45 protein-coding genes and 2 tRNA genes (2 of these 47 only partly in view) are annotated in these 57671 nt (G+C 71.3%); 36 read left to right on the top strand and 11 right to left on the bottom strand.

Features of this window, described 5'->3' with window-relative positions; genetic code table 11:
- The 9 genes from ABZV77_RS28395 to obgE form a co-directional block, all read left to right on the top strand.
- On the top strand, nt 1-1346 hold the 3' portion of the coding sequence (locus tag ABZV77_RS28395; protein WP_356262493.1) for a TIGR03960 family B12-binding radical SAM protein. Its footprint begins 580 nt before the window's first position; 1346 of the gene's 1926 nt are visible here — the last part of the coding sequence; its start codon lies off the left edge, out of view; the stop codon is at nt 1344-1346.
- Nucleotides 1347-1358: 12 nt separating this feature from the next.
- Entirely contained in the window at nt 1359-1904 is a 546-nt protein-coding gene (locus tag ABZV77_RS28390; RefSeq protein ID WP_356262490.1) for a GNAT family N-acetyltransferase, read from the top strand.
- Nucleotides 1905-1910: 6 nt separating this feature from the next.
- Nucleotides 1911-3068 carry a hypothetical protein gene (locus ABZV77_RS28385; protein WP_356262487.1) on the top strand — a complete coding sequence of 386 codons (1158 nt, stop codon included), beginning with the start codon at nt 1911-1913 and terminating at the stop codon, nt 3066-3068.
- Nucleotides 3069-3115: 47 nt separating this feature from the next.
- Nucleotides 3116-3913 carry a TIGR03936 family radical SAM-associated protein gene (locus tag ABZV77_RS28380; protein ID WP_356262484.1) on the top strand — a complete coding sequence of 266 codons (798 nt, stop codon included), beginning with the start codon at nt 3116-3118 and terminating at the stop codon, nt 3911-3913.
- A gap of 235 nt (nt 3914-4148) precedes the next feature.
- A complete protein-coding gene (locus ABZV77_RS28375; protein ID WP_356262482.1) occupies nt 4149-8315 on the top strand; it encodes an Rne/Rng family ribonuclease in 4167 nt (1388 codons plus the stop codon).
- Nucleotides 8316-8578: 263 nt separating this feature from the next.
- On the top strand, nt 8579-9889 hold the full coding sequence (locus ABZV77_RS28370) for a phospholipase D-like domain-containing protein (RefSeq protein ID WP_356262479.1): 1311 nt from the start codon (nt 8579-8581) through the stop codon (nt 9887-9889).
- Nucleotides 9890-10077: 188 nt separating this feature from the next.
- Nucleotides 10078-10398 carry a 50S ribosomal protein L21 gene (rplU, locus tag ABZV77_RS28365; protein WP_055555985.1) on the top strand — a complete coding sequence of 107 codons (321 nt, stop codon included), beginning with the start codon at nt 10078-10080 and terminating at the stop codon, nt 10396-10398.
- A gap of 14 nt (nt 10399-10412) precedes the next feature.
- Nucleotides 10413-10667 carry a 50S ribosomal protein L27 gene (rpmA, locus tag ABZV77_RS28360; RefSeq protein ID WP_356262476.1) on the top strand — a complete coding sequence of 85 codons (255 nt, stop codon included), beginning with the start codon at nt 10413-10415 and terminating at the stop codon, nt 10665-10667.
- A 149-nt stretch (nt 10668-10816) separates the two neighbouring features.
- Nucleotides 10817-12265, top strand: a complete 1449-nt coding sequence (gene obgE / locus ABZV77_RS28355; RefSeq protein ID WP_356262473.1) for a GTPase ObgE — start codon at nt 10817-10819, stop codon at nt 12263-12265.
- A 120-nt stretch (nt 12266-12385) separates the two neighbouring features.
- On the opposite strand, the gene ABZV77_RS28350 is transcribed toward obgE, so the two are convergent.
- Nucleotides 12386-14476 carry a hypothetical protein gene (locus tag ABZV77_RS28350; protein ID WP_356262470.1) on the bottom strand — a complete coding sequence of 697 codons (2091 nt, stop codon included), beginning with the start codon at nt 14474-14476 and terminating at the stop codon, nt 12386-12388.
- A 329-nt stretch (nt 14477-14805) separates the two neighbouring features.
- Between ABZV77_RS28350 and proB the strand changes: the two genes are divergently transcribed.
- The 5 genes from proB (at nt 14806) to ABZV77_RS28325 (ending at nt 19850) form a co-directional block, all read left to right on the top strand.
- Entirely contained in the window at nt 14806-15912 is a 1107-nt protein-coding gene (gene proB, locus ABZV77_RS28345) for a glutamate 5-kinase (protein ID WP_356262467.1), read from the top strand.
- Nucleotides 15913-16127: 215 nt separating this feature from the next.
- Nucleotides 16128-16616: a hypothetical protein gene (locus tag ABZV77_RS28340; protein ID WP_356262464.1), complete on the top strand. Its 489-nt coding sequence runs from the start codon at nt 16128-16130 to the stop codon at nt 16614-16616.
- Nucleotides 16617-16728: 112 nt separating this feature from the next.
- Nucleotides 16729-18021 (top strand): glutamate-5-semialdehyde dehydrogenase, encoded by a 1293-nt coding sequence (locus ABZV77_RS28335; protein ID WP_356262461.1) that lies wholly within the window; start codon nt 16729-16731, stop codon nt 18019-18021.
- A 50-nt stretch (nt 18022-18071) separates the two neighbouring features.
- Entirely contained in the window at nt 18072-18683 is a 612-nt protein-coding gene (locus ABZV77_RS28330) for a hypothetical protein (RefSeq protein ID WP_356262459.1), read from the top strand.
- A 66-nt stretch (nt 18684-18749) separates the two neighbouring features.
- Nucleotides 18750-19850, top strand: coding sequence for a hypothetical protein (locus ABZV77_RS28325; RefSeq protein ID WP_356262457.1), 1101 nt, complete (start codon nt 18750-18752; stop codon nt 19848-19850).
- A 15-nt stretch (nt 19851-19865) separates the two neighbouring features.
- Here the strand turns inward: ABZV77_RS28325 and ABZV77_RS28320 are convergent, their stop codons facing one another.
- Nucleotides 19866-20957: a M48 family metallopeptidase gene (locus ABZV77_RS28320; RefSeq protein ID WP_356262455.1), complete on the bottom strand. Its 1092-nt coding sequence runs from the start codon at nt 20955-20957 to the stop codon at nt 19866-19868.
- Nucleotides 20958-21056: 99 nt separating this feature from the next.
- On the opposite strand from ABZV77_RS28320, the gene ABZV77_RS28315 reads away from it, so the two are divergent.
- The 9 genes from ABZV77_RS28315 (at nt 21057) to ABZV77_RS28275 (ending at nt 26108) form a co-directional block, all read left to right on the top strand.
- Nucleotides 21057-21320, top strand: coding sequence for a hypothetical protein (locus ABZV77_RS28315; RefSeq protein WP_356262739.1), 264 nt, complete (start codon nt 21057-21059; stop codon nt 21318-21320).
- Nucleotides 21321-21406: 86 nt separating this feature from the next.
- Complete coding sequence (locus ABZV77_RS28310; protein ID WP_356262453.1) at nt 21407-21571, top strand: hypothetical protein; 165 nt, start codon at nt 21407-21409, stop codon at nt 21569-21571.
- 51 nt (nt 21572-21622) lie between these two features.
- Nucleotides 21623-22249: a nicotinate-nucleotide adenylyltransferase gene (gene nadD, locus ABZV77_RS28305; protein ID WP_356262450.1), complete on the top strand. Its 627-nt coding sequence runs from the start codon at nt 21623-21625 to the stop codon at nt 22247-22249.
- Between the two features lie 16 nt (nt 22250-22265).
- Nucleotides 22266-24035, top strand: a complete 1770-nt coding sequence (locus ABZV77_RS28300) for an LCP family protein (protein WP_356262448.1) — start codon at nt 22266-22268, stop codon at nt 24033-24035.
- Between the two features lie 144 nt (nt 24036-24179).
- Nucleotides 24180-24623: a ribosome silencing factor gene (gene rsfS, locus ABZV77_RS28295; protein ID WP_356262446.1), complete on the top strand. Its 444-nt coding sequence runs from the start codon at nt 24180-24182 to the stop codon at nt 24621-24623.
- Nucleotides 24620-25261 carry a histidine phosphatase family protein gene (locus ABZV77_RS28290; RefSeq protein ID WP_356262443.1) on the top strand — a complete coding sequence of 214 codons (642 nt, stop codon included), beginning with the start codon at nt 24620-24622 and terminating at the stop codon, nt 25259-25261. Before rsfS ends, ABZV77_RS28290 begins: the two co-directional genes overlap by 4 nt.
- Nucleotides 25262-25354: 93 nt before the next feature.
- Nucleotides 25355-25427, top strand: a tRNA-Ala gene (locus ABZV77_RS28285).
- Nucleotides 25428-25688: 261 nt separating this feature from the next.
- Entirely contained in the window at nt 25689-25871 is a 183-nt protein-coding gene (locus ABZV77_RS28280) for a hypothetical protein (protein WP_356262441.1), read from the top strand.
- A 3-nt stretch (nt 25872-25874) separates the two neighbouring features.
- Nucleotides 25875-26108 carry a hypothetical protein gene (locus ABZV77_RS28275; RefSeq protein ID WP_306334254.1) on the top strand — a complete coding sequence of 78 codons (234 nt, stop codon included), beginning with the start codon at nt 25875-25877 and terminating at the stop codon, nt 26106-26108.
- Here the strand turns inward: ABZV77_RS28275 and ABZV77_RS28270 are convergent.
- Complete coding sequence (locus ABZV77_RS28270) at nt 26077-27291, bottom strand: glycosyltransferase 87 family protein (RefSeq protein ID WP_356262438.1); 1215 nt, start codon at nt 27289-27291, stop codon at nt 26077-26079. The two genes, ABZV77_RS28275 and ABZV77_RS28270, sit on opposite strands and share 32 nt — an antisense overlap.
- Nucleotides 27292-27402: 111 nt before the next feature.
- On the opposite strand from ABZV77_RS28270, the gene ABZV77_RS28265 reads away from it, so the two are divergent.
- Nucleotides 27403-27475 (top strand) — tRNA-Ala (locus ABZV77_RS28265).
- Between the two features lie 85 nt (nt 27476-27560).
- Here the strand turns inward: ABZV77_RS28265 and ABZV77_RS28260 are convergent.
- Both ABZV77_RS28260 and ABZV77_RS28255 read right to left on the bottom strand, forming a co-directional pair.
- Complete coding sequence (locus ABZV77_RS28260) at nt 27561-29153, bottom strand: NADH-ubiquinone oxidoreductase-F iron-sulfur binding region domain-containing protein (RefSeq protein ID WP_356262435.1); 1593 nt, start codon at nt 29151-29153, stop codon at nt 27561-27563.
- Complete coding sequence (locus ABZV77_RS28255) at nt 29150-30322, bottom strand: cytochrome b/b6 domain-containing protein (protein WP_356262433.1); 1173 nt, start codon at nt 30320-30322, stop codon at nt 29150-29152. The genes ABZV77_RS28260 and ABZV77_RS28255 overlap by 4 nt, the downstream gene beginning before the upstream one ends.
- A gap of 398 nt (nt 30323-30720) precedes the next feature.
- On the opposite strand from ABZV77_RS28255, the gene leuS reads away from it, so the two are divergent.
- The 6 genes from leuS (at nt 30721) to ABZV77_RS28225 (ending at nt 40408) form a co-directional block, all read left to right on the top strand.
- Complete coding sequence (leuS, locus tag ABZV77_RS28250; protein WP_356262431.1) at nt 30721-33627, top strand: leucine--tRNA ligase; 2907 nt, start codon at nt 30721-30723, stop codon at nt 33625-33627.
- A gap of 143 nt (nt 33628-33770) precedes the next feature.
- The gene (locus ABZV77_RS28245) at nt 33771-34517 is read left to right on the top strand and encodes a hypothetical protein (RefSeq protein ID WP_356262428.1); all 747 of its coding nucleotides are present in this window, start codon (nt 33771-33773) and stop codon (nt 34515-34517) included.
- A gap of 68 nt (nt 34518-34585) precedes the next feature.
- Nucleotides 34586-35431: a DegV family protein gene (locus tag ABZV77_RS28240; RefSeq protein WP_356262426.1), complete on the top strand. Its 846-nt coding sequence runs from the start codon at nt 34586-34588 to the stop codon at nt 35429-35431.
- A gap of 134 nt (nt 35432-35565) precedes the next feature.
- Complete coding sequence (locus ABZV77_RS28235; RefSeq protein ID WP_356262423.1) at nt 35566-36750, top strand: ComEA family DNA-binding protein; 1185 nt, start codon at nt 35566-35568, stop codon at nt 36748-36750.
- Nucleotides 36747-39290, top strand: coding sequence for a ComEC/Rec2 family competence protein (locus ABZV77_RS28230; RefSeq protein WP_356262420.1), 2544 nt, complete (start codon nt 36747-36749; stop codon nt 39288-39290). The genes ABZV77_RS28235 and ABZV77_RS28230 overlap by 4 nt, the downstream gene beginning before the upstream one ends.
- Before the next feature lie 233 nt (nt 39291-39523).
- A complete protein-coding gene (locus ABZV77_RS28225; RefSeq protein WP_356262733.1) occupies nt 39524-40408 on the top strand; it encodes a YceI family protein in 885 nt (294 codons plus the stop codon).
- A 23-nt stretch (nt 40409-40431) separates the two neighbouring features.
- On the opposite strand, the gene ABZV77_RS28220 is transcribed toward ABZV77_RS28225, so the two are convergent.
- A complete protein-coding gene (locus tag ABZV77_RS28220) occupies nt 40432-40677 on the bottom strand; it encodes a hypothetical protein (protein ID WP_356262418.1) in 246 nt (81 codons plus the stop codon).
- A 91-nt stretch (nt 40678-40768) separates the two neighbouring features.
- Here ABZV77_RS28220 and holA point away from each other — a divergent pair, with 91 nt between their 5' ends.
- A complete protein-coding gene (gene holA / locus ABZV77_RS28215; protein ID WP_356262415.1) occupies nt 40769-41755 on the top strand; it encodes a DNA polymerase III subunit delta in 987 nt (328 codons plus the stop codon).
- 488 nt (nt 41756-42243) lie between these two features.
- Here the strand turns inward: holA and rpsT are convergent, their stop codons facing one another.
- The gene (gene rpsT / locus ABZV77_RS28210) at nt 42244-42510 is read right to left on the bottom strand and encodes a 30S ribosomal protein S20 (protein ID WP_055564969.1); all 267 of its coding nucleotides are present in this window, start codon (nt 42508-42510) and stop codon (nt 42244-42246) included.
- A gap of 217 nt (nt 42511-42727) precedes the next feature.
- Between rpsT and lepA the strand changes: the two genes are divergently transcribed.
- Nucleotides 42728-44599: a translation elongation factor 4 gene (gene lepA / locus ABZV77_RS28205; protein WP_356262412.1), complete on the top strand. Its 1872-nt coding sequence runs from the start codon at nt 42728-42730 to the stop codon at nt 44597-44599.
- A gap of 270 nt (nt 44600-44869) precedes the next feature.
- Complete coding sequence (locus ABZV77_RS28200) at nt 44870-46759, top strand: long-chain fatty acid--CoA ligase (protein ID WP_356262409.1); 1890 nt, start codon at nt 44870-44872, stop codon at nt 46757-46759.
- Nucleotides 46760-46826: 67 nt separating this feature from the next.
- Here ABZV77_RS28200 and ABZV77_RS28195 read toward each other — a convergent pair whose 3' ends face one another.
- Together ABZV77_RS28195 and ABZV77_RS28190 are read right to left on the bottom strand one after the other, a co-directional pair.
- Nucleotides 46827-47411 carry a response regulator gene (locus tag ABZV77_RS28195; RefSeq protein ID WP_356262406.1) on the bottom strand — a complete coding sequence of 195 codons (585 nt, stop codon included), beginning with the start codon at nt 47409-47411 and terminating at the stop codon, nt 46827-46829.
- Nucleotides 47412-47423: 12 nt separating this feature from the next.
- Nucleotides 47424-51518: a HAMP domain-containing protein gene (locus tag ABZV77_RS28190; protein WP_356262731.1), complete on the bottom strand. Its 4095-nt coding sequence runs from the start codon at nt 51516-51518 to the stop codon at nt 47424-47426.
- Nucleotides 51519-51785: 267 nt separating this feature from the next.
- On the opposite strand from ABZV77_RS28190, the gene ABZV77_RS28185 reads away from it, so the two are divergent.
- Nucleotides 51786-53654, top strand: coding sequence for a SpoIIE family protein phosphatase (locus ABZV77_RS28185; protein WP_356262729.1), 1869 nt, complete (start codon nt 51786-51788; stop codon nt 53652-53654).
- A gap of 72 nt (nt 53655-53726) precedes the next feature.
- The gene (hemW, locus tag ABZV77_RS28180; RefSeq protein WP_356262403.1) at nt 53727-54959 is read left to right on the top strand and encodes a radical SAM family heme chaperone HemW; all 1233 of its coding nucleotides are present in this window, start codon (nt 53727-53729) and stop codon (nt 54957-54959) included.
- Between the two features lie 8 nt (nt 54960-54967).
- Here the strand turns inward: hemW and ABZV77_RS28175 are convergent, their stop codons facing one another.
- Both ABZV77_RS28175 and ABZV77_RS28170 read right to left on the bottom strand, forming a co-directional pair.
- Complete coding sequence (locus ABZV77_RS28175; RefSeq protein ID WP_356262400.1) at nt 54968-55780, bottom strand: DUF3097 domain-containing protein; 813 nt, start codon at nt 55778-55780, stop codon at nt 54968-54970.
- A gap of 35 nt (nt 55781-55815) precedes the next feature.
- Nucleotides 55816-56553, bottom strand: coding sequence for an MBL fold metallo-hydrolase (locus ABZV77_RS28170; protein WP_356262726.1), 738 nt, complete (start codon nt 56551-56553; stop codon nt 55816-55818).
- Nucleotides 56554-56738: 185 nt separating this feature from the next.
- On the opposite strand from ABZV77_RS28170, the gene hrcA reads away from it, so the two are divergent.
- Nucleotides 56739-57671: the 5' portion of a heat-inducible transcriptional repressor HrcA gene (gene hrcA / locus ABZV77_RS28165; protein ID WP_356262397.1), read on the top strand. The gene runs 84 nt beyond the window's last position; only the first 933 of its 1017 coding nucleotides appear in the window; it begins with the start codon at nt 56739-56741; its stop codon lies beyond the right edge, outside the window.

Below are 57671 nucleotides of genomic sequence, written 5' to 3'. Positions count from 1 at the left end.
GCGAGGAGGTCCTCTTCCGCCTCGCCAGGACCGGTTCGGTCTACGTCCCGGGGTTCTACGACGTCGAGTACCTCCCGGACGGCCGCATCGGCCGCGTCGTCCCCAACCGCAGCGGCGTGCCGTGGCGCGTGTCCAAGCACACCGTCATGGACCTCGACGAGTGGCCCTATCCCAAGCAGCCCCTCGTCCCGCTCGCCGAGACCGTCCACGAGCGCATGTCCGTGGAGATCTTCCGCGGCTGCACCCGTGGCTGCCGTTTCTGCCAGGCCGGCATGATCACGCGCCCCGTGCGGGAGCGAAGCATCACCGGCATCGGCGACATGGTCGACAAGGGTCTCAAGGCGACCGGCTTCGAAGAGGTCGGCCTGCTCTCGCTCTCCTCCGCCGACCACAGCGAGATCGCCGACGTCGCCAAGGGCCTCGCCGACCGGTACGAGGAGGACAAGATCGGCCTGTCCCTCCCCTCGACCCGCGTCGACGCCTTCAACGTGGACCTCGCCAACGAGCTGACCAGGAACGGCCGCAGGTCGGGCCTGACCTTCGCCCCCGAGGGCGGCTCCGAGCGCATGCGCAAGGTCATCAACAAGATGGTGTCCGAGGACGACCTCATCCGCACCGTCTCGACCGCGTACGGCAACGGCTGGCGCCAGGTGAAGCTGTACTTCATGTGCGGCCTGCCCACCGAGACCGACGAGGACGTCCTGCAGATCGCCGACATGGCGACGAAGGTCATCCAGAAGGGCCGCGAGGCCTCGGGATCGAACGACATCCGTGCCACGGTGTCGATCGGCGGCTTCGTGCCCAAGCCGCACACGCCCTTCCAGTGGGCCCCGCAGCTGTCGGCCGAGGACACGGACGCCCGTCTCCTGAAGCTCCGCGACAAGATCCGCGGCGACAAGAAGTACGGCCGCTCGATCGGCTTCCGCTACCACGACGGCAAGCCCGGCATCGTCGAGGGCCTGCTCTCGCGCGGCGACCGCCGCATCGGCGCCGTCATCCGCGCGGTCTACGAAGAGGGCGGCCGCTTCGACGGCTGGCGCGAGCACTTCTCGTACGAGCGCTGGATGCGGTGCGCCGAGAAGACGCTGCCCGAGGTGGGCGTCGACGTCGACTGGTACACCACGCGCGAGCGCACCTACGAAGAGGTGCTGCCCTGGGACCACCTGGACTCCGGCCTCGACAAGGACTGGCTCTGGGAGGACTGGCAGGACTCGCTCGACGAGACCGAGGTCGAGGACTGCCGCTGGACGCCGTGCTTCGACTGCGGCGTCTGCCCGCAGATGCAGACCGAGATCCAGATCGGCCCCACCGGCAAGAAGCTCCTGCCGCTCACGGTCGTGAAGTAGCCGGACCCTCCGTTGCCCCGACTCGCCCCGCCCACCGGCCTGGTGCACCGCTCCTTCATCGCCGCGATGGAGGAGCTCCGGGCCGAAGGGCAGGGCGGGCCGGACGACGACACGACGCTCGGCGCCACCCTGCGCGACTACGGCACGCGATGGCGCGACCGTGCGGTCTTCGAGGCGTACGTCGCCGAGGTCCGCGCCGCCGCCCACCCCGCCGCGCCGCTCGCCGTCCCCGTCACGACCCTCTGGTACGTCGACGGCGCCGACTACTTCGGCCGCATCTCCGTCCGCCACACCGTCGCCACCCGCTTCCTGCGCGAGTACGGCGGTCACATCGGCTACGACGTCAGGCCCACCGCCCGACGCCGCGGCCACGCCACCGACATGCTGCGCGCCTGCCTCCCGTACGCCGCCGAACTCGGCCTGGAATCCGTCCTGGTGACCTGCGACACCGACAACATCGGCTCGCGCAAGGTCATCGAGGCGGCGGGCGGCACGTTCGAGGACGAGCGGAGCGGGAAGCTGCGGTACTGGATCCGAACCGGCGCCGCGCGCGTCTAGGACGACATGGACCTGGAAAAACGGCCTGACGCACAGGTCGGGCAGCCCGTGGCGCCCGCCGTGCAGCCCGCGCAGCCCGTGCAGCCCGTGCATCCCGTGCAGCTCACGGCGCCCGCGCAGGCCGAAGGGTGTCTCGCCGTCGCGATCCGCATCCCGGTGCGCATCGTCGTGCTCGTGCTCGTCGTCCCCGTGCGCCTGGTGTGGGACGCGCTCGCCGTGTGCGGCCGCTTCCTGTACCGCAACGCGCTGCGGCCCGTCGGGCGCGGCATCGGCGCGGTGCTGACGTGGCTGGGCAAGGCGGTCTTCGTATGGCCGTGGGTGGCCCTGTGGCGGTATGTGCTCGTGCCGGTCGGCAAGGCCCTCGGCTGGCTGGGCCGCACGCTGTTCGTCGTCCCCTTGGCGTGGCTCTACGCGCGCGTGCTGACCCCGATCGGCCGCGGCATCGCCTGGCTCGGCCGGGTCCTGCTCGTCATCCCCGCCGCCTGGCTCTACGCGCAGGTGCTGAGGCCGCTCGGGCACGGCCTCCGGATCGCCCTGGTGTGGCTGGGCAAGGCCGTGTTCGTGTGGCCGTGGGTGGGCCTGTGGCGGTACGTGGTCGTGCCGGTCGCGATCGGGATCGCCTGGCTGGTGCGGACGCTGGTCGTGGTGCCCGTGGTGTGGCTTTACGAGGCCCTGCTGACGCCGCTCGGGCACGGCGTCGCGACGCTCTTCCGCTGGATCTTCGTCGTGCCCGTCGTCGCCCTGTGGCGCTGGGTGCTGGCCCCCGTCGGGCGGGCCTGCGCCGTCGTCGCGCGGGAGGTCGGCGACGCCTTCGGACACGCATGGCGCATCGCCGGGCACATTTCCCTCGCCGTGGGCCGCTTCCTCGGCACCCTCCTTCGGTGGATCTTCGTCGAGCCGGTGCGGTGGGCGTACCGCTCGGTGCTCACCCCCATCGGGCACGTCGTCCGCGACGCGGTGTGGCGCCCCGCCGCCGCGGCCGCCCGCAGCGTCGGCCGCACCACGCGCCTCGCGCTCGCCTCGGCCCGCGACAGCGTCCGCCAGGCACGGGCCGACGTACGACGGATGCTCTTCGGGGCACCGCAACCCGTGGCCCGGCGGGAACCCGACACGCCGGAGACACGTACTCTAGGCAGCAGTACGACCGCACTCATGAAGGACTGACGACACTGGGCAAGCGACAGCCCGTAGGCCCGCCGCCCGCACCCGCGGTGCAGCGCATCCGACTGCGCTACACCAAGCGCGGCCGCCTCCGGTTCACCAGCCACCGTGACTTCCAGCGCGCCTTCGAGCGTGCGCTGCGCCGCGCCGAGGTGCCCATGGCGTACTCGGCGGGGTTCACCCCGCACCCCAAGGTGTCGTACGCCAATGCCGCACCCACCGGCACGGGCAGTGAGGCCGAGTACCTGGAGATCGCGCTCACCGCACCGCGCGACCCGGACAAGCTCCGCGAGCTCCTCGACGAGTCGATGCCCCCCGGGCTCGACATCGTCGACGCCGTCGAGTCCCGCACCTCGGGGCTCGCCGACCGGCTGACGGCCTCCGTCTGGGAGCTGCGCCTGGACGGCGTGGAGCCCGCGGCGGCGCAGCACGCCGCCGAACAGTTCACGACCGCCGAGCAGGTCGAGGTCCAGCGCCGCACGAAGAACGGCATGCGCACCTTCGACGCCCGCGAGGCCGTGGTGAGCCTGACGACGGTCGACGGCGGACTCCCCGCCGACGACGCTGATAGGCCGACCGACAAGCCCTGTGCGATACTGCGGCTGGTTGTTCGGCACGTGACACCTGCCGTACGACCTGACGACGTCCTGTCCGGTCTCCGAGCTGTGGCCGACCTGGCGCCGCCGGTCCCCGCAGCGGTGACCAGGCTGGCGCAGGGGCTTTTCGATGAAGAGACCGGCACGGTGACCGACCCGCTCGCGCCCGACCGCGAGGCAGACACGGCCGCTCCACCCACGGCCGCCGTACCTGCCGCCGCGAAGGCGCCGGCGCCGGAAGGTCCCCGCTGAGGGACGTACGTCACCGCGCAGCCCTCGTACTCGGGAGCCACCTGGGTCGGGCCGCGCACTGACCGAGACTTTCGCCAGGCCGTCCGCACATGGGCGTACGGAACCGGCGAGACAAGACATAGAGCTCCCGTGCGGCGCCCACGCCCCCGGATGGCGGCCCCGCGCATGAAGCGCGAGCCGTGGACATCACCGGACCAGGCGCGGCGCCCGGGAGCGTGACGGGAGAACCGCCCGCATGCTTGAGCCGATCGAACCCACTGAGGGCTCGGACAACAACACCCCCAGCGACACCCTGCCGCCGCGCCGCAGGCGTCGCGCCGCGTCGCGTCCGGCGGGTCCGCCGACGGGCGCCGCCGAAGCCGCGGCTCCGGCCATACCGGCCGCCCCCGCCGCCGAAGAGGCTCCCGCCGCCGAGGCCGCGGAGAGCGCGGCAACGCCCGAGGCCGCCGAGGCCCCCGCGCCGCGTGCGCGCCGTCGTGCGTCCCGCCGTGCCTCCGCTCCGGCGGGTGCGCCGCAGGCAGCCGAGACGACGGAGCCCGCCGCCGCGCCCGCCCCCGCCGTCGAGGCGGAGGAAGCCGAGGCAGCCGAGGAAGCGGCAGCCGCCGAGGTCGTCGAGGCCCCCGCGCCGCGTGCGCGCCGTCGTGCGACCCGTCGCGCCTCGGCTCCCGCCGGTGCGCCGCAGGCCGCCGTCGAGGAGACGGCCGCCGCTGTCGAAGAGACTCCCGCGAAGGCTCAGCCGGTCGCCGAGGAGGACGCGCCGAAGGGTCGTACGCGCCGTCGCGCCACCCGTGGTGCCTCCGCTCCCGCCGACGAGCCGCAGGCCGCCGTCGAGGAGACCGCTGCCGTCGTCGAAGAGGCCCCCGCGAAGGCCCAGCCGGTCGCCGAGGAAGATGCGCCGAAGGGTCGTACGCGCCGTCGCGCCACCCGTGGTGCCTCCGCTCCCGCCGGTGCCCCGAAGGCCGCCGAGAAGGAGGTGGCCGCAAAGCTCGCCGAGCAGCCCGCCGCCGAGACGGCACCGGCTGAGAAGCCGCAGGTCGAGGAAGCCGACGCCGCCGAGGACGACGCGCCCCGTGGCCGTCGCCGCCGCGCCACCCGCAAGACCGCGGCCACCGGATTCTCCGCGCCGTCCGCCCACAAGGCCCGCAAGGCGCAGCGCGCCGAGGAGTCCGGCGAGGACGGCGGCCGCAAGAACGCCCGCCCCGCCGTCGCCGTCTTCCAGGCCCCGGTGTTCGCCGAGCCGATGTTCCAGACCCCGGAGCGCGCCGCCGCGGCGGCCGCCGCCGAGGCCGCGGAGGAGACGCCCGCCGAGCCCGCCCCCGCTGCCGCGCCCGCCCCCGTCGCCGAGGAGGAGACGACCCCGCGCCGTCGCCGCCGCCGTCGCGCCGCGGACGAGCAGCCCGCTGCCGCCGAGGAGCGCGAGCCCGTCAAGGCCGCCGCCGAGGAGCAGCAGGCCGACGAGCCCGAAGAGGCGGCCGCCGAGCAGGCCGACTCCGACGACGACACGGAGGAGTCCGGCGAGCGCCAGGGCCGCCGTCGCCGTCGCGGTGGCCGCCGCCGTCGCCGCGGTGACTCCGCCGACCAGGACAACGAGCAGAACGACGCGTCCGGCGAGTCCGACGACGACGCCGAGCAGGCGGAGCGGTCCGACGAGGGGGCGTCCGACGTCGCCGAGCAGGATGCCGATGAGTCCGACGACGCCGAGGAGTCGGCTTCGGAGTCCGGCGGCTCGAGCAGCAGCCGTCGCCGCCGCCGTCGTCGTCGCCGTGCCGGTGACTCCGCCGAGGGCGAGCCGGGCGACAGCGACCCGGAGCGTACGGTCGTCAAGGTCCGTGAGCCGCGCAAGAAGGAAGAGCGCGAGCTCGGCACCGGCGCCGACGAGGTCCAGTCCATCAAGGGCTCGACCCGCCTCGAGGCCAAGAAGCAGCGTCGCCGCGAGGGCCGCGAGCAGGGCCGCCGCCGCGTCCCGATCATCACCGAGGCCGAGTTCCTGGCCCGCCGCGAGGCCGTCGAGCGCGTGATGGTCGTCCGCCAGAACGGCGAGCGCACCCAGATCGGCGTCCTCGAGGACAACGTGCTCGTCGAGCACTACGTCAACAAGGAGCAGGCCACCTCCTACGTCGGCAACGTCTACCTGGGCAAGGTCCAGAACGTGCTGCCGTCCATGGAGGCCGCGTTCATCGACATCGGCAAGGGCCGCAACGCCGTCCTGTACGCCGGTGAGGTCAACTTCGAGGCGCTCGGGATGGCCAACGGCCCCCGGCGCATCGAGTCCGCCCTCAAGTCCGGCCAGTCGGTCCTCGTGCAGGTCACGAAGGACCCGATCGGCCACAAGGGCGCCCGCCTGACCAGCCAGGTCTCGCTGCCTGGCCGCTACCTGGTGTACGTGCCCGAGGGCTCGATGACCGGCATCAGCCGCAAGCTGCCCGACACCGAGCGCGCGCGTCTGAAGACCATCCTCAAGAAGATCGTCCCCGAGGACGCGGGCGTCATCGTGCGCACCGCGGCCGAGGGTGCGAGCGAGGACGAGCTGCGCCGCGACGTCGAGCGTCTGCAGCAGCAGTGGGAGGACATCCAGAAGAAGGCGAAGGCGGCCTCGACGAGCTCGCCGAGCCTGCTCTACGGCGAGCCGGACATGACCGTCCGCGTCGTCCGCGACATCTTCAACGAGGACTTCTCCAAGGTCATCGTCAGCGGTGACGAGGCGTGGCAGACCATCCACGGATACGTCTCGCACGTCGCGCCGGACCTGGCGGACCGCCTCTCCAAGTGGACGTCCGAGGTCGACGTCTTCGCGACGTACCGGATCGACGAGCAGCTCGCCAAGGCCCTGGACCGCAAGGTCTGGCTGCCGAGCGGCGGCTCGCTGGTGATCGACAAGACCGAGGCGATGATCGTCGTCGACGTCAACACCGGCAAGTTCACCGGGCAGGGCGGCAACCTCGAAGAGACCGTGACGAGGAACAACCTCGAAGCGGCCGAAGAGATCGTGCGCCAGCTGCGCCTGCGCGACCTGGGCGGCATCGTCGTCATCGACTTCATCGACATGGTCCTGGAGTCGAACAGGGACCTGGTCCTGCGCCGTCTCCTGGAGTGCCTGGGCCGGGACCGGACCAAGCACCAGGTCGCCGAGGTCACCTCGCTCGGCCTGGTCCAGATGACCCGCAAGCGCGTCGGACAGGGCCTCCTGGAGTCCTTCTCCGAGACCTGCGTCCACTGCAACGGCCGTGGCGTCATCGTGCACATGGAGCAGCCGACCTCCGTCGGTGGCGGCGGCAAGCGCAAGAAGCGCGGCCGTGGCGGCTCGGACCAGCAGGACCACGGTCACGAGCACACGCACGAGGTGGAGACGGCGGACGGCTCGGCCGAGCCGGAGACCGAGACTGCGGCTGAGGTCGCGGCCGAGGCGGCCGCTCCGGTGGCGCTGCCCGAGCCCGAGTTCGTCGCGGACGAGGAGCTCTACAGCAGCGCGGCCGAGGCCGAGGCGGCGATGTCGTCCCGTGGCCGTTCGCGGCGTCGCGCGACCCGTCGCGCGTCGGCTCCCGCGGGCGCTCCCCGCGCGGAGACCGCGCCCGTGCCGGAGGCCTCGGAGGCTCCGAAGGCCGACGCTCCCAAGGGCGCGAAGAAGTCGGGCAAGAAGGCCAAGGCCGCCGAGAAGGCGGAGCGGGCCGCGAAGGCGGCGGCCAAGGCCGCCGAGGTGCCGGTCGTCGAGTCCGACGTCGCCCGCACGGAGGCCCCGGCCGCCGAGGACCCGATGGTGGGCACCCCCGCGGCCGTCGAGGCGGCACACGAGGCGCACGCCGAGACCGCAGCGGCTCCGGAGGCCCCGGTGGCTCCGGTGGACGACGCCGCGCCGAAGGGACGTACGCGCCGTCGTGCGGTCCGCAAGGCGACGTCGCCCGCCGGTTCGCCGAAGGCCGCTGAGCCCGAGGCCACCGAGGTCGTCGTGGCGGAGGCGCCCAAGGCGGAGCAGGTCACGGAGCAGGTCGCCGAGCCGGTGGCCGAGCCCGTGGCGGAGGCGCCCGTCGCCGACGCCGCGCCGCCGCGTGCCCGCCGTCGTGCGGTGCGCAAGGCCACCGCGCCGACCGCGTCCGCCGCGGACGCGGCCGTCACGGTGGTCCCGTCGGCCGAGAAGCCCGCGGACAAGGTCGCCGAGCAGCCCGCCGAGAAGGCCGTGACGGAGCCCGAGGCGCCCGCCGCGGAAGCCGCTCCGGCCAAGAAGACGGCGCGCAAGACGGCGGCCAAGAAGGCGCCCGCGAAGAAGACGGCCGCCAAGAAGACCGTGGCCAAGAAGACGGCCGCCAAGAAGACGACGGCCAAGAAGGCGACGAAGGCGACGGCGAAGAAGGCCGCGGCGGCGGAGCAGACGCCGTCCGGCGTCTCCGCGAGCGCCGACGGGGCCTGACCTTTCGTCACACCGGTGCCCCCTGCACGGCGTTCTCGCCGGGCAGGGGGCACCGCTGTGTCCGGCGAACGGGTCACTACAGCCCGAAAGCGTGAAGTGGGTCGCCCCGGTCTTGGAGCTCAAGGGTGTACCTGTAAAACTCATGAGGTCTGATAAATGAACAGGGACGTAAGCACGCGTTTGGGGAGACTGCGAGCCCGCGTCCGGGGGAGGGATGACAGATGGCGCACGGGCGCCTGAGAGGCACGGGGCGACACCGTGCCGTGAAACCGGTCAAGGGCGGCCGCCAGGCAGTGGCACTGGCCACGGTCCTTTCGGCGGCAGGGATCCAGGCCGTGGGCTCCGTCGGGACCGCTTCGGCGGACCCCGGGCCGACCTGGACGGAAGGGCCGATCTTCAACGACCCGAAGGGCGACGTCGAAGGGCAGTACGCGATCCGGGCCCGCCTGATCGAGCTGACGAACGCCGCGGTGCCGGGCTCGACGATCAAGGTCGCGGTCTACCACGTGTGGGAGGCGTCGGTCGTGGACGCGCTCGTCGACGCCAAGAACCGCGGCGTGCATGTGCAGATGCTGCTCGACGAGTCCAGCAAGAGCGACCGGCCCACGAACACCTCGTACAACACGCTGAAGACGGCGCTCGGCACCGACAAGAACAAGACGTCGTTCGTGTCGCTCTGTCCGGCCGGGAAGTCCTGCCTGGGCGATCCGCGGTACGGCAAATCGATCATGCACAACAAGTTCTGGCTGTTCTCGGAGGTCGAGGGCGCCAAGGACGTGGTCGTGCAGACCACGTCGAACTCGACGCCGTCGGCGCACACCAAGTTCTTCAACGACGCGCTGCTGCTGCCGGACAACCCGGCGATGTACGACGCGTACGCGGACTACTTCACCGACATGCTCGGCAAGCGCTGGGCCGACTGGGACTACCGCACGGTCAGCAGCGGCCGCTACAAGGCGTACTTCTTCCCGCGCAACGGCACGGTCAACGAGACCGACACCATGTACTCGGTCCTGAACAACGTGAAGTGCACCTACAAGGACACCGCGGGCACCACGCAGCACACCAAGGTCCGCGCCGCGATCTTCAAGATCACGCGGAAGCAGATCGCCGACAAGCTCGTCTCGCTGAAGAAGGCGGGCTGCTCGGTGAGCATCCTGTACGCGGAGACGGACAGCGCCAAGAGCCAGAACGGCACCCCGGGCACCTGGGAGCAGCTCCACAAGGCGGGCGGCCCGTCCATGCGCTGCTACAACGACGACCGGGACCCGCTGCACCCCGGCACCCGCCTCACGACGCCGTACATCATCCACTCGAAGTACCTGCTCGTCGACGGCATGTACGACGGCAAGCGGAACAAGGTCTCCTTCACCGGCTCGCAGAACTACACGGCGCCGGCGCTGCGCGAGAACGACGAGGCGATCGTCAAGATCGACGACGACTCGGTGCACGACACGTACCGCTCGCACTTCGACCGCACGCGGGCCGTGGCCTGGCCGGGCAGCGCCGACAAGACGGACCTGTGCAAGGGCGTCAAGCCGCTGCCGCCGGACGGTGAGAATCCGGTCCGATGACCGGGGGGTGCGGGGCCGGTTTGACCCTTCCGGGGCGGCCCCGTAACCTTGACCGTCGGCGTGTTCCTATGCACGCCCGCCCCCTGTAAACCTTTTTCCTCTCCCGGTCCAGGCCGCGAGAGAGGCCGTTCCGCTTGCGCGGGCGGCTGGACTGCGGGGGTCCCGTTCCGAGCGAGAGAGAGATCCGCGTGTACGCCATCGTGCGCAGCGGTGGTCGCCAGCACAAGGTTGCTGTCGACGACATCGTTGAGGTTGACAAGATTTCCACTGCCAAGGTTGGCGACACGGTCGAGCTCTCGACCCTGCTCGTTGTCGACGGCGACGCTGTGACCAGCGACCCGTGGGTCCTTGCCGGCATCAAGGTGCAGGCCGAGGTCGTGGACCACCACAAGGGCGTCAAGATCGACATCCTGCGGTACAAGAACAAGACCGGCTACCGCCGTCGTCAGGGTCACCGTCAGCAGTACACGGCGATCAAGATCACCGGTATCCCCACGGCTGCGAAGTAAGGGACTGAGACAAGATGGCACACAAGAAGGGCGCATCGTCCACTCGGAACGGGCGCGATTCCAATGCTCAGCGGCTCGGCGTGAAGCGCTTCGGCGGTCAGGCCGTCAACGCCGGTGAGATCCTGGTCCGCCAGCGTGGCACCCACTTCCACCCGGGCTCCGGCGTCGGCCGTGGCAAGGACGACACCCTGTTCGCGCTCGCCGCGGGTGCGGTGGAGTTCGGTACCCACCGCGGCCGCAAGGTCGTGAACATCGTTCCGGTCGTCTGAGTCCGTCTTCACTGACTGACTGGGCGCTCGTCGAGCGAGTTCTGCGAAGGCGGACCTTTCTTCCCGATGATCGGGAAGCGGGTCCGCCTTTCGCGTGTTGTAAATAGTTACAGCTAAGAATTTCCGTAATTTTCTGGAGGCACCGAACCATGACCACCTTCGTGGACCGCGTCGAGCTGCACGCCGCCGCGGGTAACGGGGGCCACGGCTGTGCCTCCGTCCACCGTGAGAAGTTCAAGCCGCTCGGCGGTCCCGACGGCGGGAACGGCGGCCGCGGCGGTGACGTGATCCTGGTCGTCGACCAGGACGTCACCACGCTCCTCGACTACCACCACAGCCCGCACCGCAAGGCCACCAACGGCCAGCCCGGCGCCGGTGACAACCGCTCCGGCAAGGACGGCCAGGACCTGGTCCTGCCCGTTCCGGACGGCACGGTCGTCCTCGACAAGGACGGCAACGTCCTCGCGGACCTGGTCGGCCAGGGCACCACCTTCGTCGCGGGCCAGGGCGGCCGCGGCGGCCTCGGCAACGCGGCGCTGGCCTCCGCCCGCCGCAAGGCCCCCGGCTTCGCGCTGCTCGGCGTGCCGGGCGAGGAGCGGGACGTCGTCCTCGAACTCAAGACCGTCGCGGACGTGGCCCTGGTGGGCTACCCGAGCGCGGGCAAGTCCTCGCTGATCTCCGTGCTGAGCGCGGCGAAGCCGAAGATCGCGGACTACCCGTTCACGACCCTCGTCCCCAACCTCGGTGTGGTGACCGCGGGGTCGACCGTCTACACCGTCGCCGACGTGCCCGGCCTCATCCCGGGCGCCAGCCAGGGCCGCGGCCTCGGCCTGGAATTCCTGCGGCACGTCGAGCGCTGCAGCGTGCTCGTGCACGTGCTCGACACGGCGACCCTGGAGTCCGACCGCGACCCCGTCTCCGACCTCGACGTCATCGAGGCCGAGCTGCGGGAGTACGGCGCGGGCCTGGAGAACCGGCCGCGCATGGTCGTCCTGAACAAGATCGACATCCCGGACGGCCAGGACCTCGCCGACCTGGTCAGGCCCGACCTGGAGGAGCGCGGCTACCGCGTCTTCGAGGTGTCGGCCGTTGCGCACAAGGGTCTCAAGGAGCTCTCCTACGCCCTCGCCGAGCTGGTCGGCGAGGCGCGTGCCGCGAAGCCCAAGGAGGAGGCGACCCGCATCGTCATCCGTCCCAAGGCCGTGGACGACAGCGGCTTCACGGTCACCCGCGAGGACGCCGACGGCGAGCCCCTGTACCGCGTGCGCGGCGAGAAGCCGGAGCGCTGGGTGCGCCAGACGGACTTCAACAACGACGAGGCCGTCGGCTATCTCGCGGACCGTCTCAGCCGCCTCGGCGTCGAGGAATCGCTGATGAAGGCGGGCGCCCGCAACGGCGACGGCGTCGCCATCGGCCCCGAGGAGAACGCGGTCGTCTTCGACTGGGAGCCGACCATGATGGCGGGCGCGGAGATGCTGGGACGCCGTGGCGAGGACCACCGCCTCGAAGCGCCCCGCCCGGCCGCGCAGCGCCGCAGGGACCGCGACGCGGAGCGGGACGAGGCGCAGCGGGAGTACGACGACTTCAAGCCCTTCTAGCAATCGCAGCTGGAACCGCTGGCTGAAGCCGACGAGAAGGGCCCCGGAGCTAATCAAGCTCCGGGGCCCTTCTCGTTCGCGTACAGGCGCGCTCAGGCGTCCTCAGGCGTCTTCAGACGGTCACGCGGTGACCGTGTCCTCCGCGCCGTTCGACTCCGTCGGGTCCTGCTCCATCTCCTCCGCCGCTTCCTCAGCGACGCGCTGGCCCGGGATGTCCGCGTCGACGCGGGAGGCCATGCGGGCACGGCGCTCGTCGGCCTGGGCGCTCAGCGCGAGCGCCGCGGCGTTGAAGCGGACCAGGGAAGGCGGGTCGGACGGGCCCAGGAGGTGCTCCTTGAGCCCGGCGCGGGCCTCGGCGTGGGAGTCGAGCTCCGGGGCGCGTACGGCCTTCAGAAGGGCAGCCACGCCGTCCGCCTCGGGGTTAAGGATCGTCGCCGCGGACGCCGTCGGGAAGCTCGCGCGGAACTCCGCCTCCGTCATGCCCGCGGTGTTGGCGACCGCGTACGGCTTCTCGCTGCTCAGCCAGTCGGAGACGACCGAGGAGACGTCGCTGATCAGCAGGTCGGCCTGGTTGAAGCAGTTGAAGATCGCGGGGCGCGCGGTGGTGATGATCTGGTGCTCCCACTCGGGGAAGGAGGCCCAGAACGCGGTCTCCCACGCGGCCGTCGCCGCCGCCACCTGCGCCTGCTGGTCGCCCTCGGGGGCGCCCTGGAGCATCATCCGCTCCTGTTCGTCCGCGCTCTTGCGGAAGCTCCGCGCGGTGAGCCGGTCCAGGTCGGCGGCGCGGGCGACCAGCTCGGCCGCGGCGTCGGCACCGGGGCGGGCGCCGGACCGCTTGGTGTTGGCGGCGAGGATCATCGCCTTGATGCGCTCGTTCGCGGCGCCCGCGAGCGGGTTCTGCGAGCCGGTCATCGGGTGCGGCTTGTAGACGAGGCGTACGGCCGGGTCCGCGAGGAGCTCACGGACGATGTTCTCGCCCGCCAGGACCACCGAGGTGTTGCCGGGGTTGCCGTCCCAGCCCTCCCAGGTGGGGGCGTACAGAACGGTCGTGAACGCGCTGGTGGGCGCGCCGACGTACGGGCGGATCGGGGACAGCTGCGGGCGGCCGACCTCGACCACGTCCTTGTCCTCGACGCCGATGTCCGCGAGCTGGTAGCGGTCGCGGGCCGCGGGGCCCGCCACCCACACCTCGTCGTACGCCTTCGCGTAGGGGTTGCAGGAGGAGAGCTTGTCGCTCTCGCCGTGGTTGATGAAGGCGTGCTTGATCGTCGGGATGCGCAGGACCTGCGAGGTCTTCGCGGCATTCGCCGGGTGCAGCATCATCTTCAGCGTCGACGTCTCCAGCGAGAACATCGTGGCGACCTTCGGGAAGCAGATGATCGGGACGTCCGTCGCGTCGATCTTCTGCACCATGAAGCGCTCGCGCAGCACGATCAGCGGCTTGCCGTCGAGCTCGGAGAGCGTGGAGAGCCACATGTTCGCCTGGTACGCGGACGTCGTGCCGCCCGAGAAGTACATGGCGACGGTCGGCTTGTAGTCGGCGAGCCACTCGTCGAGCCACTCCATGACCTTCTGGTCGTGCAGCGCCCGCTTCTTCGGCAGCAGCCAGGTGGCGAGGTGGAGCGCACCGGCACCGATCAGCAGGATGGAGACGGCGAGCCCGATGCCGCCCCAGTACGCGTCGGTGGTCGCCGCGGTGACCAGCAGGCCGACCGTCGTCGGGACCGAGAAGGTCAGCAGGCGGTGGGCCTGGCGGCGGGACAGGATCCGCGGCGGGGCGGCCGTCAGGTGCAGCTTCGACGTGTCGATGTTGCGCGTGACGATCGGCAGCGAGCGGGTGCGGCGCACCAGCACGGCGACGGCCTGGCAGCCGAAGTGCAGCACGTAGAACGAGAGCAGCGCGATCGTCAGCGGCGACTGCTCGGCCAGCGGCTCGATGCCGTCGATGCGCAGCAGGCCGACCAGGATCAGCATGTCGCGCAGGAGCTGGCGCACCGTGACGTCGAAGCGGATCTTGCCAAGGAGGGAGAGGAGGCCCGGCTGCTTGTACTGCAGATAGATGTCCAGCGCGAGGTTCGCGGCGGCCGCGGCGACGAACACCGGGACGTAGGGGATCAGCGCGGTCGCGAGCTGTGTCGCGAAGAGCGCGAACATCGCGAACAGCGCGGACAGCTGCACGATGCGTCGGGGGGCGAGTCCGGCAGAGGGCACGGGCTTGGGCTCCTGGCGGGGGTGTCAGAGGGAATGGGGGGAAGTCGACCACTGACCGTATGACGTGCAGTGGCTCCCTAGCAATCTTCCGTGACGTCAATCACCGGATAAAGGGTCAAAGGGACTGAACCTCCAGGCCGATTTTCGCCTCTGACGTGAATACGTCCACTCCCTCGGGGCCCGGTCCCACAGGCCCCTCAGGCCCCGGTCCGCCCTTCGGAACGGGAAGGCGCCGGGCCCGGTGCCTCACGTAGATTGCAGGTCCGGGGATCGCAGGTCCGGGGCATCGGGATCATTTGGGGAAGAGCGTGGCAGCGGCAAGGCAGTCAGTGGCAGAGGCCCGGCGGGTCGTCGTCAAGGTCGGGTCGTCGTCCCTGACCACCGCATCGGGGGGCCTGGACGCGGACCGTGTTGACGCCCTCGTCGACGTGCTCGCCAAGAGCCGCGACGGCGGCAGGCGCGAGATCGTGCTCGTCTCGTCCGGCGCCATCGCCGCGGGCCTCTCCCCGCTCGGCCTGGTGCGCCGCCCCAAGGACCTCGCCCGCCAGCAGGCCGCGGCCAGCGTGGGCCAGGGCCTGCTCGTGGCCCGCTACACGGCCTCCTTCGCGCGCTACGGCGTACGCGTCGGACAGGTGCTCCTCACCTCCGACGACATGGCCCGCAGGGCCCACCACCGCAACGCCTCGCGCACCCTCGACCAGCTGCTCGCGATGGGCGCGCTGCCGGTCGTGAACGAGAACGACACCGTGGCCACCGCCGAGATCCGCTTCGGCGACAACGACCGGCTCGCCGCCCTCGTCGCCCACCTCGTCCACGCCGACCTCCTCGTCCTCCTCTCCGACGTGGACGGTCTCTACGACGGCGACCCCGCGAAGCCCGGCACCTCCCGCATCGACGAGGTCACGGGCCCCGCCGACATGGCGCACGTCGAGATCGGCAGCGCGGGCAAGGCGGGCGTCGGCACGGGCGGCATGGTCACCAAGGTCGAGGCGGCACGGATCGCCGCGGCCGCGGGCATTCCGGTCGTCCTCACCTCCGCGAGCCAGGCGGGCGACGCCCTCGCGGGCCGCGCCACCGGCACGTACTTCCACCGCACGGGACGCCGCTCCGCCGACCGTCTGCTGTGGCTGCAGCACGCCTCCGAGCCGCGGGGCGCCCTCACCCTGGACGAGGGCGCGGTGCGCGCGGTCGTCGAGGGGCGCAAGTCGCTGCTGCCCGCCGGGATCGCCGCGGTCGAGGGGGAGTTCACCGCGGGCGACCCCGTCGAGCTGCGGGACGCCGGGGGCCGGGCGGTGGCGCGCGGTCTGGTGAACTTCGACGCCAAGGAGATCCCGTTGCTCATCGGGCGCTCCACGCGGGACCTCGCACGGGAACTCGGACCTGCGTACGAGCGGGAGGTCGTGCACCGGGACGACCTCGTCCTGCTGCACGGATAGCCCGCGGGAAAGCCCCAGGTGGCGTCGGACCATCCGTCCCATACGCCTCACCCGCCCCGGCTGAAAACCGTCGCGCACGGCCCCGGCCGACCGCCCCGCGGAAGGTGAAACTCCCCAAAACCGCCCCGCGGGACTGCTTGGCCTGCTCAACTTTGTTGAAGACAGTTCTGCATGACCGTTGCGTATCGGCACACCATTGCGTAAAGGAGGCCGTCGTGAGACGAGTGCGCCCAGGGGCGGCGTCCCGCGGCTCGGCTGAGCGGGCGCTGACGAGCGTCGCCGCGGGGACGGCGTACGAGAGCGATCCGCACGGGCCACGCGCGGCCGACGCGGGCGAGGGCCGGGAGGGCGAGCCGGTCGAGACGCCCCGCCTCTGGCACGTCACGCTGAGCGTCTCGGGCACCGAAGCGCCGCTCGACGAGGTCAGGCGGGGCCTGGAGCAGCTCGCCCACGACCATCCCTTTCTGCTCACCAGCAGGTACGCGCCGGACCACGCGGAGATCCGCTACTGGGAGGAGGCCCGCGACCTGCACGACGCCGCCGCGGTCGCGCTGCGGCTGTGGGGCGAGCACCGGCAGAGCGCGCAGCTGCCCCCGTGGGAGATCGTGGGGCTCGAAGTGATCGGCCGCGACACATATCACCAACGCATCGCGGAGGGTTACGGACCGTTACCGGCCACCCCCGTCGGTGTGCACCCGTTTTGAGCCGTCGTCCCGACGGGGCGCCGATCCTCTGCTCCAATGGCACACCCCGGAGCCGGTCTCGGGGAATGGGATACCGGGTGGACGCTCCCCGCACGGGGATTACCCTGCGGGCATGACGTCGCTCTCTCCCGTCTCGCCCTACGACAACCTCTCGCCGGTCGCCCAGGCCGCCTACCGCGCCCGCGGCGCCGCCGCCACGCTCGCCCCACAGCCGCGCGCCGCCAAGGACGACGCGCTGCTCGCGATCGCCGACGCGCTCGAGGTGCGGACCGCCGAGATCGTCGAGGCCAACGGCAAGGACACGGAGCGCGCCCGCGAGGCCGGCACCAGTGAGTCGATCGTCGACCGGCTCACCCTCACCCCCGAGCGGGTCCGCGCCATCGCCGCCGACGTGCGCGACGTGGCCGCCCTGCCCGACCCGGTCGGCGAGGTCGTCCGCGGCTCGACGCTCCCCAACGGCATCGACCTGCGCCAGGTCCGCGTCCCCCTCGGCGTCGTCGGGATCATCTACGAGGCCCGCCCGAACGTCACCGTGGACGCGGCCGCCCTCTGTCTGAAGTCCGGCAACGCCGTCCTGCTGCGCGGCTCGTCCTCGGCGTACGCGTCGAACGCCGCCCTCGTGCGCGTCCTGCGCGACGCGGTGCACGGCGCGGGACTGCCCGCCGACGCCGTCCAGCTCGTCCCGGGCGAGAACCGCGACTCCGTGCGCGAGCTCATGCGCGCCCGCGGCCTCGTCGACGTCCTCATCCCGCGCGGCGGCGCCTCGCTGATCAGGACCGTCGTCGAGGAGTCCACCGTCCCCGTCATCGAGACCGGCACCGGCAACTGCCACGTGTACGTGGACGCCGAGGCCGACCTCGACATGGCCGTGGACATCCTGATCAACTCCAAGGCGCAGCGCCCCAGCGTCTGCAACGCCGCCGAGACCCTGCTCGTGCACCGGGACATCGCCGACGCGTTCCTGCCGCGCGCCCTGGACGCCCTCGCCGAGGCCGGTGTCACCGTCCACGCGGACGAGCGCGCCATCACCTACGCCGAGGGCAGCAAGGCCACGGTCGTCCCCGCGACCACCGAGGACTGGGAGACCGAGTACCTCTCGTACGACATCGCGGCCGCCGTCGTCGACACGCTGGAGCAGGCCGTCGAGCACATCCGGCTGTGGACGTCCGGGCACACCGAGGCCATCGTCACCACCTCGCAGCGGGCCGCCCGCCGCTTCACCCAGCTCGTGGACTCCACCACGGTCGCCGTGAACGCCTCGACGCGCTTCACCGACGGCGGCCAGTTCGGCTTCGGCGCCGAGATCGGCATCTCCACCCAGAAGCTGCACGCGCGCGGCCCGATGGGACTGCCCGAGCTGACCTCCACCAAGTACATCGTCACGGGCGACGGTCACATCCGCTGAATTCCCGTACCGTCTGCCCAAATTGCCCCTTCCGGGTCTAGGCTGGAGGGGTGCCGGAGGACGTGGGGGGCACGCCGTCTTTCCCTGACGGCTGGGAGCCCGACGACGACCGCGACCGCGGGGGTGCGGACGAAGAGTTCGCCTCCGTGGTCTTCGACGAGGACTTCGTGCGAGCCGCGGAGATCCATGAACCGACCGCCGTGGAGCGGCTGCTGGCAGCCGCCCAGGCGCGCGCCGAGGCCTCCGAGACGGAGGCCCGCCGGGCGCGCACCCGTGGCCGTGGCCACGACACGGCGGACGACGAGCTGTACGAGGACGGGTTCGGCCCCGACGACGGCGCCGAGTTCGGCCGCGACGACGACCTGGACGACGCCTACGAACACGACCCACCCGGGGGGTACGGCCGCCCGGGCCGCCACCCCGGCCAGGTCCGCTGGCATCGCCCCATAGCCTGGATGCTCGCCCTCCTGATGGGCATAGGCATGGTCGCCCTCGCCTTCACCGCCGTCTATCGGGGTGCCTCGTCGGGCGGCCAGGGCCAGGTGCCCGCGCCCGCCTCCACCGAGGTCGGGCAGAGCGCCGACAAGGAGGCGTCGCCCAGCCCCTCGGTCTCGGCCGAGTTCAGCCAGTCCGCCGTGCCCGCGGTGCCGCGCACGCCGTGAAGGATTGTCGGAACTTGTCGCGTACCAGGGCGTTTACCTGGGGGCCCGGAGACCTACCCTGAAGGTATGGGCGGGCCAGGAGATCCACCCGCGGGGACACCCGAGGGCGCTCCCAGCGGTGGCGAGGACGAGTATCGGTCGGTGGTCTTCGACGAGTCGTTCGTGCGGGCTGCCCGCCTCCAGGAGTTCTCCGCGCAGGAGCGCATGGGCGACCACACGCGCGCCGTGCGCCGCCGCCCCGGCCTCCACCGGACGCTCTCCCGGCAGCTGTTGATACTCGTCGTGCTGATAGCGGTCGCCTTCGGCACCGCGATCTACATGGGCCTGCGCAGTCCGTATCAGTCCCCGGCGGCCAAGCGCCCCGAACCGCTGCGCATGACGGTGACGCCCCTCGCACCGACGGGCCGCGTGCCCGGCTCCAGGAGCGTCTCCGACCTCTACGCGCACAGCCCGGCCGCGGAGCTCCGGGTGGGCGCCGGAGGCATCAACCTCCCGCCCGCGCGCCGCACTTCACACTTCTCGGACAGCCAGGTGATGGCGGCGCTGGTCACCGCCAAGGACTATCTGGTCGAGTCCGCGCTCGACCCGGACGTGCTCGTCGGCGGCTCACCGCGCGACGTGCGCCTCCTCATCGACCCCGAGCAGTACGCCCAGTTCGACCAGAGTCTCGCCCGCCCGGAGGCCGACGGGCGGCATGCGGCGACCGGCTGGCTCGTGCGGTTCGACCCGGCGCGCACCGCGCTCGCCGACAAGAGGGTCAGGACCGAGGGCACGCTGCGGATCGTCGAGACCGACAAGAACACCCTCGAGGTGACCTCGGACCACACGTTCGTCTACGCGCTGCGCGGGGCCCCGGACGCCGGGAGCGCCAAGGGCGCCGACGACGAGCAGGCGAAGGCGTCCCTGTTCACCGTCCGCCGCGAGCTGCACTTCCGCTTCGACCGCGACGACCTGCGGATGCACCGGGCCGAGCTGCTCAGCTCCGTCACCCAGGCGGGCCCGCTGGCCTGCGCCGCCGAGTCGGCGAGCCATCTGCGGCCGCTGCTCGCCGGGGAGAAGGCGAAGGCGGGCGGCCCGGCCGGTACCGATCCGTACGCGACCGGGGGCGCGACGCCGCTGTGCGGGTCGCTCGCGGCGTCGGCCCAGCCTTCGCTCTCCGCGTCCTGAGCCGGGTCCGTGCGGCTACGGCTGCTTGTCCTCCGGCGCGCTGCCGCCGTTGTCCTGGCCGCCCTGCCCGGTGAACCTGCCGCGCAGCTTGCCGCCCAGGTCGCCCGCGCCGCCCGCAAGGTCGTTGACCAGCTTCATCAGCGGGTCCTTGCTGCTGCGCATGTTGTCCGCGTACGACGACGCCGACTGCCGGAAGGAGTCGGAGACCGAGGTGTCCTTGTCCTCGTCGCGGCGGGGGTAGTGGCCGTCCATGATCCGCTGGAAGTCGCGCGATTCGGCCCACTTCTTCAGCTCGGCGGCGCGGACCGCGGCGAAGGGGTGCGTGCGCGGCAGGACGTTGAGGATCTTCAGCACGGAGTCGCGCAGGTCGCCCCCGGCCTCGTACTCCTCGGCCTGCTCCAGGAACGCGTCCACGTTCATCTCGTGCAGGTGGTTGCCGCCCGCGAGCTTCATCAGGCCGCGCATCGAGGCCTTCAGGTCCTGCCCGACCAGCAGGCCCGCCCGGTCCGCCGATAGCTCGGACTTGCGGAACCACTCGCGCAGCGCCGTCACGATCGCCATGATCGCGACGTTGCCGAGCGGGATCCACGCGACCTTGAGGGCGAGGTTCGTGAGGAACAGCAGGATCGTGCGGTATACGGAGTGGCCGGAGAGGGCGTGGCCCACCTCGTGGCCGACGACCGCCCGCATCTCCTCCTCGTCGAGCAGCTCGACCAGGCCCGTCGTCACGACGATGATCGGCTCGTCCAGGCCGATGCACATCGCGTTCGGATTCGGGTCCTGGTTGACGTACATCGGCGGGACCTTCTCCAGGTCCAGGATGTAACAGGCGTCCCGCAGCATGGTGTTGAGGTGCGTGAACTGCGCGTCGGACACGCGCACGGAGTCCGACAGGAACAGGAGCCTCAGGCTCCGCTCGGGGAGCAGGCCGCTGAGGGCCTTGAAGACCGTGTCGAAGCCGCTGAGCTTGCGCAGGGCCACCAGGGCCGAGCGGTCCGCCGGGTGCTCGTAGGCCCGCGACGAGATGCCGGGGAAGCGCCTGCGCTGTCGGCTCGGCACCCGCTCGTGGCCCTCGCCGTCCCCGTCGCGGTGGTTGTCGTCGGTCATGCCGCATCCCCCATGTCTCGTCCTCTCGTGCCCCCGAGGTGGGGCCAAGCCTAGGCGGAGATACCGTGACAGGGCAGCACACAGAAGGAGTCTTCCGTCATGGAGCACAACCCTGGGGCCGACTGGCTCACGGAGGCGGCCAAGGCCGCGCAGCAGCAGGGACCGGGCAATCTGCTGCGGATCGTGCTGATCGTCATGGTCGTCGGATGCGTACTGGTCGGCTGGTTCCTGTTGCGCGGTTACCGGCAGGGCAGCGGTACGGGTGCGGGTACGGGTACGGGTCCTGGCACCGGCAGCGACAAGAGCACCGACGAGGGTGCTGACAAGAGCGTCGACGAGGGTGCCGACAACCGCAACGGCTGAGTCGACGTAAGGCGGAAGGGGCCTCCCGCTTACGATGGGCCCGAAGTCTTTATGTCCATCCCACCTCCGGATAGGTCCTGCCTGAGATGAGCCTCCACAGCAACGCCGCCCAGCTGGTCACTCTCGCCTCCGAGGGCGGCGAGCACGGCGGCAACCACGAAAGCCTCAGCCCCCTCCTCACCGGTGGCGGCGCGTTCGTCATCCTCCTGGTGCTCCTGTGGATCACCACCCGCTTCAATCGGGACCGCTGAACGGGACCGCTGAAACAGAGCCCGTCCGCCGGGCCGGTAGGGTCTGCACGCATGGGAGAGCAGGACATGCCTACCGGTCCGGTGAGCAACGGCAAGCGCCGCCTGGGCGTCATGGGCGGAACGTTTGATCCGATCCACCACGGACACCTCGTGGCGGCCAGTGAGGTCGCGGCGCAATTCCACCTCGACGAGGTGGTGTTCGTGCCGACCGGCCAGCCGTGGCAGAAGAGCGACAAGCAGGTCTCGCCCGCCGAGGACCGCTATCTGATGACGGTCATCGCGACGGCGGAGAACCCGCAGTTCTCGGTCAGCCGCATCGACATCGACCGCGGCGGGGCCACCTACACGACGGACACGCTGCGCGATCTGCGTGCCCTCAACCCCGACACGGACCTCTTCTTCATCACGGGCGCCGACGCCCTCGGCCAGATCCTCACCTGGCGGGACACGGAAGAGCTGTTCTCCCTCGCGCACTTCATCGGGGTCACCCGGCCGGGCCACACGCTGGCCGACCCCGGACTGCCCAAGGGCGGCGTCTCCCTGGTGGAGGTGCCCGCCCTGGCCATCTCGTCCACGGACTGCCGCGCGCGGGTCGCCAAGGGAGACCCGGTCTGGTACCTGGTGCCCGACGGCGTGGTGCGTTATATCGACAAGCGCGAGCTGTACCGCGGCGAATGAGCCGAGAGGGGCACCGGTGAACGACCGACAGTACGACCCGTATGCGGGCAGCGACCCGTATGCGGGCGAGTACGCGGCTGATCAGTACCAGGTCGTCGGGTACGACGAGTACGGGCGGCCGGTGTACCAGCAGGTCCAGCCGACGCAGCCGCAGCCCCAGGTGCCTCAGCAGCAGACCCAGCAGCAGCACCAGCAGACCCAGCAGCACCAGGGGTACGGCTACGACCCGTACGCGGGCGGGCCGCAGCAGGGCGGACAGCAGCAGGGGTACGAGAACGGGACCTACGGCGCGTACGGCGGCGCCGGAACCTCGTACGACAACACCGGTGCCTCCTACGGTACGACCGCGGCCCAGGACACGGGATGGATCCCGCAGCAGCAGCAGCGGCCCGCGCCGGAGCCCCAGCCGGAAGCCGCGCCGGAGCCCCAGCAGCCGCCTCGGCGACAGCCGCCGCAGCCGCCGCAGCAGCCGGAGCCCGCGCGGCGTGCGCCGGAGCGCGGGGCGCGGCGTGAACAGCCGGGTGAGTACAAGACCGAGCAGTTCTCGTTCATCGAGGAGCCGGACGAGGAATCCGAAGACGTCATCGACTGGCTGAAGTTCACCGAGAGCCGGACCGAGCGGCGCGAGGAGGCCAAGCGGCGCGGGCGTTCCCGGGTCGTCGCGCTCGTCGTGGTCCTCGCCCTGGTGATCGCGGGCGGCGTCGGCTACCTGTGGTTCGCGGGCAAGCTGCCCGGCCAGTCCGACGACAAGGGCGGCGCGGCAGCCGCGACCGGACCGCAGAAGCGCGACGTGGTCGTCCTGCACCTGCACAACACCAAGGGCGGCGGGACCTCCACCGCGCTCCTGGTGAACAACGCCACCACGGAGCGGGGCGCCACCGTCCTGCTGCCGAACTCCCTCGCCGTCTCGGACGACGACGGCACGCCGACGACGCTCGGCAAGTCCGTCGACGACGACGGCTCGACCGGCACCCGCGACTCGATCGACACGGTGCTCGGCACCCAGGTCGAGGGCACCTGGCGGCTGGACACCCCGTACCTGAACAACCTCGTCGAGCTCGTCGGCAACATCGACGTCACCACGGACACCGACGTGCCCGACCCCAAGGCCAAGAAGGGCGAGGCGCCCCTCGTCAAGAAGGGCGAGCAGCAGACCCTGAGCGGGCCGATGGCCGTCGCGTACGCCACCTACCGCGCGGCCGGCGAGACGGAGGCCGACCAGCTCCAGCGCTTCGGCGCGGTCATGCAGGGCGTCCTGCGCAAGCTGTCGTCGGACCCGCAGGCGGCCACGACCACCGTGCAGTCGCTCGCCCAGATCCTCGATCCCTCCCTGGAGGAGAAGGACCTCGGCGCCTTCCTCGCCAAGCTCGCCGACCGCGCGAAGGGCGGCGACTACAAGACCACGCTGCTGCCGGTGCAGCAGAACGGCACGCTGACCGACGGCGCGGGCGAGGCCGTGGTCAAGGACGTCCTCGGCGGCGCGGTGAAGAGCCCGGAGAAGGACGCGGCCGTACGGGTCGGCGTCAAGAACGCCTCCGGGAAGAAGGCCGCGACCCAGGACGCCCGGGTCTCCCTGGTCAACGGCGGCTACACCTTCATCGACGGCGGCGCGGGCTCGGCGGCCCAGCCCGCATCGCAGGTCACCTACGCCGACGCGGACAAGAAGACGCAGGCCGCCGAGGTCGCCAAGACCCTGGGCCTGCCGGCGAGCGCGGTCCGCAAGGGGAAGACGGCAGCCAACGCCGACGTCTCCGTAGTGCTCGGACAGGACTACCGGACCGGGTGAGAGCGGTCGGCGCGGGCGGTGTCGAGCCGCCCGCGCCATGGCCGTGGAGGGCCCGCGCCGAGGCGGTGACGTAATCGTCTGGGGCGCTGTCGGCGGTCCGTGAGACCCTTGGGGTGTATCCACCAGCCGAAGGAAAGCTCACTAGTGACCGCCACGGACCGCTCCACCGAGCTCATCACTGTCGCCGCCCAGGCGGCTGCCGACAAGCTCGCGCACGACATCATCGCGTACGACGTCAGCGACGTGCTGTCGATCACGGACGCCTTCCTGCTCGCCTCCGCACCCAACGACCGCCAGGTCAAGTCGATCGTCGACGAGATCGAGGAGCAGCTGAACAAGCAGCTCGGCGCCAAGCCGGTCCGCCGCGAGGGAGACCGCGACGCCCGCTGGATCCTCCTCGACTACGTGGACATCGTGGTGCACGTCCAGCACAGCGAGGAGCGTGTCTTCTACGCGCTCGAGCGCCTGTGGAAGGACTGCCCCGAGATTGACCTGCCCGAGGACGCCAAGGCGACCCGCGGCAAGGCCGCCGAGCACGCCGAGCACCAGGCCGCGGAGGAGGCCGACCTGGACGGTGAGCTGCGGTGACCCACCGCGGCCCGCGGATCATCCTGTGGCGGCACGGCCAGACGGCGTGGAACCTGGAGCGGCGCTTCCAGGGCTCCACGGACATCGAGCTGACCGAGACGGGTGTCGCCCAGGCCAGGCGCGCCGCCCGGCTGCTCGCCTCCCTGAAGCCGGACGCCATAGTCGCCTCCGACCTCAAGCGCGCCGCGGCCACGGCTGCTGAGCTCTCCGCGATCACCGACCTCCCCGTCACGCACGAGGAGGCGCTCCAGGAGACGTATGCCGGTGCTTGGCAGGGTCTGACGCACGACGAGATCATCGCCCGCTTCGGCGATCAGTACGCCGCGTGGAAGCGCGGTGAGGCGGTGCGCCGCGGCGGCGGCGAGCTGGAGACCGAGGTCGCCGACCGGGCCGCTCCCGTCGTGCTGCGGCACGCCGAGAAGCTGCCCGAGGACGGCACGCTGGTGGTGGTCAGCCACGGCGGCACCATCCGCACGACGATCGGCCGTCTCCTCGGCCTCGAGCCCCACCACTGGGAGGGGCTCGGCGGTCTCACCAACTGCTGCTGGTCGGTCCTCGGACGGGGCGCGCGGGGCTGGCGCCTCCTTGAGCACAACGCGGGCACGCTGCCGGAACCGGTGCTCGGCGACGACGACTGAGCCTCCCGGTGGGCGCCCGGGGCCGGATTTCACATTCCGGCTGGTCGCAGGCTAAAGTTCTTCTTGTTCGCCCGCCGAGCGGGAAGAACGCAAGGGGCTATAGCTCAGTTGGTAGAGCGCCTGCATGGCATGCAGGAGGTCAGGAGTTCAATTCTCCTTAGCTCCACAGTCCCGGAAATCCCGTCCCCATCAGGGGGCGGGATTTTCTGTGCTGTCGGCCATTGCGCTGTCGGTCATTGAGCGGTGGGGGCTCCCGGGGCGTATTCATCAGGGAGTGCGCTCTCGGTGTGCGCCTGTGCGCGGACGGGGGTGGCCGCACCCGGCGCCGTGTCCGGACTGGTACGAATGCGTCGCTGACCGGCTCGCGCAGACCGTGGCAGAATCGGACGGCCGGAAGGGGACGCAACCCGACGGGAGGGAGAGAGCGATGCCTGCGAGCATCTTCGGAGAGGCCGACCGCCTCCCCGAAGCGGCGGCGGTACGTGCACGGCCCGCGCTCCGCACGCTCCTCGACTGCCCTTCCTGCGGCTCGTCCCACGTCGCCCAAGTACTCGGTGACAACGGCGGAGTCTCGTACGTGTGTACCGCCTGCGGCCACAGCTGGAGCTGATCGATGGGTGCGCACAGGCGGAAATGCGATTGGTGCGGCAGTGGTACGCCGATCGTCCGCGACATGGAACCGGTCAACCAGGAGTACCAGTACTGGTGCGAGGAATGCGCGCGGGCGCTGATCATAAAGGGCGACCCCATCGAGACGTACCGCGAGCTCGAAGGGGAGCCGATCTACGGTCGGTTGCTCGACGAGCACTGCACTCTCAAGCGGTTCTATTCGTTCGCAACCGCGTGAGAGCAGCCAGCAGGAACGTGAAAGCAGCCACTACGTAGAGGGCTGACAGCGTCATCTGGCCATAATTCTGGTCGAGTTCGAGCCGTCCCGCTCCATGCGGAACCCACCACAGGGCGTACGAGCAGAAGACCAGGTACGTGGCTCCGGCAGCCGCCCACTGCGCCCGCCCGCCCCTGCGCGCCGCCTCCGCCCCGAGGAGCAGCACCATCGGCACGCACCAGACCCAGTGGTGCGACCACGACACCGGGCTCACCAGGAGCGCCGTCGCGGCGCAGGCGAGCGCGGCCCAGGCCCGTTCCCCGCGCAGCGCGGCGGCCACCGCCACCGCGAGGCCGAGCGCGCCGGTGACGGCGGCGGCCAGGGCCCAGCGGGCGCCGGGCTCCCCGGTGTGCAGGAGCCGGGCGAGAACGCCGCGCAGCGACTGGTTCGCGGTGTCCTCGGCAAGCCCGACGCGGCCCGCCTCGAAGACCATCCGGGTCCAGAAGCGTTGTGAGTCGTACGGCAGGAGGGCGGCCGCGAGGAGCGTCGCCCCGGCGAACGACACCGCCGCCACGCACGCGTGCCGCACGGCCGGTCGCCACGGACCGCGCCGCACGGCCTCTGCGGCCCCCGTGAGCAGCAGGAACGCCGCGAAGAGCGCGGGGGTGAGCTTGATCGCCGCGGCGACGCCGATGCCCACGCCCGCCCAGCGGTGCCCGGGGCGCCGGGACAGGTCCCACAGGACGAGGACGGCGAGCAGCAGATTGACCTGCCCGTAGCGCAGCGTCGTCCACACCGGCTCGCACCAGACGGCGAGCGCGGACGCCCACAGAACGCTCTCCACGCGCGCGTGGCGCTCGCCGTGGATCATCCGCAAGGAGAGGTGCACGAAGACGATCAGGAGTGCCAGGTTCCCCAGCGTCGCGAGGGTGCGCATGGTCGCCGTGTCCAGCAGGGTGAGCGGCGTGAAGAGCAGCGCGGCGAACGGCGGGTAGGTGGTGGGCAGATGGGCCTCGGTGGTGCGCAGCGCGTAGAGGTCGCCGCCCGCGCGCACGGTCTCGCCCTCGGCCCGGTAGACCATCAGGTCGATCATGGAGACGTCGGCGGCACGCTGAGCGAGCCAGAAGGCCGTGAAGGAGAGCAGGCAGGCCCCGGCGGCCAGAGGCACGCGGCGGCGGGTGGCGGCGAGCGCGATCACGGTCACGAAGGCTGACAGTACCGGGCGTATCCACCCAGACCGGAAACGATTTGGTGGAGCACGGGTATGACCGTGTAATGTTGGCGAAGCCGCCGGGGGAACCGGGCGGACAAGCTAGGGGCTATAGCTCAGTTGGTAGAGCGCCTGCATGGCATGCAGGAGGTCAGGAGTTCAATTCTCCTTAGCTCCACAGGATATGAGAGGGCCACCCGATTCGGGTGGCCCTCTCTTTCTATGTCCTCACTGTCCTCGGCGTTCTCAGCGTCTCGGCGTTCTCACTGCCTTCCGCTGCCGAGCGCGCGGCGGCCGCGGCCCGGCGGGAGCGCGGCCTGCAGCGTCGTCCGGGACGGGGAGGCCCCCTTCGGTGCCTCCTCGATGCGCAGGGCGAGCGCGGGGCAGCGCCGCACCGCGCGTGTGGCGCGTGCTTCGGAGTAGCGCGGTACGGACGCTTCCGCGACCGAGGGGAAGCCGTCGGGCCCCAGCTGGATCAGCTCCGGAACGATGTCCGCGCAGAGGCCGTGGCCCTGGCAGAGCGTCCAGTCGACGGCCAGCTTGCGGCCACTGGGGGCCTCTGTCGGCGGTGTGTCCTCCTGGAGGGGGAGGACGCCCGCCACGGGGCGGCCGCAGCCGCCGCCCAGGACGTGCGCGGCGAGGTCGTCCGTGAACGCCGAGATCGACGACTCCAGGAAGGCCGCCGAGCCGTCCGGGTGCTTGCACGCGCCGCGTCGCTTCACGGCCCGGGTCACCTCGCGCAGCGCTTCGAGAGCAGTCGGGCCGCCGCCCTGGAGCACGTCGGCGAGGCCCCGGGCCGCCGCGGGGAGGCCGAGGTAGCAGGGGCCGCACTGCCCGCTGCTCTCGGCGGCCAGCCAGTGGGCGACCCGCAGCGACTCGCCCAGGGGGCAGGTGCCCTCGTCGATCGGCAGGATCGCGCCCGCGCCGAGCGCGCCTCCGCAGGCGTCCAGGGAGGCGCGGGAGACGACGGCGTCGTGTGCCGTCATCCCGTCGAGCCACCTGCCGTGATAGCCGCCCGTCAGCACGCCCTGGGGGAGCGCCGGTGCACCGGCGAGCTGCAGGACGTACTGCAGGGGCACTCCGGTGGGGACCTCGACGACCATCGGCCGGGCGACCGCTCCGGAGAGGGTCAGCAGGACCGTGCCGGGTTCGTCGCGCAGGCCGGTGCGGCAGTAGCGGTCGGCGCCGGTCCTGGCGGCGACGGCGAGCTGGGCGAAGGTCTCCGCGTTGGAGAGGAGGGTGGGGGCACCGCCCACTCCGGAGTCGGACGTCCGCACCTTGCGGCCCGGCGGCAGCGGGGGGCCGCCGTCCGCCGAGCGGACCAGGGCGGAGGACTCCCCGGTGACCATGCGTACCGGATTGCGCTGCACGCGCGCGCGGAGGGCCGATCCACGCCGGTTGCCGAGACCGCGCTCGGCCAGTGCGGTGCGCATCGAGGCCTCGGTCGAATCGCGGGTGACGCCGACGACCAGCGTGCGGGCCCCGATGGCCTCGGCGGCGAGGAGTGCGCCGTCGAGGATGAGGTGCGGCGCGCGGTTGATCAGGACGGTGTCCTTGCGGCAGGCGGGCTCGTCCTCGCTGCCGTTGACGACGACCACGGGGCGTACCCCGCGGCGTATCGCCGCGTCGGCGACGGCCCGCAGCTTCTGGGCGAAGGGGAAGCCCGCACCGCCCCGGCCCCGCAGCGCGATGTGCTCGGCGAGGCGGGCGAGCGGTTCGCCCGCCATCGGCTCCAGCGGGCCGTGCACCTTCAGGTGCATGCCGAGGTCGAGGCGTTCGACGAGGTCGAAGCCGGAGGTGAGCAGGGGCAGGCCGACGACGCGGACTTCGGGGACGTCGGGGAGCGAGGCGTTCACGGGTGGCCTCCGGTGGCGGCGTTCCAGGGCTCGCCCGTGCTGGGGGCCTGAAAGGGCCGGGGCAGCGGTTCGGTGGCGGGGCCGCTGTCGTACGCGGGATCGGGGAGCGGGTCGTACGCGGGGTCGAGGGGAGCGTCGTACGAGGCGTCGTAGACGGGCTGGGGCGCGGTGTCGTACGTCGGCTGGGGTGCGACGTACGGGGACTCCGCGGGTGGCGGCGGGGAGGGCGCGGGCCAGCGGCCGCCGGGCTCGGTGCGGGGCGGGGGGACTGTGGGCTGCGGGGGCTGCGGGGGCGCGGTGGGGGACAGCGCGCGGTAGGCCGCGGAGATGCCGACCACGGGGTCCGTGGCGGGGGTCGTGGCGTTCGTGCCGGGCAGCGGGGCGGAAACGGTGTCCCGCGCGGGAGGCTCCTCCCGGTGCGGGGTGCCGCGTTCCGGTTCGAGCAGGGCGAGGATGCGGGCGGCGACCTTCCGCTTCACCGGACGCGGTGCCGCGCGGAGCGCGACCGCCCCGGCGACCGCGACCAGGCACAGGGCGTACAGCGTGACCACCCAAGGCTTCGGCTCACGGCCCGCGTACAGGCCGTGGATCAGCGCCGAGCACCAGGCGGGATAGGAGAGCATGTGCAGCGCCCGCCAGCGCGACGCGATCCGCGCGGGGGAGGCGAAGGCGCTGCGCAGGGCGCCGGTGACGGCCGTGGTGATCATCAGGAGCCCGGCGAGCGAGCCGAGCCCGATGAGCCCGGCACTGCCCGAGACACCTAGCCCGAAGGGCATCAGGGCGCCGAACAACGACACGTGGTCGAGCGCGACCTTGACGGTGCCGTGCAGCAGCAGGAAGCCGACGGAGGCGATCGCGGTGGCTCGGTGCACGGCCTGGGCGAGCAGGCGCTGGCGCGAGTGGAGGAACAGGCGGTCGGTGGCGACCAGGCCCCAGACCACGGCCGCGGTCAGCGAGACCAGGGAGAGGACGCCGGAGGTGAAGTCGATGGCGTCCCGCAGTCCGTCGCTGCCCGCGAAGACGAGCAGGGGTATCAGGAGCAGCGCTCCGATGCTCAGGGCCTGGGGCGGCAGTGGTGGAGAGGGCGAGCGAGCGGAGGAACGGGACGGCGAACGGGGAGACGATCGGGTGCGGGAACGGCTCTTGCGGTGCGGGTGCAGAGGGTTCATGGGGGCGGCTCCGAAATGGTTCGGTCCCGCCGCATGCTAAGTCGCTCCATACCGGTGGGTACGGGGTTTGAGTTATTGCGTTGTTATCAAAGCGCGACACGATCTTGGTGTTGCCCCGATAGAGGGCGGTACGCGGAGTAACCCTTGGCCAACGCCTGAGGGTGGTGGTGCCCGGGCGGTGCGGCGTAGAAGCTCGTCGCGGGCCGCGGGAGCCCTGCGGTACCCTGACGCCATGCGTGCCGTACGCCTTCTGCTTAGCGGGCCGCGCTGATCAGTCCCGACCGCCGGTGAACCGCGGTCGGAATCGGCGCGGCGTCCCCTCCTGTGCGAGGGGCATTTTTGTTTGACCAGCACGGTCAATTCCGCAGGCAGAGACGATCGATGGAGCTTTGAGGATCATGAGCGAGACGAATTCTGCTGCCGCCTCCGAGGTGGCGGCGCCGCACCGCTATACGGCCGCTCTGGCCGCTGACATCGAGGCACGCTGGCAGGACTTCTGGGACGCCGACGGCACCTACGAGGCGCCGAACCCGAGCGGCGACATGGCCGCGCGGGACGAGGCGGAGGCCGCTCTGGTCGGCAAGCCCAAGAAGTTCATCATGGACATGTTCCCGTACCCCTCCGGGGCGGGCCTGCACGTCGGCCACCCGCTGGGCTACATCGCCACGGACGTCTTCGCGCGCTTCCAGCGCATGACCGGCCACAACGTCCTGCACACCCTGGGCTTCGACGCCTTCGGCCTGCCCGCCGAGCAGTACGCGGTGCAGACGGGCACCCACCCGCGGGTCTCCACCGAGGCCAACATCGAGAACATGAAGTCCCAGCTGCGCGCGCTGGGCCTGGGCCACGACAAGCGGCGTTCGTTCGCGACGATCGACCCCGAGTACTACAAGTGGACCCAGTGGATCTTCGTCCAGATCTTCAACTCCTGGTACGACGCCGATGCCGCGCAGGCCCGCCCGATCGCCGACCTGGTCGCCCAGTTCGAGAGCGGTGAGCGTGCCGTACCGGACGCCACGCGCGCGTGGAGCGAGCTGGACGCCGCGGAGCGCGCCGAGGTGCTGAGCCAGTACCGCCTGGCCTACGCCTCCGACGCCCCCGTCAACTGGTGCCCCGGCCTGGGCACCGTCCTGGCCAACGAGGAAGTCACCGCCGACGGCCGCTCCGAGCGCGGCAACTTCCCCGTCTTCAAGGCCAAGCTGCGCCAGTGGAACATGCGCATCACCGCGTACGCCGACCGCCTGCTGGACGACCTGGACGCGCTGGACTGGCCCGAGGCCATCAAGCTGCAGCAGCGCAACTGGATCGGCCGCTCCGAAGGCGCCCGCGTGAGCTTCCCCGTCGGCGTCGAGGGCGACGCGATCAGCGTCTTCACCACTCGCCAGGACACCCTGTTCGGCGCGACCTACATGGTCCTGGCGCCCGAGCACGACCTGGTCGACAAGGTCATCCCGGAGACCTGGCCCGAGGGAACCCACGACGTGTGGACCGGCGGCCACGCCACGCCCGCGGAGGCCATCGCCAAGTACCGCGCCTTCGCCGCCGCCAAGTCCGACGTCGAGCGCCAGGCCGACGCCAAGGAGAAGACCGGCGTCTTCACCGGCGTCTACGCCACCAACCCGGTCAGCGGCGAGCAGGTCCCCGTCTTCATCGCCGACTACGTCCTGATGGGCTACGGCACCGGCGCGATCATGGCCGTTCCGGCGCACGACAGCCGCGACTTCGCCTTCGCGCGCGCCTTCCACCTGCCGATGCACTGTGTCGTCGAGCCGTCCGACGGCCGGAGCACCGACACCAGGACGTGGGACGACGCCTTCGCCTCGTACGAAGCGAAGCTGATCAACTCCTCGAACGAGGAGATCTCCCTGGACGGCATGGACGTCGCGGGTGCCAAGGCCCGCATCACCGGCTGGCTGGCCACCCGCGGCATCGGTGAGGGCACCGTCAACTTCCGCCTGCGCGACTGGCTGTTCAGCCGCCAGCGCTACTGGGGCGAGCCCTTCCCGATCGTCTACGACGAGGACGGCGTCGCGCACGCGCTGCCCGAGTCGATGCTGCCTCTGGAGCTGCCGGAGGTCGAGGACTACTCCCCGCGCACCTTCGACCCGGACGACGCGGACACCTCTCCGGAGACGCCGCTGTCCCGCAACGAGGAGTGGGTCAACGTCACCCTGGACCTGGGGGACGGCGCAGGACCGCGCACCTACCGCCGCGAGACCAACACCATGCCCAACTGGGCGGGTTCGTGCTGGTACGAGCTGCGCTACCTGGACCCGCGCAACGACCAGCAGCTGGTCGACCCCGCCGTCGAGCAGTACTGGATGGGCCCGCGCGAGGGTCAGCCGACGGGTGGCGTCGACCTGTACGTGGGCGGCGCCGAGCACGCGGTCCTGCACCTGCTGTACGCGCGCTTCTGGTCGAAGGTCCTGTTCGACCTGGGCCACATCTCGTCGGCCGAGCCGTTCCACAAGCTGTACAACCAGGGCATGATCCAGGCCTACGTCTACCGGGACAGCCGCGGCTTCCCGGTGGCGGCGACCGAGGTCGAGGAGCGCGACGGAAAGTTCTTCTTCGAGGGCGAGCCGGTCAAGCGCGAGCTGGGCAAGATGGGCAAGTCCCTGAAGAACGCCGTCACGCCGGACGAGATCTGCGACGAGTACGGCGCGGACACCCTGCGCCTGTACGAGATGGCGATGGGCCCCCTGGACGTGTCGCGTCCCTGGGACACGCGCGCGGTCGTCGGTCAGTACCGTCTGCTGCAGCGCCTGTGGCGCCTGATCGTCGACGAGTCGACCGGTGAGGTCACCGTCGCCGACGTCGCCGACGCGGACGTCGACGAGGCCACCCTGCGCGCCCTGCACAAGGCCATCGACGGTGTGCGCCAGGACCTGGAAGGCATGCGGTTCAACACCGCCATTGCCAAGATCACCGAGCTGAACAACCACCTGACGAAGGTGGGCGGCGCGGTCCCGAAGTCCGTCGCGGAGGGCCTGGTGCTGCTGATCGCGCCGCTGGCCCCGCACATCGCCGAGGAGCTGTGGCGCAAGCTGGGCCACACCGACTCGGTGGTCCACCGGGACTTCCCGGTCGCCGACCCGGCTTACGTCGTGGACGAGTCCGTGACCTGCGTCGTGCAGATCAAGGGCAAGGTCAAGGCGCGCCTGGAGGTCTCCCCGGCCATCTCCGACGCCGAGCTGGAGAAGGTGGCGCTGGCCGACGAGAAGGTCGTGGCCGCGCTGGACGGGGCGGGGATCCGCAAGGTGATCGTGCGGGCGCCGAAGCTGGTGAACATCGTTCCCGCGTGACCGATCCCGTGTAGTGGCATCGGGGTCTTCCCTTACGGGCAGGTTGGGGGTTCCGCTGGAACCTCCGACCTGCCTTCTCCGTTTACGGTGGAAGGAGTCGCTGGAGCGGACTGCTGGAGTGACCGGATGCGGAGAGGAGCGTCATGGAAGCCGTGGGCGCGATCGTGGCGCTGCTTTTCGTGCTGTTCTTGGTGCTGGGTGTGTACGCGACAGTGAAGGCGGTCCGGGCGGCCAAGCGCGGCGTCGACCGCACCATCATGGAGGCCCGCCGGACGGTCGAGGACACCACGCTCCGGGCCCGGAGCTTCGCGCAGGTCGGCAGCGCCGGTGAACTGGCCCAGCTGCGGCTCGCGTTGCGCACCTCCATGCGGGCCACGCAGGACGTCCTGCAGGCAGGCGCCGCCGAGGACGCCTCGCTGAAGGAAACCCTGGAGCTCTTCGACCGGCTCAGCGTCCACGGACACGAGCTGGACGACGAGCTCCGGCGTCTGGAGCGCGACCCGGACAAGGCCGCGCTGGCCGAGCGCCTCCCCGAGCTGCGGGAGCGCACGGAGCAGATCAAGAAGGCGGCCGACTCCCTGCGCTGGTCGGCGCGCGACCGGGCCCGCCGGTTCGCCAACGACGACCTGGACTCGCTGAGCACCCAGATCGACATGGAAGCGGGCGCCCTGCGGCACTGGACGACGGAGCCGTCGTCGACCGACCGGACCCCGGCCGAGTGGCCCGAGCCCGAGGCGGCAGACGGCAAGGGTGCCGAGCAGACCTGGTCCGAGCCGTCCGGCCCCGCCCAGCAGGCGGCACAGGAGCCGACGCGGCCCGCGATCACTCCGCCCACCGCGCGGGTGACGTATCCGTGGGAGAAGAAGGCCAAGCCCGAGAGCACGACCTGAGCCGCCCGGAACCGGGTGCGCAGGGGCCGGACTGCCACCCGACGGCCCAGACAGGTAATCTCCAGCTCATGTCCCGCCATGTCGCGATCGTCACGGATTCAACGGCCTACCTGCCGCAGGGGACGATGGAGCGGCACAGCATCACCGCGGTGCCCCTGACCGTGGTCCTGGGGGATCAGGCGCTGGAGGAGGGCACCGAGATCTCCGCCCGCTCCCTCGCCCAGGCGCTGCAGAAGCGGAAGTCGGTGACGACGTCCCGGCCCAGCCCCCAAGTCTTCGCGGAGACCTACCGCAAGGTCGCGGAAGCGGGCGCGACCGACATCGTCTCGCTGCACCTGTCCGCCGAATTCTCCGGTACGTACGACGCCGCGGTCCTCGCCGCGAAGGAAGCGCCGGTGCCGGTGCGGGTGGTGGACACCGGCATGGTGGCGATGGCACTCGGCTTCTGCGCCCTCGCGGCGGCACAGGCCGCGGAGGCGGGCGACTCGGCAGAGGAAGCGGTGGCGGCCGCGGAGAAGCGGGCCGCAGGCACGTCCGCGTTCTTCTACGTCGACACCCTCGACTACCTCCGCAGGGGCGGCCGCATCGGCGCCGCTCAGGCGCTCCTGGGCTCCGCGCTCGCCGTCAAGCCGCTGCTGAAGCTGGACGGTGGCCGCATCGACATGCTGGAGAAGGTGCGGACCGCGTCGAAGGCGATCGCCCGGCTCGAGGAGATCGTGGTCGAGCAGGCCGGGTCCGGCCGGGTCGACATCGCGGTGCACCACCTGGCGGCACCGGACCGGGCCTCGGCGCTCGCCGAGCGGCTCAGGGAGCGGGTGCCGGACCTCGCGGAACTGCACGTCAGCGAGGTCGGTGCGGTGATCGGGGCGCACACGGGGCCGGGGTTGCTGGGGGCTGTGGTCTCGCCTCGGTGAGTCCCAGGCGTCGGTGAGTCCCACGTGCCGGTGAGTCCCACGTGCGGGTGACGGGGATATCCACAACTGCCGGGTAATCCACGGAAATCGAGCAAGATCAACAACTTTTCGTGGCGATGCCTAACGTCGTCGGCATGGCACTTCGATCACTTTCCCGGACATCTTCCACGACGAGCGGGCCCGGCCGTGGCCCCGCGTCAGACGGCCGCGCCCACACCAGTGACCGTCACGCCCGCGAGCGGGCCCGCCGTCGGCGCGCGTCGGCGGAGGCGGTCCGGCGGCGGGCGGAGAGCCTCTTCGCCGAGCCGCAACCGCAACCACCGCCACCGCCTTCGCCTTCGCCTTCGCCGAGGTTGGATGTGGCGGCTCCGGACGCCGGGCTGGCGGGCGGGGTTTGGGCCGGAGGCACATCCGGGCCGCGTGTGCCCAGGCCCGGGTGGGCGCGGGAGGCGGAGGCGGCGGCCGGTGCGGAGGCCGAGGAAGCTGTCCCCGGTGATGAGCGGCAGCGGCCGGAACCCTCGCGGCGGCAGCGGCAGCGGCAGCGGCAGCGGCTGGGGCTCGCGGTGCGGGAGCGGTTGCCGATGTGGCTGCAGACGCGGTGCGGTCTCGAACGGCGAGCCGTGGTCGCGCTCGCCGTGATCCTCGGGGTGGCAGCGGTCTTCGCCGCCCAGCATTTCTGGACGGGGCGGGCCCAGCCCGTGCGGCCGCCGGATGTGGTGCGTGCGGCGGGCGCCGTCCCTGAGCGGGGCGCGGAGCCGGATCCGTCGCCGGGGCCACCGGCGCGGGCGGGGCGGGCGTCGGCGGACGCGGGCGGTGGCGCCGGTGCGGTGCACGGTGAGGGCGCCGGGGGCGCGATCGTCGTGGACGTCAGCGGGAAGGTCCGTCGGCCCGGCGTCCATCGGCTGCCCGCCGGGTCCCGGGTGGCCGATGCCCTGCGGGCCGCCGGTGGGGTCAGGCCGGGTACGGAGACGGACGACCTCAATCGCGCGCGGTTCCTCGTGGACGGCGAGCAGGTGGTGGTGGGAGGGCCGCCGACGGCCGGTGGTGCCGGTGGTGCCGGTGGTGTCGGGACAGGGGCCGGTGCCGCGGTCGGGGCGGGCGCTGGTCCGCCCGGTGCGGCCGCGACTGGCCCGGTGGGCCTGAACACGGCGACCGCGGAGCAGCTCGACGAACTCCCCGGTGTAGGACCCGTGTTGGCGCAGCACATTCTCGACTACCGCGCGGAGCACGGCGGGTTCCGCTCCGTCGAGGAGCTCCGTGAGGTCAACGGCATCGGCGACCGGCGCTTCGCCGATCTCCAGGGTCTCGTACGGCCATGACGCGCGCGGCGGTTCACCTCGCGTCGGGCCACCGCCTCGGTGCCTCGAATCCCCGGCAGGAGGGCCCGGCCGACCTGCGGCTCGTGCCGCCCGCGCTGGCGGCGTGGGCATCGGCCGCACTGATGCTGGACGCCCCGCCTCGCTGGGCGATCGGCACGGTGGCGGTCGGCGTGCTGGTGGCCGGAGCGCTGCTGGTGAGGTGGACGGCCAGCGGAAGCAGAGGGGAGCCGGGGCGGTGGGGACGCCTCTCGATGGCCGCGGTTCTGCTCTGCGCCGCCGGGGCGGCGGCCTCCGCGGCGCTGCACGGGGCGGATCTGCGCCGGGGCCCGGTCCCGGCGCTGGCCGGACGGTATGCGCAGGTGGACGTGGAGTTGAGGGTGACGTCCGACCCCCGGCGCACCCGGCCCCGCGTGGCGAGCGCGCACACTCTGCCGCCGACCGTCGTCCTGGACGCGGAAGTCCTCCGCGTCACGGAGACGAACGGCTCGTCGACCACGACCCGCACACCGGTCCTGGTCGTGGTGCGGATGGTTGAGTCCAAGAGGGCGTCCTCCAAGAGGGCGTCCACGAGGGCCACTTCAACCACCCCCTGGACAGGCCTGTTGCCCTCGACGCGGGTGCGTGTGGAGGGTCGGCTTGCGCCGCCCTTGTCCGAGGGGAGCGAGGTGGCCGCCGTGCTTCGGGTGGCCAGGGAGGGGGCGCGGGCGCCTCGGGTGGTGGGGGCGCCTTCCCGGATACAGCGGCTGGCCGGGGAGTTGCGGGACGGACTGCGGGAGGCCACGGAGGGGCTGCCCACCGATGCCCGTGCGCTGCTCCCCGGGCTCGTCGTCGGGGACACCTCACGGGTGTCTGCCGAGTTGGACCAGGCGTTCCGGGCGACCGACCTCACGCATCTGCTCGCCGTCAGCGGGGCGAACCTCACGATTGTGCTCGTCCTGCTCATCGGGCCGCCGGGCACCGCCCAGCGGGCCGAGCGGCGCGGGCTGGCGCCGAAGTTGGGCATTCCGCTGCGGACGACCGCGGTGCTCGGCGGGGCGCTCACGCTCGGGTTCGTCATCGTCTGCCGACCGGACCCGAGCGTGTTGCGGGCCGCGGCCTGCGGGCTGATCGCGCTGCTCGCCATCGTCACGGGACGGCGCAGGTCCCTGATTCCGGCGTTGGCCACGGCGGTGCTGGTGCTGGTTCTGTACGACCCGTGGCTGGCCCGGAGTTATGGGTTCCTGCTCTCCGTCCTGGCCACCGGCGCCCTGCTCACCCTCGCGCCGCGCTGGGGTGCGGCGCTGCGCGGGCGAGGGGTGCCGGGGAGGTTGGCCGACGCGGTGGCCGCCGCCGCGGCGGCTCAGGCGGTGTGTGCGCCCGTCGTCGCCGTCCTCGCGGCCCGGGTGAGTCTGGTCGCGGTGCCGTGCAATCTCCTCGCCGAGTTCGCCGTCGCGCCTGCCACCGTGCTCGGCTTCGCGGTGCTGGCGGCGGCGCCGGTCGCGATGCCTGTCGCCAAGGCGCTTGCCTGGGTAGCGAGTTGGCCCACGGGGTGGATCGCGGGCATCGCCCGTGCGGGGGCGGCCCTGCCGGGGAACGGGGTCGACTGGCCGGGCGGCTGGCGTGGCGGACTCGTGCTCGCGGGCGTCACCGTGGTCCTCGTCCTGGTGGGACGCAGGATCGTGCGGCACCCGTGGCTGGTCACGGCCTGCGCCGCACTGTTCTTCCTGGTGGTCGTCCAGCCTCCGCCCGTCACCCGGGTGATCGCGGGCTGGCCGCCGCCGGGCTGGCGCCTTGCGATGTGCGATGTGGGGCAGGGCGACGCGACGGTGCTGGCGGCGGGTGACGGCGCTGGGGTGGTGGTCGACGCGGGGCCCGATCCGCTGGCGGTGGACCGCTGTCTGCGTTCGCTCGGGATCAGACGGGTGCCGCTCGTCCTGCTCACGCACTTCCACGCGGACCATGTCGCGGGGCTGCCGGGGGTGTTGCGGGGGCGTGAGGTGGGGGCGATCCAGACGACGGGGTTCCAGGAGCCGCCGGAGCAGGCCGAGTTCGTGCGGGAGCAGGCGGCAGCGGCAAGGGTGCCGGTGATGGCGGCCGCGGCGGGGGAGCGGCGCCGCGCTGGTCCGCTGGACTGGCAGGTGCTGTGGCCTCCGGCGGGACCGGTGCCGAGGCCCGAGGGGCCGAACGACGCGAGCGTCACTCTGCTCGTGCGGACGGGCGGGCTGACGCTGCTGCTCCTCGGCGATCTGGAGCCGCCCGCGCAGAGGGCACTGCTGCGGACCCCGGCGGCCGCGTCGATCGGTTCCGTGGACGTCCTCAAAGTCGCGCATCACGGCTCGGCGAACCAAGATCCGGAGCTTATGCGCAGGGCGGCGCCGCGGCTGGCGCTGATCTCGTGCGGCGCCGACAACTCGTACGGCCATCCCTCGCCCGTCACCATGGCGGCGCTGCGGGCCGGGGGAGCGCAGGTGCTGCGGACGGACAGGGACGGGGCGGTGGCGGTGGTGGGCTCGGGCCCCCGGTCGGCCCCACGCCTGGCGGTGGCGACCCGGCCGCCGTGAGCACCGCTCTCGTATCCCCGAGCCCGAGCCCGAGCCCGGGCCCGCGCCAGGGACCCCTCCGCGCCGCCCTCGGCGCACCCGCCGCGGCCAATTCGGTCCAGTCGCGACACTTCGGCGCATCGGCAGCATTCCCGCGATCTGGGTCCGTGTTGCATCGAAAGCCGCAACGGTGATCGAATGCCTATTCGTTGTAGTTTGCAGTTGTTGTCAAGGAAGGCGGGGGTGTGTCGAGCGTGTTCGGCCGCTGGCTGGGAAACCGTACGAATCGGACCGGGCGGGTGGGAGCCTTGTCGGCGCTCACGGTCCCGTCGAGTGCGGGGGTACTCAGCTGTCGGGTGCTCGACCCGGTCAACGAGCCCGTGCGGAACGCGGAATTTGCCGTCAGCGACGCCCTGGGGCGCAAGGTGGTCAGTGGGGGCACCGACCCCTTCGGATCGTTCGTCACTGCTGTTCCGGCCGGGGACTACCGGCTCGCGGTCTCGGCGGAGGGCTTCACCCCGTACCGGGCGAGCGCCACGGTGGGCGAGGACGCGCACGCCTCGCTCGGTGACGTCACGCTCCAGGTCGCCCAGCCCCCGGCGCTCCCCGAGCCCGGCGACTGGGAGGTGGACCCCCTGCACTCCTCGGTCGGCTTCACCGCGCGGCACATCGGGCTTGCCCGCATCCACGGCAGGTTCAACAGCTTTGCGGGTGCGATCCGGATGGGGGAGCGGATGGAGGACTCCGCGATGCACGTCGTCATCGACGCGTCCTCCATCGACACCGCGGTCAAGATGCGCGACGACCATCTGCGCTCCGGCGACTTCCTCGACGTGGAGCGGTTCCCGACGATGGAGTTCTACAGCGAGCGCTTCGTCCACAAGGGCGGCAGCCGCTGGGCGATATCCGGCGGCCTGACGCTGCACGGGGTGACGCGCACGGTCACGCTCGACACCGAGTACCTCGGGGTCGGCAAGGGGCTCGAGGGCGAGACCCGCGTCGCCTGCCGGGCCACCACCGAACTGCACCGCGACGACTTCACGATCACCTGGCAGACGATGCTCGCGCGCGGCATCGCCGCCGTCGGGCACAGCATCACGATCGACCTCGACATCCAGGTCATCCCCAAGAGCGGCTGACCGCGCCCACCGGTCGGCGTTCGCTACGGGGCCTCCAGCCAGCCCTCGTGCTCGGCGGCCAGTGCGTCGAGGGCCGACGGGTCGAGGCGGGCGTCCGGGTCCTCGACCACGACCAGCCACTGGGCGTCCTCGGCATCGTCCTCGCCCGCCAGGGCGTCGCGGACCAGCTGCGGCTCCTCGGCCACGCCGAAACGGTCGGGGAGCTCTTCGGCCACCACCTCCGCGGCATCGCGGTCGGGCAGCACCAGGACATGTCGTACGTCGGTCACGGGCCCATTCTCCGCTACGGCGGCCGGGGCATCCGTGCGGCCCCGGTCGGGCGGGACGGGCTGTCAGTGGCGCGTGGGATGCTTGACCGCGATGGCCAGGAAGACAGCAAACGACGATCCGCTCGCTCCTCTCACGCTCGCCGTGGGGCAGGAGGACCTCCTCCTCGACCGCGCCGTGCAGGAAGTGGTCGCGGCCGCCCGCGCCGCCGACGCGGACACGGACGTGCGCGACCTCACCCCCGACCTGCTGCAGCCCGGCACGCTCGCCGAGCTGACCAGCCCGTCGCTCTTCGCCGAGCGCAAGGTCGTCGTCGTGCGCAATGCGCAGGATCTGTCGGCCGACACGGTCAAGGACGTCAAGGCGTATCTGGGGTCGCCCGCCGAGGAGATCACCCTCGTCCTGCTGCACGCGGGCGGCGCCAAGGGCAAGGCGCTGCTCGACGCGGCGCGGAAGGCGGGCGCGCGCGAGGTCGCCTGCCCCAAGATGACCAAGCCCGCGGACCGGCTCTCGTTCGTGCGCGGCGAGTTCCGCACCCTGGGCCGTTCGGCGACCCCGGAGGCGTGCCAGGCCCTTGTCGACTCGATCGGCAGCGATCTGCGCGAGCTCGCCTCCGCGGCCGCCCAGCTGGTGGCGGACATCGAGGGCACGATCGACGAAGCGGTCGTCGGGCGGTACTACACGGGCCGGGCCGAGGCCTCCAGCTTCACGGTGGCCGACCGGGCCGTCGAGGGGCGGGCCGCCGAGGCGCTCGAAGCGCTGCGCTGGTCCCTGGCGACCGGCGTCGCCCCCGTCATGATCACCAGCGCCCTCGCGCAGGGCGTCCGGGCGATCGGCAAGCTCTCCTCCGCGCGCGGCGGACGCCCCGCCGACCTCGCCCGTGAGCTGGGCATGCCGCCCTGGAAGATCGACCGCGTGCGCCAGCAGATGCGCGGCTGGACGCCGGACGGCGTGGCAGCGGCGCTCACCGCGGTGGCCGCGGCCGACGCGGGCGTCAAGGGGGGCGGCGACGATCCCGAGTACGCGCTGGAGAAGGCGGTCGTCGCCATTGCCCGTGCGGCGCGGTCCGGGCGGCCCTAGGCCCTAGGGCCAGCGTGTGCGGGCCGTGGGCCCGGCGTCTGCGTGGCTCGGGTGCGTTTCGTCTGCGGCGTGCGTCGTGGCTTGTCGCGCAGTTCCCCGCGCCCCTGACACAGCACCCCCAGCGGCCCTACCCCTGACGCCGCACCCTCGCCCCAGCGGCCCTACCCCGGACACCGCACCCCCACTCCCAGCGGCCCTGCCCCGGACACCGCACCCCCACTCCCAGCGGCCCTACCCCGGACACCGCACCCCCACTCCCAGCGGCCCTGCCCCTGACCCAGCACCCCGCCCCCCCAGCGGCCCCACCCCTGACGCCGCACCCCCACCCCAGCGGCCCCACCCCGGACACAGCAATGCCCCCAGAGTGGGTCCGGGGGCATCGTCGCAGCGTGGCGTACTGCGTGGTCTGTCCGCGATTCGAGGTAGAGGGCTCGAATTACCCTCGCGGGAGGATTGATCAGCGCCCCGGCGAACCGGGGTCAAGAGCTTCAGCCCTTGAGGGACGCGGCCTTCGTCGCAAGCGCCGACTTCTTGTTGGCGGCCTGGTTCTTGTGGATGACGCCCTTGGAGACGGCCTTGTCCAGCTGACGCGTGGCCTCACGCGTGAGCTCGGCAGCCTTCTGGGTGTCACCGGCGGCAACGGCCTCGCGGGCCTTGCGGATCGCGGTCTTCAGCGAAGACTTGACCGCCTTGTTGCGCTGACGCGCCTTCTCGTTGGTCTTGATCCGCTTGATCTGGGACTTGATGTTCGCCACGAAAGAGCCTTTTCAGGTTCAGGTTCTGCAGAACTTCTGCAGATGAGTGTTATGACACGCGCCTCGATGCCTGAGAGGGCTACGAGACACAGCTGTCCACGGTACCAGCCGCCCTCCGACCGTCCCAAACCGGGCGCAGTGCCCCACCCATGGGACGATGGAATCTACGTATAGATCCGACCCGAGGCGACAGGCGCCTCAAGAGACAGGACCCTGCGTGCCCGCGACCCCTAAAAATGTGCCCGAGCCGAGCCGTACGGACCCGGCGCTGATCCGCAATTTCTGCATCATCGCGCACATCGACCACGGCAAGTCCACGCTCGCCGACCGCATGCTCCAGCTGACCGGTGTGGTGGATCAGCGGCAGATGCGTGCCCAGTACCTCGACCGCATGGACATCGAGCGCGAGCGCGGCATCACGATCAAGTCCCAGGCGGTGCGTCTGCCCTGGGCCCCGACAGAGGGCCCGGACCAGGGCAGTACCCACATCCTCAACATGATCGACACCCCGGGCCACGTGGACTTCACGTATGAAGTCTCACGTTCGCTCGCGGCCTGTGAGGGCACGATCCTCCTGGTCGACGCGGCCCAGGGCATCGAGGCGCAGACTCTCGCCAACCTCTACCTGGCGATGGAGAACGACCTCAAGATCATCCCCGTACTGAACAAGATCGACCTGCCTGCCGCCCAGCCGGAGAAGTTCTCCGAGGAGCTCGCCAACCTGATCGGCTGCGAGCCCGAGGACGTCCTGAAGGTCTCCGCGAAGACCGGCATGGGCGTCGAGGCGCTGCTCGACAAGGCCGTCGCCGAGATCCCGCCCCCGGTCGGCGTCAAGGACGCCCCGGCCCGCGCGATGATCTTCGACTCGGTCTACGACTCCTACCGCGGCGTCGTGACGTACGTACGAGTGGTCGACGGCCAGCTCAACAAGCGCGAGCGGATCCGGATGATGTCCACCGGCGCTACGCACGAGCTGCTTGAGATCGGTGTCTCCTCCCCCGAGATGACCCCGGCCGACGGCATCGGCGTCGGTGAGGTGGGTTACATCATCACCGGCGTGAAGGACGTCCGTCAGTCCAAGGTCGGTGACACGATCACCTCCCTGCACAAGGGCGCCACCGAGCCGCTCGGCGGTTACAAGGACCCCAAGCCGATGGTGTTCTCGGGCCTGTACCCGCTGGACGGCTCGGAGTACCCGGACCTCCGCGAGGCCCTCGACAAGCTGCAGCTCAACGACGCCGCGCTCGTCTATGAACCGGAGACCTCGGCCGCGCTGGGCTTCGGTTTCCGTGTCGGCTTCCTGGGGCTCCTGCACCTCGACGTGATCCGCGAGCGCCTGGAGCGCGAGTTCGGGCTCGACCTGATCGCCACCGCCCCCAACGTGGTCTACCGCGTGATCATGGAGGACGGTGCCGAGCACACGGTCACCAACCCGAGTGAATTCCCCGAGGGCAAGATCGACCAGGTCTTCGAGCCCGTGGTGCGCGCCACGATCCTGGCGCCCAGCGAGTTCATCGGCTCGATCATGGAGCTGTGCCAGAACCGGCGCGGCGTCATGCTCGGCATGGACTACCTCTCCGAGGACCGCGTCGAGATCCGGTACACGCTGCCGCTCGCCGAGATCGTCTTCGACTTCTTCGACCAGCTGAAGTCCAAGACGCGCGGTTATGCCTCGCTGGACTACGAGCCCACCGGCGAGCAGTCCGCCCAGCTCGTCAAGGTCGACATCCTGCTGCACGGCGACAAGGTCGACGCGTTCTCGGCGGTCACGCACAAGGACCAGGCGTACGCGTACGGCGTGCGGCTCGTCGCCAAGCTGCGCGAGCTCATCCCGCGGCAGGCCTTCGAGGTGCCCGTCCAGGCCGCGATCGGGTCAAGGGTCATTGCCCGCGAGACCATCCGCGCCATCCGCAAGGACGTCCTCGCCAAGTGCTACGGCGGTGACATCTCCCGTAAGCGCAAGCTGCTCGAGAAGCAGAAGGAGGGCAAGAAGCGCATGAAGATGGTCGGCTCCGTCGAGGTGCCGCAGGAAGCCTTCATCGCCGTGCTCTCCAGCGACGACAGCGGCCCCGGCAAGGCCAAGAAGTAGTTCCCCGATCGCGGCGCGGCCGCGGTCACGCGGGCCCGGTGCGCACACGCATCGGGCCCGCGGCGCGTTTCGGCGGGCGGGCTCGTTCCGTATGGGTGTCTGGAGGAAGTGACAGGCAGATGCCCCTTACGCACTGGGCGTCGGAGCTCTACTCTGATCACCACTCGTAGGTTACTCGCAAGTTAAACAAGTAGCCGCAGGGACGTCAGAACACACGTAAGAAGCAGCCGCCAGCCAGTTCGCCGCACTGCCGTGGGCCCGGAGGATGTCGTGAGCGACACACAGACCTTGATCGAGAACCGTCCGCCCTCCGTGGCGCATCTCTTCCTGGAGCGCGTGGCGGCAACCCCGGACGCCGAGGCCTACCGGTACCCCGTCCCGGCGGCGTCCGGCGAGGGCCCCGACGACTGGAAGACGCTCAGCTGGGCGCAGGCCGCGGACCGCGTGTACGCCATCGCGGCCGGCCTCGTCGAGCTGGGCCTGCAGGCCGAGGACCGCGTCGCCCTCGCCTCGTCCACGCGCGTCGAGTGGATCCTCTGCGACCTCGGCATCATGTGCGCGGGCGCGGCCACCACCACCGTCTATCCGCAGACCAACGCCGAGGAGTCGGCGTACATCCTGGCCGACTCCGGCAGCCGCGTGCTGATCGCCGAGGACGCCGCGCAGCTCGCCAAGGCGCGCGAGAAGCGCGCCGAGCTGCCCGAGCTGCAGCACGTCGTGGTGCTCGACCCCGCGGGCGCCGAGCCCGCCGAGGGCGACCCCGAGGGCTGGCTGCTCACGCTCGCCGACCTGGAGGCCCGCGGCGCCGCGCACCTGGAGAAGAACCCGGAGCTCATCAAGGAGCGGATCGCGGCGATCACCGCCGACCAGCTCGCCACGATCATCTACACCTCCGGCACCACGGGCCGCCCCAAGGGCGTGCGCCTGCCGCAGGACAACTGGTCGTACATGGCCAAGGCCATCGCGGCGACCGGCCTGCTCGGCCCCGACGACGTGCAGTACCTGTGGCTGCCGCTCGCCCACGTCTTCGGCAAGGTGCTGACCTCCGGGCAGATCGAGCTCGGGCACGTCACCGCCGTCGACGGCCGCGTGGACAAGATCATCGAGAATCTGCCCGTGGTGCAGCCGACGTACATGGCGGCCGTGCCCCGCATCTTCGAGAAGGTCTACAACGGCGTCGCGGCCAAGGCGCGGGCCGGTGGCGGAGCCAAGTACAAGATCTTCCAGTGGGCCGCCGACGTCTCCCGCGAGTACGCGAAGGTCAGCCAGGACAACTTCCGCAGGACCGGCACCGCGTCCGTGCCCTTCGGGCTGCGCGCCAAGCACCGGACCGCCGACGCCCTCGTCTACTCCAAGCTGCGCGAGGCCTTCGGCGGACGGCTGCGCGCCGCCGTCTCCGGCTCCGCCGCGCTGGCGCCCGAGATCGGCTACTTCTTCGCGGGCGCGGGCATCCACATCCTGGAGGGATACGGCCTGACCGAGTCCTCCGCGGCCTCCTTCGTGAACCCCGGCGAGGCCTACCGCACCGGCACGGTCGGCAAGCCGCTGCCCGGCACCGAGGTGCGCATCGCGGACGACGGCGAGATCCTGCTGCGCGGCCCCGGCATCATGGAGGGCTACCACGGGCTGCCCGAGAAGACCGCCGAGGTCCTGGAGTCCGACGGCTGGTTCCACACCGGGGACATCGGCGAGCTGTCCGTCGACGGCTATCTGCGGATCACGGACCGCAAGAAGGACCTGATCAAGACGTCCGGCGGCAAGTACATCGCGCCCGCCGAGGTCGAGGGCCAGTTCAAGGCCGTGTGTCCGTACGTCTCCAACATCCTCGTGCACGGCGCCGACCGGAACTTCTGCACCGCCCTGATCTCCCTCGACGAGCCCGCCATCCTCGACTGGGCCAAGGAGAACGGTCAGGAGGGCAAGTCGTACGCGGAGGTGTGCGCCGCCCCCGCGACGGTCGAGCTCGTCGACGGCTATGTGCGCGAGCTCAACGAAGGCCTGCAGCGCTGGCAGACCATCAAGAAGTTCCGGCTCCTGCCGCGCGACCTCGACGTCGAGCACGGCGAGCTGACGCCCAGCCTGAAGCTGAAGCGTCCGGTGGTCGAGCGGGAGTACAAGCACCTGATCGAGGACATGTACGCGGGGTCGCGCGAGGCCTGATCCGTCGGCTCGGGGCCCCTGGGTCCGGGGGGCCGCTCGTTGTTCGTCACGCGGTCGGGGCGTCGGTCTACACGCCCCGGCCGCGGCGCATTTCCTGCACCAGTTCCTCCATGTGCGTCACGTGGCGGCGCAGTTCGAGGACGTCCTTGAGGCTGCTCGCCGCCATATGGGTCTCGATGGCCGACAGACGCGCGGCCAGCTCGTCGAACTGGCGCTGCTCACGGGCCAGTATCCGCTCCAGCTGCCTGTTCTTGCGGTGCAGTTCGAGGAAGACGGTGACCTTGGCGCGCAGCACCCAGGGGTCGAACGGCTTGGTGAGGTAGTCCGCAGCCCCGGTCGCATAGCCGCGGAACGCGTAGCCCGCGTCGTTGTCGGTGCCCGTCAGGAAGATGATCGGCACGTCCTTGGTCTGGTCGAGCCGTTTGATGTTCGACGCGGTCTCGAAGCCGTCCATGCCGGGCATGCGGACGTCCAGAAGGATCACGGCGAATCGTTGCCGCAAAATCGCCTTCATGGCTTCCTCGCCCGAACGAGCCCGCACCAGGGGCTCGTTCAGTGATCCGAGGACGGCTTCGAGAGCCATCAGATTGTCCTCCATGTCGTCGACTAGGAGGATGCTCGCGCGGTTGTCGGTCACGGCCTCTGCACTCATGGTCACGGTGCCTCACTCGGTCGTCGGCGGAACAACGCTTTCTCCTTGCACGCTGTCCTGCTCCTGAACGACGGTCTCTGGATCGGTGGTCGTGGATTGCTCGTCGGTCGACGAGCCGGCTGGGTCCAGGAGGGCACAGACGACGCCGAGCAGTTGGTCTACGTCCACGGGCTTGGGGACGTAGTCGGTGGCGCCCTGGGAGATGGCCTTCTCACGGTCTCCGGGCATGGCCTTGGCGGTGAGGGCGACGATGGGCAGGCCCCGCCAGCGGGGGCTGCGACGGATCGCGACCATGGTTTCGTAGCCGTCCATCTCCGGCATCATGATGTCCATGAGGACGATGTCGACATCCGGATTGCGCTCCAGCGTCTCGATGCCCTCGCGGCCGTTCTCCGCGTACAGGACGGGCATGCCGACGCGGCTGAGGACATGGGTGAGCGCGAAGACGTTGCGGATGTCGTCGTCGACGATGAGCACCCTGCGGCCCGGCAGTATGCGGCCCGCGCGCCCTTCCTTCCACTCCTCCAGCTTGGTGGGCGTGGGCCAGCTGTCGTCGGGTTCGAGTGCGGTGTGCGGCCGCAGGGCCGCCTGCTCGATCGGTTCCGGCAGGTGCTGGGTGTGCGCTGCCGCGTACGCGATGGCGGCGGCGCCGTGGCCCGGGTGCACCACGGGAACGTAGAGCGAGAAGGTCGAGCCCTGGCCGGGGCGGCTCTCCGCGGTGATGCGGCCGCCGAGCAGGCCCGCGATCTCGCGGCTGATGGAGAGGCCGAGGCCGGTGCCGCCGTACTTGCGGTTGGTGGTGCCGTCGGCCTGCTGGAACGCCTCGAAGATCACCGGCAGTTGCTCGGACGGGATGCCGATGCCGGTGTCGCTGACGGCGAAGCAGAGCAGGTCGTCGTTGTCGTGGAGCAGCCGGTCGCCCGAGGCCTGCGCGACCCGGCTGACCCGCAGCTCGACGCTGCCCGCCGAGGTGAACTTGACCGCGTTGGACAGCAGGTTGCGCAGGATCTGCTGGAGGCGCTGCTCGTCCGAGAACATCTCGCGCGGCACGTCCTCGCCCACCGACACGTCGAAGGCGAGACCGCGGTCGAGGGTGAGCGGGCGGAACGTCGCGTGGACGTAGTCGAGGACCTTGATGAGGGGGAGCTTCTTGGGGCGTACGTCCATCCGGCCCGCCTCGATCTTCGACAGGTCCAGGATGTCGTTGATGAGCTGAAGGAGGTCGGAGCCCGAGCGGTGGATGGTCGTCGCGAACTGCACCTCCTGGTCGGAGAGGTGGTCGTCGGGGTTGTCGGAGAGCAGCCGGGCGAGGATCAGCAGGGAGTTGAGCGGGGTGCGCAGCTCGTGCGACATGTTCGCCAGGAACTCCGACTTGTACTGGGAGCTCGTGGCCAGCAGGGCGGCCTTCTCCTCCAGCTCCGCGTTCGAACGCCGCAGTTCGGCCTGCTGCCGCTGGAGCTCGTCCGAGCGCTCCTGGAGCTGGATGGCCAGCCGCTGCGACTCGCCGAGCAGGGACTCCGTACGGGAGTTGGCGATGATCGTGTTGATCGCGACGCCGATGGTGTTCACGAACTGGTCGAAGAACGCCAGGTGGACGTCGGAGAAGCGGGAGAACGTGGCCAGCTCGATGACGCCGAGCAGCTTGTCCTCGAAGAGGATCGGGATGATGACGACCGTGGCGGGGGCGGCGTCGCCGAGCCCCGAGTGGATCTTGATGTACTCCGGCGGGACCTCCTCGACGAGGATGCGCTTCTTCTCCAGCGCCGCCTGGCGCACCAGACCCTGCGCGGGCATGCCGCCGGTGTCGACGACCGAGCCCTGCGCCGCGCCGTACCCGGCGATGAAGGCGAGGCCCTTGGCGGTCACCTGGGTGGGCGCCGGGGCTTCGGCCGTGTCCGGGTCGGCCAGGAAGAAGGCGCCGTACTGCGCGTTCACCAGCGGGGTCAGCTCGCGCAGGATCAGGTCGGCGACCTCCATCAGGTCCCGGTGGCCCTGCATCAGACCGGCGAGGCGGGCGAGGTTGGACTCCAGCCAGTCCTTGGCGCGGGTGGTCTCGCGGAGGTTGGAGACCATGAGGTTGATGTTGTCCTTGAGCTCGGACACCTCGCCGCGGGTCTCGACCGTGATGGAGCGGGTCATGTCGCCCTGGGCCACGGCGGACGCGACCTCGGCGATGGCGCGGACCTGGGTGGTGAGGTTCAGCGCCAGCTCGTTCACGTTCGTCGTCAGGCGCTTCCACGTGCCGTACACGCCCTCGACCCGGGCCTGGCCGCCTAGTTGGCCCTCGGAGCCGACCTCGCGGGCCACGCGGGTCACCTCGGAGGAGAACGAGGACAGCGTGTCCACCATGGTGTTGATGGTGGTCTTCAGCTCCAGGATCTCGCCGCGCGCGTCGACGTCGATCTTCTTGGAGAGGTCGCCCTGGGCCACGGCCGTCGCGACCTGCGCGATGTTGCGGACCTGGCCCGTGAGGTTGTCCGCCATGTAGTTGACGTTGTCGGTGAGGTCCTTCCACACGCCCGATACGCCGAGGACCTGTGCGCGGCCGCCGAGCCGGCCGTCCGTGCCGACCTCGCGGGCGACGCGGGTGACCTCGTCGGCGAAGGCGCGCAGCTGCTCCACCATCGTGTTGACGGTGTCCTTCAGCTCCAGGATCTCGCCGCGCGCCGTGACCGTGATCATCTTGGACAGGTCGCCGTTGGCGACGGCCGTGGTGACCTGGGCGATGTTGCGGACCTGGGAGGTGAGGTTCGACGCCATGAAGTTGACGTTGTCCGTGAGGTCCTTCCATACGCCGGACACGCCCCGGACCTGGGCCTGACCGCCCAGGTTTCCTTCGGTGCCGACCTCGCGGGCGACGCGGGTGACCTCGTCGGCGAAGGCGGACAGCTGGTCCACCATCGTGTTGATCGTCGACTTCAGTTCGAGGATCTCGCCCTTCGCCTCGACCGTGATCTTCTTGCCCAGGTCGCCCTGGGCCACGGCCGTCGACACGAGCGCGATGTTGCGGACCTGGGAGGTGAGGTTGTCGGCCATGAAGTTGACGTTGTCGGTGAGGTCCTTCCACACGCCCGACACGCCCCGCACCTGAGCGCGCCCGCCCAGGTTTCCTTCGGTGCCGACCTCGCGGGCGACGCGGGTGACCTCGTCGGCGAAGGCGGACAGCTGGTCCACCATCGTGTTCACCGTCGACTTCAGCTCCAGGATCTCGCCCCGGGCGTCGACGGTGATCTTCTGGCTGAGGTCGCCGTTGGCGACGGCCGTGGTGACCTGGGCGATGTTGCGGACCTGGGAGGTGAGGTTCGACGCCATGAAGTTGACGTTGTCCGTGAGGTCCTTCCACACGCCCGACACCCCGCGCGCCTGGGCGCGGCCGCCCAACTGGCCCTCGGTGCCGACCTCGCGCGCCACCCGCGTCACCTCGGCGGCGAACGCGGAGAGCTGCTCCACCATCGTGTTCACGGTGAGCTTCAGTTCAAGGAGCTCACCCGTCGCCTCGACGGTCACTGTGCGTGTCAGGTCGCCCTGCGCCACGGCCGTCGTCACGAGCGCGATGTCCCGCACCTGGGCGGTGAGCCGGGCCGCCATCGTGTTGACGGCTTCGGTCACATCCCGCCAACTTCCCGAGAGGCCGCGCACCTTGGCGCGGCCGCCGAGGCGCCCCTCCGTGCCGACCTCGCGCGCGACGCGCGTGACCTCGCCCGTGAAGAGGGACAGCTGGTCCACCATCGCGTTGACCGCACGCCCCAGGCGGCGTAAATCGCCCCGCAGTTCACGGGTGCCGTCGTGCAGGTCGACCCGCTGGGTGAGGTCACCGCCCGCCACCGCGTTCAGCACCCGGGTGGCGTTCGCCGCCGGGGCCACCAGCGCGTCGAGCAGGGTGTTGACCTCCGAGACGCGGGCGGCCCACCTGCCCTGACCCGGGCTCGCGCCGAACCGTTCGTCCAGTCGGCCGTGCCTTATGATCTCGCGGCGCACGCGGATCAGTTCGACGTCGAAGTGGACCGAACGGTCGAGCATCTCGTTGAACACCGCGTACAGCTCGGCGGTCATGCCGTCGCCCACCGGCGTCACCTTGGTGAAGTCGCCGTCCCGTGCGGCACGCATGGCGGCGAGAAGCGGGCGCAGCTGACTGGTGGCCGGATCCGTGTCGGACTCGATGTTCTGTGCCGGGGCCGGAATGCGGCGCTTTGCAGGCACAGGCATAGCACTGTTCTCACTCATAACGGCCCACTTCGGTAACTCGGTGCTTATGGGCGTGGCCAGTCTGTCACTCTGTCGGTGTCGCCTGAGGCGTATTCGCCCGAACTGCTCAGGAGCCGCACCGTGGGGTCCATTCCGCTGCAACGGGAGGCCGATATCCGTGCCTCCGCCATGGACCCGGGCCGCCCCGGGCCACCGGCGGTGGCGCGCACGTCGCTGCCCGGAAATCCGCTGGCACCCGCCGCCGCACGCAAATTCGTGCGAGCGGCGCTCGCCGACTGGACCGAGCTCGGGGTGCCGGCCGCCACGGGCCTCACCGACCGGCTGGCCGACGACTCGGTGCTGCTGGTCAGCGAGTTGGTGACCAACGCCGTCGTGCACGCGGGCACGGCGGTCGAGCTGATGTGCAGGCTCGACGAGGCGCTGCCGGGCGAGAGCGCGGACTTCGTCGTCATCGAGGTCTCCGACCACCACCCCTCCCGCGCCGTCCGCAACGAGCAGCGTCCGCCGCCGTCCGGCACCCCCGAGTACGGCCGGGGCCTCCACCTCGTCGCGACCCTCTCCGAGTCCTGGGGCATCACCTACCGCACGGGCACCAAGTCGGTCTGGGCCCGGCTGCCCGTCGAGGGCGTCCAGGCCGTCCAGGAGATCGAGTCGTACGCGAGCGAACAGGCGCTGCAGCGCGGGCTGCGCGCCGCCGAGATCCTCGCGCCGATGCCGAGGCGCACCTCGCAGGACACGGAGTGGGTCAACAGGGGCGCGCTCACCTTCCTCGCCGAAGCCTCCGACCTGCTGGCCGGACAGTTCGACGAGGACCTGGTGGCCGCCCTCGCCGGACAGCTGCTCGTGCCGCGCCTCGCGGACTGGTGCGCGGTGTGGCTCGATGACGCGTCCCAAGGGTCGGGGCACGGCTCCGTGGGCGTGCAGAGCGCACGGCTCGCCCGGGTGTGGCACACCAGCGAGCACCGGATAGAGGAGCTGCGCCGCGTTCTGGAGAAGGAGCCGCCCCGGGTGCCGGAAACGGCGGGCTCGGGCGCCTTCCCCGTCCCCTGGCCCGGGGAGGTGCCCGCGGGTGGGACGTCAGGCGCGGCGCTGGCGTACCGGCTGACCGCGGGCGGGCGCGCCCTCGGCACGCTCGTCATCGGCCGGGCGGGCCTCATCCGCTTCCCCGACGAAGTCACCGGACTCGTCGAGGACTTCAGCCGCCGGGTCGCCCTCGCCATCAGCACCGCACGGCGCTACCAGCGCCAGGCCAACATCAGCCAGGTGCTCCAGCGGGGGCTGCTGCCCAGCAAGGTCGCGGAGATCCCCGGCGTCGAGAGCGGCCTCGTCTACGAGCCGCGGGACAAGGGCGGCCCCGGCGGCGACTTCTACGACGTGTTCCAGGCGGGCGAGGGCCGCTGGTGCTTCGCGCTCGGCGACGTCCAGGGCAAGGGTCCCGAGGCGGCCGTCGTCATCGGTCTCGCCCGCCCCTGGCTGCGGCTGCTCGCCCGCGAGGGGTACGCGGTCGCGGAGGTCATGGACCGCCTCAACCAGCTCCTCCTCGACGACGCGACCGAGGCGGCGGACGCGGCGGCCGCGGTCGTCGCGGTGGCGGGCGGGCAGGCGCTGCCGCCCGACAGCCCCACCTCGCGCTTCCTCTCGCTCCTGTACGGCGAGATCGTTCCGTACGAAGGGGGAGTGCGCTGCACGATCGCGTGCGCGGGGCATCCGCTGCCGCTCCTCATGTCCGCCGACGGCGAGGTGCGGGAGGCGGCCACTCCGCAGATGCTGCTCGGGGTCGTCGACGACGAGACGTACACCAGCGAGAGCTTCGACCTGCGCTCCGGCGAGACGCTCCTGTGCGTCACGGACGGCGTGACCGAGCGCCGCACGGGGCGGCGCCAGTTCGACGACGGCGACGGGCTCGCGGCGGCGCTCGCCAGCTGCGCGGGGCTCGACGCGGGGCTGACGGCGGAGCGGATCCGGCGGCTCGTGCACGAGTTCTCTGAGCGGCCACCGGACGACGATCTGGCGTTGCTGGTGCTTCGGGCCCGGTGAGGCGGGCCACACGCCGGGCGGGGCGGGGCGGGGCGAGCGGGGTGTGCCGTGCGGTGGGGGACAATCGAAGGTATGCCTTCCGCACTGCCCGATGGTGAGCCCATGCCCGAGGACGGCGCGCTGCCCGCGTCCGCCCTCGACGGCGCGGCCTCCCGCCCCCTCGGCTTCTACCTGCACGTCCCGTACTGCGCCACGCGCTGCGGGTACTGCGACTTCAACACCTACACCGCGACCGAGCTGCGCGGCTCCGGCGGCGTGCTCGCCTCCCGCGACAACTACGCGGAGACCCTCGTCGACGAGGTGCGGCTCGCCAGGAAGGTCCTGGGCGACGACCCGCGGCCCGTGCGGACCGTGTTCGTGGGCGGCGGTACGCCGACGCTGCTCGCCGCGCGCGATCTCGTGCGGATGCTCGCCGCCGTACGGGACGAATTCGGGCTCGCGGACGATGCGGAGATCACGACCGAGGCGAATCCGGAGTCGGTCGACGAGGCGTATCTGAGCGAGCTGCGGGAGGGCGGGTTCAACCGGGTCTCCTTCGGCATGCAGAGCGCGAAGCAGCACGTCCTGAAGGTGCTCGACCGCACGCATACGCCCGGTCGGCCCGAGGCGTGCGTCGCGGAGGCGCGGGCGGCGGGGTTCGAGCACGTGAACCTCGACCTGATCTACGGCACGCCGGGGGAGACGGACGACGACTGGCGCGCCACGCTCGACGCGGCGCTCGGGGCCGGGCCCGACCACGTCAGCGCCTATGCGCTGATCGTGGAGGAGGGCACGCAGCTGGCGCGGCGGATCCGGCGCGGCGAGGTGCCGATGACCGACGACGACGTGCACGCGGACCGGTACCTGATCGCCGACGAGGTGCTGGGGGGTGCGGGCTTCGAGTGGTATGAGGTGTCCAACTGGGCCACGTCCGAGAGCGGCCGGTGCCTGCACAACGAGCTGTACTGGCGGGGCGCCGACTGGTGGGGCGCCGGTCCCGGGGCACACAGCCACGTGGGCGGCGTGCGGTGGTGGAACGTCAAGCATCCCGGGGCGTATGCGGGGGCGCTGGCGCGTGGCGGGTCGCCCGGGGCCGGGCGCGAGGTGCTCTCCGCGGAGGACCGGCGAGTGGAACGGATCCTGCTGGAGCTCCGGCTGCGGGAGGGGTGCCCGCTGTCGCTGCTCAGGGAGGCCGGGCTCGCGGCGTCCGTGCGGGCGCGGGACGAGGGGCTTCTCGAGGCAGGGCCCTACGGGGAGGGGCGGGCCGTGCTGACGCTTCGGGGGCGGTTGCTGGCGGACGCGGTGGTGCGGGACCTGGTGGACTAGGTCCGCCGCTACGGGAGTGTGACGAAGTCGATCAGTTCTTCCACCCGGCCCAGGAGCGGGGGCTCCAGGTCCTTGTAGGAGTGGACCGAGTTCAGGATGCGCTGCCAGGCCGCGCCCGTGTTCTCCGGCCAGCCGAGGGATGTGCAGATGCCCGTCTTCCAGTCCTGGCCCCTGGGGATGCGGGGCCACGCGGGGATGCCGACCGAGGAGGGCTTCACCGCCTCCCAGATGTCGATGTAGGGGTGGCCGACCACCAGCGCGTGGGCGCTGGTGACCTGTGTGGCGATGCGGGACTCCTTGGAGCCGGGGACCAGGTGGTCGACCAGGACGCCGAGGCGGGCGTCGGGGCCGGGGGCGAACTCGGCGACGATCGCGGGGAGGTCGTCGATGCCCTCCAGGTACTCGACGACGACGCCCTCGATGCGGAGGTCGTCGCCCCAGACGCGCTCGACCAGTTCGGCGTCGTGACGGCCCTCTACGTAGATGCGTCCCGCACGGGCGACCCTGGCTCGCGCGCCGGGGACGGCCACCGAGCCGGAGGCGGTGCGGGAAGGGCGTACGGGGGCCTGGGTGGGGCGGACCAGGGTGACCGGGCGGCCCTCCAGGAGGAAGCCGCGCGGCTCCATGGGGAAGACGCGCTGCTTGCCGAAGCGGTCCTCCAGGGTCACCGTCGGGCCCTGCGCCGTCTTCTCGCAGCGGATCACCGCCCCGCAGAAGCCGGTGCTCAGCTCCTCCACCACGAGGTCCGCGTCCGCGGCCACCTCCGGCACGGGCTTCGGCTTCTTCCAAGGGGGCGTGAGGTCGGCGGAGTACTGGCGCATTCTGATGACGATAGGAAGAGCGGGCGCGGGTTCGGCTACGACACGCCGAAGCGGGCTGCGAGTGTGGCGCGTTGGGCGCGGACAAAAGCCGCATCTACCGTCGCACCGTGCCCCGGAACGTAGAGCGCGTCCTCGCCGCCCAGGTCCAGGAGCCGGTCCAGCGCCGCGGGCCAGTGCTTCGGCACCGCGTCCGGACCCGCCTGCGGCTCGCCCGACTCCTCGACCAGGTCGCCGCAGAAGACGACCTCCCGGCCGCCGTCGGTGCCGGGCACCAGGACCGCGAGGTCGTGGCCGGAGTGGCCGGGGCCGACGTTGGCGAGCAGCACCTGGAGGCCGCCGCCCAGGTCGAGCGTCCACTCCCCGCACACCAGGTGGTGCGGGGAGACCAGGAGGTCGGCCGCCTCGGCCGCCGCGTCCGCGGCCAGGCCGTGCCGCACCGCGTCCGCGCGCAGCTCGTCGCGGCCCTTGGCGAGGACCGTGTCGATGCCCACCGCCCCGTACACCTCCACGCCCGCGAAGGCCGCGGCCCCGAGGACGTGGTCGAAGTGCGGGTGGGTGAGCGCGAGGTGGGTGACCCTGCGGCCGTCGCCCAGGATCTGCCGGGCCCGGGTCCGCAGCGCCGCGCCCTCGGCCAGATGCGCACCCGCCTCGATCATGAGGGCCGCGTCGTCGCCGACGACGAGCCCCGCCGTGCAGTCCCAGACGGGCAGGCGGCACCGTCCCACGCGTGGCGCGAGCCGCTCCCAGCCCGCTGCTTCCCATGCAGGCGTCACGTTCATACGGTGACGCTATCCGTACGGGCGGTGTTCGGCAGCCGCTGTCTTGCCGGGCCCGTACCCCACGGCCGTACACTGACCTTTTGAAGTGCTGGCACTCGCCCGCGGTGAGTGCCAGGCGAGGGGGCTCGGGGGTTGCCGGGGCCCGTCGTGAGCGACGGAGACAGCTGGAGGTGTGCGCGATGCTCAGTGAACGCAGGCTCGAAGTGCTGCGCGCCATCGTCCATGACTATGTGGGGACGGAGGAGCCCGTCGGCTCCAAGGCGCTCACCGAGCGACACCGTCTGGGGGTCTCCCCGGCCACCGTCCGCAATGACATGGCGGTGCTCGAGGAGGAAGGGTTCATCGCCCAGCCGCACACCAGCGCGGGGCGCATCCCGACCGACAAGGGCTACCGTCTCTTTGTCGACAAACTCGCAGGCGTCAAGCCGATGACCGCGCCGGAGCGGCGGGCCATCCAGAACTTCCTTGACGGCGCCGTCGACCTCGACGACGTCGTGGGGCGTACGGTGCGGCTGCTCGCGCAGCTCACCCGGCAGGTCGCCGTCGTGCAGTATCCGTCGCTCACGCGGTCGACGGTGCGGCACGTGGAGCTGCTCTCGCTGGCCCCCGCCCGGCTGATGCTCGTACTGATCACCGACACGGGGCGGGTCGAGCAGCGCATGATCGACTGCCCGGCACCGTTCGGCGAGACCGCGCTCGCGGACCTGCGGGCCCGGCTGAACAGCAGGGTCGCGGGGCGGCGCTTCGCGGACGTGCCACAGTTGGTGCAGGACCTGCCCGAGGCCTTCGAGGCCGAGGACCGCGGCACCGTCACGACCGTCCTCTCCACCCTCCTCGAGACACTCGTCGAGGAGACGGAGGAGCGGCTGATGATCGGCGGCACCGCCAATCTCACTCGCTTCGGACATGACTTTCCCCTCACCATCCGGCCCGTTCTCGAAGCCCTTGAGGAGCAGGTCGTGCTCCTCAAGTTGCTTGGTGAGGTGCAGGATTCGGGCATGGCCGTACGGATCGGTCATGAGAACGCCCATGAGGGACTCAGCTCCACGTCCGTAGTCTCGGTCGGCTACGGTTCGGGAAGCGAGGCAGTAGCCAAACTCGGCGTGGTCGGA

The organism is Streptomyces sp. NPDC004732 (assembly GCF_040609235.1).
Classification (GTDB): domain Bacteria; phylum Actinomycetota; class Actinomycetes; order Streptomycetales; family Streptomycetaceae; genus Streptomyces.
This window is presented reverse-complemented; position numbering and strand designations above follow the sequence as displayed.

Bases quoted from the DNA above. Each gene is read 5' to 3' on its own strand.
- ABZV77_RS28385 (WP_356262487.1), top strand. From the start codon at position 1,911: ATGGACCTGGAAAAACGGCCTGACGCACAGGTCGGGCAGCCCGTGGCG.
- ABZV77_RS28375 (WP_356262482.1), top strand. From the start codon at position 4,149: ATGCTTGAGCCGATCGAACCCACTGAGGGCTCGGACAACAACACCCCC.
- rpmA (WP_356262476.1), top strand. From the start codon at position 10,413: ATGGCACACAAGAAGGGCGCATCGTCCACTCGGAACGGGCGCGATTCC.
- obgE (WP_356262473.1), top strand. From the start codon at position 10,817: ATGACCACCTTCGTGGACCGCGTCGAGCTGCACGCCGCCGCGGGTAAC.
- ABZV77_RS28335 (WP_356262461.1), top strand. From the start codon at position 16,729: ATGACGTCGCTCTCTCCCGTCTCGCCCTACGACAACCTCTCGCCGGTC.
- ABZV77_RS28325 (WP_356262457.1), top strand. From the start codon at position 18,750: ATGGGCGGGCCAGGAGATCCACCCGCGGGGACACCCGAGGGCGCTCCC.
- ABZV77_RS28320 (WP_356262455.1), bottom strand. From the start codon at position 20,957: ATGACCGACGACAACCACCGCGACGGGGACGGCGAGGGCCACGAGCGG.
- ABZV77_RS28315 (WP_356262739.1), top strand. From the start codon at position 21,057: ATGGAGCACAACCCTGGGGCCGACTGGCTCACGGAGGCGGCCAAGGCC.
- ABZV77_RS28310 (WP_356262453.1), top strand. From the start codon at position 21,407: ATGAGCCTCCACAGCAACGCCGCCCAGCTGGTCACTCTCGCCTCCGAG.
- nadD (WP_356262450.1), top strand. From the start codon at position 21,623: ATGGGAGAGCAGGACATGCCTACCGGTCCGGTGAGCAACGGCAAGCGC.
- ABZV77_RS28280 (WP_356262441.1), top strand. From the start codon at position 25,689: ATGCCTGCGAGCATCTTCGGAGAGGCCGACCGCCTCCCCGAAGCGGCG.
- ABZV77_RS28275 (WP_306334254.1), top strand. From the start codon at position 25,875: ATGGGTGCGCACAGGCGGAAATGCGATTGGTGCGGCAGTGGTACGCCG.
- ABZV77_RS28255 (WP_356262433.1), bottom strand. From the start codon at position 30,322: ATGAACCCTCTGCACCCGCACCGCAAGAGCCGTTCCCGCACCCGATCG.
- leuS (WP_356262431.1), top strand. From the start codon at position 30,721: ATGAGCGAGACGAATTCTGCTGCCGCCTCCGAGGTGGCGGCGCCGCAC.
- ABZV77_RS28245 (WP_356262428.1), top strand. From the start codon at position 33,771: ATGGAAGCCGTGGGCGCGATCGTGGCGCTGCTTTTCGTGCTGTTCTTG.
- ABZV77_RS28240 (WP_356262426.1), top strand. From the start codon at position 34,586: ATGTCCCGCCATGTCGCGATCGTCACGGATTCAACGGCCTACCTGCCG.
- ABZV77_RS28235 (WP_356262423.1), top strand. From the start codon at position 35,566: ATGGCACTTCGATCACTTTCCCGGACATCTTCCACGACGAGCGGGCCC.
- ABZV77_RS28230 (WP_356262420.1), top strand. From the start codon at position 36,747: ATGACGCGCGCGGCGGTTCACCTCGCGTCGGGCCACCGCCTCGGTGCC.
- holA (WP_356262415.1), top strand. From the start codon at position 40,769: ATGGCCAGGAAGACAGCAAACGACGATCCGCTCGCTCCTCTCACGCTC.
- ABZV77_RS28195 (WP_356262406.1), bottom strand. From the start codon at position 47,411: ATGAGTGCAGAGGCCGTGACCGACAACCGCGCGAGCATCCTCCTAGTC.
- ABZV77_RS28190 (WP_356262731.1), bottom strand. From the start codon at position 51,518: ATGCGTGCCGCACGGGACGGCGACTTCACCAAGGTGACGCCGGTGGGC.
- ABZV77_RS28185 (WP_356262729.1), top strand. From the start codon at position 51,786: ATGGACCCGGGCCGCCCCGGGCCACCGGCGGTGGCGCGCACGTCGCTG.
- hemW (WP_356262403.1), top strand. From the start codon at position 53,727: ATGCCTTCCGCACTGCCCGATGGTGAGCCCATGCCCGAGGACGGCGCG.
- ABZV77_RS28175 (WP_356262400.1), bottom strand. From the start codon at position 55,780: ATGCGCCAGTACTCCGCCGACCTCACGCCCCCTTGGAAGAAGCCGAAG.